The sequence below is a fragment of the Ensifer sp. GW101-20A05 genome (assembly GCF_059424735.1).
Window position 1 is genome coordinate 226,828 of the sequence record NZ_JBWKZT010000004.1, and the last position, 56,793, is coordinate 283,620.

The 56,793-nt window shown below is 62.7% G+C and carries 51 protein-coding genes (2 of these 51 cut by a window edge); 31 read left to right on the top strand and 20 right to left on the bottom strand.

All coding sequences use genetic code 11. The features are described 5' to 3' along the window. Positions 1-1,747, bottom strand: the 5' portion of a protein-coding gene (mutL, locus tag AC070A_RS12975) for a DNA mismatch repair endonuclease MutL (RefSeq protein ID WP_112994549.1). It extends 65 nt beyond the left edge of the window; 1,747 of the gene's 1,812 nt are visible here — the first part of the coding sequence; it begins with the start codon at positions 1,745-1,747; the stop codon falls past the left edge of the window. 378 nt (positions 1,748-2,125) lie between these two features. Here mutL and AC070A_RS12980 point away from each other — a divergent pair, with 378 nt between their 5' ends. Further along, on the top strand, positions 2,126-3,850 hold the full coding sequence (locus AC070A_RS12980; RefSeq protein WP_112994548.1) for a response regulator: 1,725 nt from the start codon (positions 2,126-2,128) through the stop codon (positions 3,848-3,850). A gap of 310 nt (positions 3,851-4,160) precedes the next feature. After that, a complete protein-coding gene (locus tag AC070A_RS12985; protein ID WP_057251098.1) occupies positions 4,161-5,468 on the top strand; it encodes a putative bifunctional diguanylate cyclase/phosphodiesterase in 1,308 nt (435 codons plus the stop codon). Between the two features lie 5 nt (positions 5,469-5,473). Here the strand turns inward: AC070A_RS12985 and AC070A_RS12990 are convergent, their stop codons facing one another. Then, complete coding sequence (locus AC070A_RS12990) at positions 5,474-6,412, bottom strand: LysR substrate-binding domain-containing protein (protein ID WP_058320432.1); 939 nt, start codon at positions 6,410-6,412, stop codon at positions 5,474-5,476. 92 nt (positions 6,413-6,504) lie between these two features. On the opposite strand from AC070A_RS12990, the gene AC070A_RS12995 reads away from it, so the two are divergent. Both AC070A_RS12995 and AC070A_RS13000 read left to right on the top strand, forming a co-directional pair. Beyond that, the gene (locus tag AC070A_RS12995; protein ID WP_492384498.1) at positions 6,505-8,055 is read left to right on the top strand and encodes a trimethylamine methyltransferase family protein; all 1,551 of its coding nucleotides are present in this window, start codon (positions 6,505-6,507) and stop codon (positions 8,053-8,055) included. A gap of 39 nt (positions 8,056-8,094) precedes the next feature. Next, the gene (locus AC070A_RS13000; protein ID WP_112994546.1) at positions 8,095-10,143 is read left to right on the top strand and encodes an NADH:flavin oxidoreductase; all 2,049 of its coding nucleotides are present in this window, start codon (positions 8,095-8,097) and stop codon (positions 10,141-10,143) included. Between the two features lie 81 nt (positions 10,144-10,224). On the opposite strand, the gene AC070A_RS13005 is transcribed toward AC070A_RS13000, so the two are convergent. Further along, positions 10,225-10,833 carry a PRC-barrel domain-containing protein gene (locus AC070A_RS13005; protein ID WP_058320429.1) on the bottom strand — a complete coding sequence of 203 codons (609 nt, stop codon included), beginning with the start codon at positions 10,831-10,833 and terminating at the stop codon, positions 10,225-10,227. A gap of 329 nt (positions 10,834-11,162) precedes the next feature. Between AC070A_RS13005 and AC070A_RS13010 the strand changes: the two genes are divergently transcribed. Then, on the top strand, positions 11,163-12,299 hold the full coding sequence (locus AC070A_RS13010; RefSeq protein WP_110878038.1) for a hypothetical protein: 1,137 nt from the start codon (positions 11,163-11,165) through the stop codon (positions 12,297-12,299). Between the two features lie 65 nt (positions 12,300-12,364). Here the strand turns inward: AC070A_RS13010 and AC070A_RS13015 are convergent, their stop codons facing one another. The 5 genes from AC070A_RS13015 to AC070A_RS13035 all read right to left on the bottom strand — a co-directional run bounded on the left by AC070A_RS13015 (position 12,365) and on the right by AC070A_RS13035 (position 17,403). Continuing rightward, positions 12,365-14,089: an IlvD/Edd family dehydratase gene (locus tag AC070A_RS13015; protein WP_113736753.1), complete on the bottom strand. Its 1,725-nt coding sequence runs from the start codon at positions 14,087-14,089 to the stop codon at positions 12,365-12,367. A gap of 91 nt (positions 14,090-14,180) precedes the next feature. After that, the gene (locus tag AC070A_RS13020) at positions 14,181-15,065 is read right to left on the bottom strand and encodes an SMP-30/gluconolactonase/LRE family protein (protein ID WP_112994544.1); all 885 of its coding nucleotides are present in this window, start codon (positions 15,063-15,065) and stop codon (positions 14,181-14,183) included. Next, positions 15,065-15,700, bottom strand: a complete 636-nt coding sequence (locus AC070A_RS13025) for a 2-dehydro-3-deoxy-6-phosphogalactonate aldolase (RefSeq protein WP_058325451.1) — start codon at positions 15,698-15,700, stop codon at positions 15,065-15,067. Before AC070A_RS13025 ends, AC070A_RS13020 begins: the two co-directional genes overlap by 1 nt. 15 nt (positions 15,701-15,715) lie before the next feature. After that, positions 15,716-16,633 carry a 2-dehydro-3-deoxygalactonokinase gene (locus AC070A_RS13030; protein ID WP_110878041.1) on the bottom strand — a complete coding sequence of 306 codons (918 nt, stop codon included), beginning with the start codon at positions 16,631-16,633 and terminating at the stop codon, positions 15,716-15,718. Next, a complete protein-coding gene (locus AC070A_RS13035; protein ID WP_058325608.1) occupies positions 16,633-17,403 on the bottom strand; it encodes an SDR family NAD(P)-dependent oxidoreductase in 771 nt (256 codons plus the stop codon). The genes AC070A_RS13030 and AC070A_RS13035 overlap by 1 nt, the downstream gene beginning before the upstream one ends. Positions 17,404-17,549: 146 nt before the next feature. Between AC070A_RS13035 and AC070A_RS13040 the strand changes: the two genes are divergently transcribed. The 12 genes from AC070A_RS13040 (at position 17,550) to AC070A_RS13095 (ending at position 29,744) form a co-directional block, all read left to right on the top strand. Then, the gene (locus AC070A_RS13040) at positions 17,550-18,365 is read left to right on the top strand and encodes an IclR family transcriptional regulator (RefSeq protein ID WP_162261289.1); all 816 of its coding nucleotides are present in this window, start codon (positions 17,550-17,552) and stop codon (positions 18,363-18,365) included. Positions 18,366-18,559: 194 nt separating this feature from the next. Further along, positions 18,560-19,300, top strand: a complete 741-nt coding sequence (locus AC070A_RS13045) for a LuxR family transcriptional regulator (RefSeq protein ID WP_057250829.1) — start codon at positions 18,560-18,562, stop codon at positions 19,298-19,300. A 142-nt stretch (positions 19,301-19,442) separates the two neighbouring features. After that, positions 19,443-20,216 carry a LuxR family transcriptional regulator gene (locus tag AC070A_RS13050; RefSeq protein ID WP_113736754.1) on the top strand — a complete coding sequence of 258 codons (774 nt, stop codon included), beginning with the start codon at positions 19,443-19,445 and terminating at the stop codon, positions 20,214-20,216. 472 nt (positions 20,217-20,688) lie between these two features. After that, positions 20,689-21,852, top strand: a complete 1,164-nt coding sequence (locus AC070A_RS13055) for an Mrp/NBP35 family ATP-binding protein (RefSeq protein WP_112994543.1) — start codon at positions 20,689-20,691, stop codon at positions 21,850-21,852. Positions 21,853-22,399: 547 nt separating this feature from the next. Further along, positions 22,400-23,377 carry a magnesium transporter CorA family protein gene (locus AC070A_RS13060; protein ID WP_057250823.1) on the top strand — a complete coding sequence of 326 codons (978 nt, stop codon included), beginning with the start codon at positions 22,400-22,402 and terminating at the stop codon, positions 23,375-23,377. A gap of 16 nt (positions 23,378-23,393) precedes the next feature. After that, positions 23,394-25,292, top strand: coding sequence for a potassium transporter Kup (locus AC070A_RS13065; RefSeq protein WP_057250821.1), 1,899 nt, complete (start codon positions 23,394-23,396; stop codon positions 25,290-25,292). 352 nt (positions 25,293-25,644) lie between these two features. After that, the gene (locus tag AC070A_RS13070) at positions 25,645-26,766 is read left to right on the top strand and encodes a cell wall hydrolase (protein WP_112994542.1); all 1,122 of its coding nucleotides are present in this window, start codon (positions 25,645-25,647) and stop codon (positions 26,764-26,766) included. A gap of 302 nt (positions 26,767-27,068) precedes the next feature. Continuing rightward, positions 27,069-27,428 carry an AtpZ/AtpI family protein gene (locus AC070A_RS13075; RefSeq protein ID WP_057250817.1) on the top strand — a complete coding sequence of 120 codons (360 nt, stop codon included), beginning with the start codon at positions 27,069-27,071 and terminating at the stop codon, positions 27,426-27,428. Between the two features lie 60 nt (positions 27,429-27,488). Beyond that, positions 27,489-28,241 (top strand): F0F1 ATP synthase subunit A, encoded by a 753-nt coding sequence (locus tag AC070A_RS13080; RefSeq protein WP_057250816.1) that lies wholly within the window; start codon positions 27,489-27,491, stop codon positions 28,239-28,241. 82 nt (positions 28,242-28,323) lie between these two features. Continuing rightward, positions 28,324-28,551, top strand: coding sequence for a F0F1 ATP synthase subunit C (locus AC070A_RS13085; RefSeq protein WP_025426100.1), 228 nt, complete (start codon positions 28,324-28,326; stop codon positions 28,549-28,551). A gap of 76 nt (positions 28,552-28,627) precedes the next feature. After that, positions 28,628-29,245: a F0F1 ATP synthase subunit B gene (locus AC070A_RS13090; RefSeq protein ID WP_057250814.1), complete on the top strand. Its 618-nt coding sequence runs from the start codon at positions 28,628-28,630 to the stop codon at positions 29,243-29,245. A gap of 13 nt (positions 29,246-29,258) precedes the next feature. Further along, positions 29,259-29,744, top strand: coding sequence for a F0F1 ATP synthase subunit B (locus tag AC070A_RS13095; protein WP_113736755.1), 486 nt, complete (start codon positions 29,259-29,261; stop codon positions 29,742-29,744). A gap of 307 nt (positions 29,745-30,051) precedes the next feature. Here the strand turns inward: AC070A_RS13095 and rnhB are convergent, their stop codons facing one another. Together rnhB and AC070A_RS13105 are read right to left on the bottom strand one after the other, a co-directional pair. Next, on the bottom strand, positions 30,052-30,699 hold the full coding sequence (gene rnhB, locus AC070A_RS13100) for a ribonuclease HII (RefSeq protein WP_058320421.1): 648 nt from the start codon (positions 30,697-30,699) through the stop codon (positions 30,052-30,054). Between the two features lie 236 nt (positions 30,700-30,935). Beyond that, positions 30,936-32,093 (bottom strand): PA0069 family radical SAM protein, encoded by a 1,158-nt coding sequence (locus AC070A_RS13105; RefSeq protein ID WP_112996394.1) that lies wholly within the window; start codon positions 32,091-32,093, stop codon positions 30,936-30,938. A gap of 187 nt (positions 32,094-32,280) precedes the next feature. On the opposite strand from AC070A_RS13105, the gene AC070A_RS13110 reads away from it, so the two are divergent. After that, positions 32,281-32,817, top strand: coding sequence for a glycosyltransferase family protein (locus AC070A_RS13110; RefSeq protein ID WP_058320419.1), 537 nt, complete (start codon positions 32,281-32,283; stop codon positions 32,815-32,817). A 291-nt stretch (positions 32,818-33,108) separates the two neighbouring features. Here AC070A_RS13110 and moaB read toward each other — a convergent pair whose 3' ends face one another. The 4 genes from moaB to AC070A_RS13130 form a co-directional block, all read right to left on the bottom strand. Then, positions 33,109-33,651, bottom strand: a complete 543-nt coding sequence (gene moaB, locus AC070A_RS13115) for a molybdenum cofactor biosynthesis protein B (protein WP_112996393.1) — start codon at positions 33,649-33,651, stop codon at positions 33,109-33,111. A 1-nt stretch (position 33,652) separates the two neighbouring features. Then, on the bottom strand, positions 33,653-34,567 hold the full coding sequence (locus tag AC070A_RS13120; RefSeq protein WP_112996392.1) for a 4-(cytidine 5'-diphospho)-2-C-methyl-D-erythritol kinase: 915 nt from the start codon (positions 34,565-34,567) through the stop codon (positions 33,653-33,655). A gap of 7 nt (positions 34,568-34,574) precedes the next feature. After that, the gene (locus AC070A_RS13125; RefSeq protein ID WP_057250800.1) at positions 34,575-36,416 is read right to left on the bottom strand and encodes a tetratricopeptide repeat protein; all 1,842 of its coding nucleotides are present in this window, start codon (positions 36,414-36,416) and stop codon (positions 34,575-34,577) included. A gap of 162 nt (positions 36,417-36,578) precedes the next feature. Then, positions 36,579-37,595 carry a polyprenyl synthetase family protein gene (locus tag AC070A_RS13130; RefSeq protein WP_058320418.1) on the bottom strand — a complete coding sequence of 339 codons (1,017 nt, stop codon included), beginning with the start codon at positions 37,593-37,595 and terminating at the stop codon, positions 36,579-36,581. 107 nt (positions 37,596-37,702) lie between these two features. On the opposite strand from AC070A_RS13130, the gene AC070A_RS13135 reads away from it, so the two are divergent. The 6 genes from AC070A_RS13135 (at position 37,703) to AC070A_RS13160 (ending at position 41,679) form a co-directional block, all read left to right on the top strand. After that, positions 37,703-37,924: a putative signal transducing protein gene (locus AC070A_RS13135; protein ID WP_057250796.1), complete on the top strand. Its 222-nt coding sequence runs from the start codon at positions 37,703-37,705 to the stop codon at positions 37,922-37,924. Beyond that, the gene (locus AC070A_RS13140) at positions 37,921-38,709 is read left to right on the top strand and encodes a tRNA1(Val) (adenine(37)-N6)-methyltransferase (RefSeq protein ID WP_375374101.1); all 789 of its coding nucleotides are present in this window, start codon (positions 37,921-37,923) and stop codon (positions 38,707-38,709) included. The genes AC070A_RS13135 and AC070A_RS13140 overlap by 4 nt, the downstream gene beginning before the upstream one ends. Positions 38,710-38,856: 147 nt before the next feature. Then, positions 38,857-39,723, top strand: coding sequence for a S49 family peptidase (locus AC070A_RS13145; RefSeq protein ID WP_057250793.1), 867 nt, complete (start codon positions 38,857-38,859; stop codon positions 39,721-39,723). A 132-nt stretch (positions 39,724-39,855) separates the two neighbouring features. Continuing rightward, positions 39,856-40,047 (top strand): hypothetical protein, encoded by a 192-nt coding sequence (locus AC070A_RS13150; protein ID WP_112996391.1) that lies wholly within the window; start codon positions 39,856-39,858, stop codon positions 40,045-40,047. A gap of 127 nt (positions 40,048-40,174) precedes the next feature. Continuing rightward, complete coding sequence (locus tag AC070A_RS13155) at positions 40,175-41,131, top strand: glycine--tRNA ligase subunit alpha (protein WP_093232042.1); 957 nt, start codon at positions 40,175-40,177, stop codon at positions 41,129-41,131. Then, positions 41,128-41,679, top strand: coding sequence for an AAA family ATPase (locus tag AC070A_RS13160; RefSeq protein WP_112996390.1), 552 nt, complete (start codon positions 41,128-41,130; stop codon positions 41,677-41,679). The genes AC070A_RS13155 and AC070A_RS13160 overlap by 4 nt, the downstream gene beginning before the upstream one ends. On the opposite strand, the gene AC070A_RS13165 is transcribed toward AC070A_RS13160, so the two are convergent. Continuing rightward, on the bottom strand, positions 41,680-41,877 hold the full coding sequence (locus AC070A_RS13165) for a hypothetical protein (RefSeq protein WP_057250783.1): 198 nt from the start codon (positions 41,875-41,877) through the stop codon (positions 41,680-41,682). A 253-nt stretch (positions 41,878-42,130) separates the two neighbouring features. On the opposite strand from AC070A_RS13165, the gene AC070A_RS13170 reads away from it, so the two are divergent. The 6 genes from AC070A_RS13170 (at position 42,131) to AC070A_RS13195 (ending at position 49,506) form a co-directional block, all read left to right on the top strand. Continuing rightward, positions 42,131-42,679: a LemA family protein gene (locus AC070A_RS13170; RefSeq protein WP_057250782.1), complete on the top strand. Its 549-nt coding sequence runs from the start codon at positions 42,131-42,133 to the stop codon at positions 42,677-42,679. An 85-nt stretch (positions 42,680-42,764) separates the two neighbouring features. Then, complete coding sequence (locus AC070A_RS13175) at positions 42,765-44,036, top strand: 3-phosphoshikimate 1-carboxyvinyltransferase (RefSeq protein WP_112996389.1); 1,272 nt, start codon at positions 42,765-42,767, stop codon at positions 44,034-44,036. Positions 44,037-44,160: 124 nt separating this feature from the next. After that, positions 44,161-46,101, top strand: a complete 1,941-nt coding sequence (locus AC070A_RS13180; protein WP_112996396.1) for a DUF2207 domain-containing protein — start codon at positions 44,161-44,163, stop codon at positions 46,099-46,101. Positions 46,102-46,212: 111 nt separating this feature from the next. Further along, positions 46,213-48,378 (top strand): glycine--tRNA ligase subunit beta, encoded by a 2,166-nt coding sequence (gene glyS, locus AC070A_RS13185; protein ID WP_112996388.1) that lies wholly within the window; start codon positions 46,213-46,215, stop codon positions 48,376-48,378. Between the two features lie 120 nt (positions 48,379-48,498). Continuing rightward, the gene (locus AC070A_RS13190) at positions 48,499-48,879 is read left to right on the top strand and encodes a cupin domain-containing protein (RefSeq protein ID WP_112996387.1); all 381 of its coding nucleotides are present in this window, start codon (positions 48,499-48,501) and stop codon (positions 48,877-48,879) included. A 126-nt stretch (positions 48,880-49,005) separates the two neighbouring features. Beyond that, entirely contained in the window at positions 49,006-49,506 is a 501-nt protein-coding gene (locus AC070A_RS13195; protein ID WP_057250774.1) for a 2-thiouracil desulfurase family protein, read from the top strand. 118 nt (positions 49,507-49,624) lie between these two features. On the opposite strand, the gene AC070A_RS13200 is transcribed toward AC070A_RS13195, so the two are convergent. From AC070A_RS13200 to AC070A_RS13220, 5 genes are all read right to left on the bottom strand, one after another. Further along, the gene (locus AC070A_RS13200; RefSeq protein ID WP_112996386.1) at positions 49,625-50,152 is read right to left on the bottom strand and encodes a plant virulence effector HPE1-like domain-containing protein; all 528 of its coding nucleotides are present in this window, start codon (positions 50,150-50,152) and stop codon (positions 49,625-49,627) included. A gap of 107 nt (positions 50,153-50,259) precedes the next feature. Further along, positions 50,260-51,531, bottom strand: coding sequence for a phosphoribosylamine--glycine ligase (gene purD, locus AC070A_RS13205; protein ID WP_112996385.1), 1,272 nt, complete (start codon positions 51,529-51,531; stop codon positions 50,260-50,262). Between the two features lie 106 nt (positions 51,532-51,637). After that, on the bottom strand, positions 51,638-54,007 hold the full coding sequence (locus AC070A_RS13210; RefSeq protein WP_112996384.1) for a putative bifunctional diguanylate cyclase/phosphodiesterase: 2,370 nt from the start codon (positions 54,005-54,007) through the stop codon (positions 51,638-51,640). After that, positions 54,004-55,044, bottom strand: a complete 1,041-nt coding sequence (locus AC070A_RS13215; protein ID WP_112996383.1) for a polyamine ABC transporter substrate-binding protein — start codon at positions 55,042-55,044, stop codon at positions 54,004-54,006. Before AC070A_RS13215 ends, AC070A_RS13210 begins: the two co-directional genes overlap by 4 nt. 172 nt (positions 55,045-55,216) lie before the next feature. Then, positions 55,217-56,413: an MFS transporter gene (locus tag AC070A_RS13220; RefSeq protein WP_112996382.1), complete on the bottom strand. Its 1,197-nt coding sequence runs from the start codon at positions 56,411-56,413 to the stop codon at positions 55,217-55,219. Positions 56,414-56,522: 109 nt separating this feature from the next. Here AC070A_RS13220 and AC070A_RS13225 point away from each other — a divergent pair, with 109 nt between their 5' ends. After that, positions 56,523-56,793, top strand: the beginning of a protein-coding gene (locus tag AC070A_RS13225; RefSeq protein ID WP_057250763.1) for an AraC family transcriptional regulator. It continues 545 nt past the right edge of the window; the window shows 271 of its 816 coding nt (coding positions 1-271); it begins with the start codon at positions 56,523-56,525; its stop codon lies beyond the right edge, outside the window.

The window sequence follows — 56,793 nt, forward strand, 5'->3', positions numbered from 1 at the left end:
GGTTGCATTGGCCGGAGCCGGGCGTCGCCTCCATCTGCCGCAGCAAAGCGTTCATTTCCTCGGTGCGCATGCGTCGGCCGGAGCGCACCGATCCATGGCAGGCCATCGTCGCGGCAAGATATTCGAGCCGGCTTGTGAGGCCGTTGGCGGTGTCCCATTCGGCAAGTTCGTCGGCAAGCTGGCGCACCAGGCCGACGGCATCCATTTCGCCGAGCATGGCAGGCGTCTCGCGCACGGCGATCGCCCCCGGGCCGAAGCGTTCGATGGCAAGGCCAAGGCGGGCGAACTCCGCCGCATGCGCCATCAGCCGGTCGCAATCGTCTTCGGCCAGATCGACGATTTCCGGGATCAGCAAAGCCTGCGCCGCGACGGGCCGTGAATGCAGCGCCGTGCGCATCGCCTCGAACACCAGCCGCTCATGGGCGGCATGCTGGTCGACGATGACGAGGCCGTCATTCGTCTGGGCGACGATGTAGTTCTCATGGAGCTGCGCCCTGACCGCGCCGAGCGGGAAGGATGGCGGTGCCGGCGTTTCCTGTTGCGCGACCGCTGCCTCACGCTCGGACGGGGCGCCAGTCCGTGCCGATGGTGCCGCAAAGGCAGCGAAGCTCGCCTGCGGCTGTTCGGAGAAGCGGCCGTTCACCGTCTCGAATTGCATGGGTCGTGATGGCGAAGTTTCCGGCGTCCACGGCGCCTGCGGCCGATAGGACTCCGGTCGGAAGGCCCGCATCAGACCACTGGCGCCGGTGGTTGCCGCCCGGTCACCTTCGCGCGTCAGCGCCTGGCGGATCGCGCCGATGATCAGACCTCGGATGAGGCCCGGGTCGCGGAAGCGCACATCGGATTTCGCCGGATGCACATTGACGTCGACGAGCGCCGGGTCGAGCGCGATCGACAGCACCGCGACCGGATAGCGGCCGCTCGGGATCGTTTCGGAATAGGCGGCGCGGATCGCCGACAGCAACAGCTTGTCCTGCACCGGGCGGCCATTGACGAAGACATATTGCTGCAGCGAGTTGCCGCGATTGTAGGTCGGCACGCCGGCAAAGCCGGTGAGCCCGACATCTTCGCGCTCGGCATCGATCTCGATCGCGTTGTCGCGGAAATCCTTGCCGAGCACCTGGGCCATGCGCGCCAGACGATCGTCGCCGGTCGCCGGGAATTCGAGCGTCGAGCGGTCGCTGCCTGAGAGCACGAAGCGGACCGCCGGGAAGGCGATCGCCATGCGGCGTACGATCTCGGAGATCGCCGCCGCTTCCGCCTTCTCGGACTTCATGAATTTCAGCCGCGCCGGCGTCGCGAAGAAGAGGTCGCGGACCTCGACAACCGTGCCGGTATTGGCGGGCGACGGGCGGACCGGATCGGTCTTGCCGCCGGTGACGGCGATGACCGCGCCTTCGCTGGCGCCGGCCGTGCGCGTGGTGATCGAGAGGCGAGCGACCGAGCCGATCGAAGGCAGCGCCTCGCCCCGAAAGCCGAGCGTGCGAATGTCGAACAGGCTGTCGTCGAGCTTCGACGTACAGTGCCGGCGCACCGCCAGTTCGAGATCGTTCGGCGTCATGCCTGAGCCATTGTCGGTCACGCGCAGGAGCGTCTTGCCGCCGCCTGCGGTCGCGATTTCGATGCGCGTGGCGCCGGCGTCGAGGGCGTTCTCAATCAGTTCCTTGGCGGCGCTGGCGGGGCGTTCGATGACTTCGCCGGCGGCGATCTGGTTGATGAGGGTTTCTGAAAGTTGCTTGATGGCCATGTCCCATTTTCCCGGATTCGCTTGGGAAACGAAAGGGGAAATGGCGCCTCGTCCGCGGCCTTAAATGAACGCGGTCTTCGTTGCGGAAAAATGAGCGGGCGGTTTAATCGCCCCTTAACACTCTGCTGCGATTTTCCACAACAACCTGAATGATCACGGGTTTTGTCTTTTGAGCATTGCGGCGTAGCTGGACGCCGTACTCCCGCCGCTCGAAGAGACGCCTGCCAAGGCCTTCCCAGCATGTCCCGAAATGAACCGCCGCCGCAGCGCCGCGCGTCCTACTGGGCGCGCTGAGGTCGCTGTAGCACTGTGAATGGCCGCATGTTTCCTCAGATCGGGGACGATTGAAGTATGCGGTAGGCGAGTGAGGACAGCGCAATGAGCGATGGGGCGTCGAACGGCGCGGACATCAACCGGATCATTCTGGAGTCGAGCTGCGACGCACTCGGCATCGCTGTGCTTGTCTGCAGTCGGGACGACACCATTCTCTTTGCCAGCCGCACGATGCTGCAGTTCTTCCCTGTGCCGTCGGAAATCCTGATGCCGGGCACGCGTCTGCGAGATTTTCTCGGCGCCGTTTATGACACCGGCGTTCGCCCCGGCACCGTTCCGGAAAGCAGCCGCCGCCGCACCAATCGCGAGGACTGGATTGCCGAACATATGGCGCTGCACTGGCGCGAACGTTACGAAAGCGTCGAGCGCGCCGGCCGTACCCGCTGGGTTTCGATGCGCAAGCGTCGGCTATCGAGCGGCATCGGCATCCTGTCGATCAGCGACGTTTCCGACCAGAAGAAGCGCGACGAGCAGCTTCAGACGGACCTGGAGCGCGTCGAGCTGACCGAACAGATCCTCGATGCCCAGCCCAATCCGATCTGCGTCAAGGATCGCAACCTTAACTATATCGCCGTCAACAAGGCCTTCTGCCTGATCCATGATCTGCAGCAGGATGCCATTCTCGGCCGTTCCGCCTGGGATCTGGTCGAAAGCGAGCTTGCCGAACGTTTCGAGCAGTCCGACCGGATGGTGCTCGAGACCGGCAAGCCATACTCGCAGGCCGAGCACATCGTGCGCGCCGATGGCAGCGATCTCTGGGTGCTCACGCGCAAGTACCGCGTCGGCATGCCCGGCCGTCATTTCGTCGTTACCTGCATGAACGACGTCACCGATATCGCCCTCTTGCATCAGAGGAGCGATGAGCCTCCGGCCGAAGTTGGCCTGCAGATCCGCGATTACAGCATCTTCGCCGCGGCGCAGAATTTCTACGACCCGTTCCGGGCGCTGAATGTCCAGCAACTCGTGGAAGCGGGATCGATGATCGAGACCTTGCCGGCCCGCGGACTTCGTGTCCTGGTTGCCACGGCCGACCGGGCGATGGAAGACCGGCTCGTCGCGCGCCTGCGTGGGTCCGGGCTCGACGCCTGCGCCGTTCGCGATGCAGGTGAGCTTCGTGCCTTCGGACATGCGGTCGAAGACGTCGGCATCAAGCTCGATGTCCTGCTGCTCGACCTGGCGTTTTCCGAGAGACAGCAGATCGTTTCGGCCTGGCGTCATTGCCCGGTCCTTCCGCTTTCCGCGCAGCAGGACGGCGCTGCGGTGCTGGCCGAAGTGTTCCGCGTCTGCTCCGAGCGGACTCCGGCGTCTCCGACGCTGCAGCCCGATTGGTCGTTGTCGTTTGAAGGCGAGGGGATTGCTGCACCGCCGCCGACGCCGCAGGTCGACGTGCTCGTTGCCGAAGACAATCAGATCAACCAGTTCGTGTTCACGCAAATCCTGGAGGGACTCGGCGTCTCGCATCGCATCGCCGCCAACGGCCGCGAGGCCGTCGAGCTCTGGCACGAACTGCAACCGGCCCTCGTGCTGATGGACGTCTCGATGCCGATCATGAACGGCTTCGATGCCACGGTCGCCATCCGGTCGGCAGAAAACGCCAGGGGACAGAAAACGCCGATCATCGCGGTCACCGCGCAGGCACTGGATATCGACCTGCAGCAGTGCAAGGCATCGGGCATGGACGACCATATCATGAAGCCCGTGAGCCCCGACATGATCGAGGCGGTGCTTAGAAAATTCATGCCGGCAAAGGCGATGCGAACGGCAGGTTGAATGAAAGACGTGTCAACTCGCTAGAATTGGGGAGGCTAATGGCAGATCTAGGAGCAGAGCGATATCGGATTGTTAACCGCCGATTGCGATCGTCTGCACCGAATTGCCGTTAAAGTGTAGAGCCCGCCCGAATGCATTGCGCCCATCCCGTTGCCCATGTCCGGACCGTGTCGGAACGACATTGCCGGTTCGCGCCGTGGCGTTCGGTTTCGCCGGCAGCGGAGCGTCGTCGCCCGCATACTGCTGACCGAGCTGCGGAGACGCGGCAATGACGGCGGTTGAGACCCCCTATCATCGCATCGGCCTCGAGATGCCCGCCGTGACGGGCAACGTCGATCTATTGACGGGGCTCGGTAATTCCCGCTGCCTGCGCCAGACCGTGCTGGATCTCGCCAGGGAGCGTGCAAGCGATCCCGCGCCCTTCACCATCGGCCTTGCCAATATCGATGGTTTCAAGCCGATCAATGACCTGTTCGGGCCGGCGGCTGGTGACGAGATCCTCTGCCAGGTGGCCTACCGGCTGAAAGCCTGCGCGCCCGAGGGGGCGACGATCACCCGTTCGGAAAGTGACGAGTTCGCCTTCGTCCTGCCGCTCGTCTTCGAGCGCAAGGGGGCGGAGAAGGTCGGGCAGATGTTGAAGGAGGTGCTGTCGGCGCCCTTCGATCTCGGCGACCGCCATGTGCGTCTGTCCGCGTCCTTCGGATTTGCGGTCTACCCCTTTGCCGGAGAAGTGTTCGAGGATCTGCTGAAGAGCGCAGATACAGCACTCTATCGTTCGAAGCGGCGCGGCCGTGGCCAGATCACCGTCTATTCGCAGGAAATCGCTCAGGAAATGAAGCGCGCAACGCAGCTCGAGCAGGCGCTGCGCAATGCCATCATCGCCAATGAGGTCGACGTGCATTTCCAGCCGATCGTCGATCTGCGCAATGATGCAGTCGTCGGTTTCGAAGCCCTGGCGCGCTGGTGCGACGCCGATCTCGGCTATGTTTCCCCGGCTGTTTTCGTGCCGCTGGCCGAGGAGCGCGGGTTTATCGAATCTCTCGCTGAAGTGCTGTTGCGCAAGGCGGCGCATGCGGCGCTCTCCTGGCCGAAGGAGCTTTTCCTCTCCTTCAATCTCTCCTCGGCGCAGCTCATGGATCCGGCGACCAGCCACCGGTTGCTGTCGATCATCCATCAGATCGGCCTCGATCCCAGGCGATTGGAACTGGAGATCACCGAGACGGCTGTCATGGCCGATGCCGACATCGCCCAGAAGATCGTTGCGGAACTGCGTGCCGCCGGCGTGCGCGTCTCGCTCGACGACTTCGGCACCGGGCAGTCGAGCCTGGGTCGCCTTCGCGATTTTTCTTTCGACAAGGTCAAAATCGATCGCGCCTTCGTCTCGCGCATTTCCGCCGACCGTGCTTCGGAACACATCATCAAGGCGATCGTCTCGATGTGCGAGGGCCTCGAACTGGAAGTCGTCGCTGAAGGCATCGAGGACTTTTCCGAAGCCTTGAAGCTGAAGGCGCTCGGTTGCGGCCTCGGGCAGGGCTACTTCTATGGAAAACCGGCCGATGCCGTGGCGACGATGCGCTACCTTTCCGATCGTTATAGCGGTGTTTCGGTCCAGGCCTGATCGGTCTATTCACCGGTTCCCGAGAGCGCCACGCGATCCCGACGCCCCTCTTCCAACAACCAGTCGCGGACCCGTTTTGCCTGGGCGTTGAGTTCGCGTGACCGCGGCCAGACGACATAAAAGGCGAGACCGGTCTTGAGCACGTGTCCGGCGACCGGCATCAGGGCGCCGGAGCGGATCTGCGGGTTGATCAGGTGTTCCCAGCCGAGCGCCACGCCTTCGCCCGCGAGCACCGCCTGCATGACCAGAACATAATCGTTGATCGTCAGGCGGCGTGCCTGCTTGGGATAGGTGAGGCCGGCGCTCGCAAACCATTCGGTCCAGTCGCAGGCCCGTCGCACCGGTTCCTCGAGATGAATGAGGTTGTGCCGCTGCAGGTCGGCTGCGGTCCCCGGCAGCCCGTGCTCCTCGATATAGGCCGGCGTTGCGACGGCGTTGACGACCTCCTCGGCGAGCTGGGCGGCATGATAGCGCGGCCAGTGACTGGGGTCGCCGCCGCGGATGCCGAGCGGGATCGGCTCTTCCTCAAGATCGAGATCGCGCACGCTCGTCTGGATGCGAAGGTCGATCTCCGGCAGGTCCTCGCGCATGCGGTTGAGGCGCGGCAGCATCCACATCGAGGCAAAGGCAGTCGACGCCGCAAGCGTCACGTTGGTTTCGCGGCCCTTGGCGCGGATGTCCTCGGCCGACTTCTGAATGCGCGACAGACCGACCGACACGTCGGCGTGAAACTTCTCTCCCGCCTCGGTCAGTTCCACCGCCCGGTGCACGCGGTGAAACAGCGGCACGCCCAACTGGTCTTCGAGGCCGCGGATGGCGTAGGAGACCGCCGCCTGCGTCATGCCGAGCTCGCTGGCGGCTCGGGTGAAGTTCTGGTGACGGCCGGCCGCCTCGAAAACGATGAGGCTGGCGGCGGAGGGAAGCAGGCGGCGCAGGTTTTCCATAAATCATGCTTATCGCATGGCTCGAATTTTTCCAGCGTTACAATGGAATTTTTCGTCAATAGCATCATCTCAGGTGATGGGAGTATGTGAAAATGGACACAGTACTGGCAGCAGGCGAGGCGGCACCGAGACGGACGCGGGGCTCAAGACCGCAACGGCGCGAAGGCGCGGGCCGAAGCCTCGGCGTTCCCTACATCGTCCGCAACATCCCGACCTACGATATCCTGCGCGAAGAGAGCCTGCTGCGTATCGAAGCGGTCGCCGATCGTATCCTTGCCGAGGTCGGCATCGAGTTCCGCGACGACCCCGAAGCGCTCGACCATTGGAAGCGGGCCGGCGCCAAGATTGATGGCGTGCGCGTAACCTTCGAGCCCGGCATGCTCAAGGAAATCGTCGCCTCGGCACCACGGCAGTTCACCCAGCATGCCCGCAATCCCGCCCGCAATGTCGAGATCGGCGGCAACAACGTCGTCTTCTCCCCGGCCTATGGGTCGCCCTTCGTCATGGATCTCGACAAGGGCCGGCGCTATGGCACGATCGATGACTTTCGCAACCTGATCAAGCTGGCGCAGTCGAGCCCCTGGCTGCACCATTCCGGCGGCACCATCTGCGAGCCGGTCGATGTGCCCGTCAACAAGCGCCACCTCGACATGGTCTACAGCCATATCAAGTATTCCGACCGCGCCTTCATGGGCTCGATCACCGCGGAAGAGCGGGCCGAGGATTCGATCGAGATGGCGCGCATTCTTTTCGGTCGCGATTTCGTCGACCGGAACTGCGTCATCCTCGGCAACGTCAACGTCAACTCGCCGCTCGTCTGGGACGGGACGATGACGAGGTCGCTGCGCGCCTATGCGCGGGCAAACCAGGCCGCGGTCATCGTGCCCTTTATTCTCGGCGGCGCCATGGGCCCAGTCACCAATGCCGGCGCCATTGCCCAATCCTATGCCGAGACGCTCGCCGGCTGTGCCTTGACCCAACTCGAACGCAAGGGGGCACCGGTGATCTTCGGCAATTTCCTGTCGTCCATGTCGCTGCGTTCGGGCTCGCCGACTTTCGGCACGCCGGAGCCGGCGATCGGCAGTATGGTCGTCGGCCAGCTTGCGCGCCGGCTCGGCCTGCCGCTGCGCTGTGCCGGCAATTTCTCCAATTCGAAGCTGCCCGACGCGCAGGCGATGCAGGAAGGCGCGATGTCGATGCTGTCGGCGGTGCATTGCGGCGCCAATTTCATTCTGCATTCGGCCGGTTTCGTCGATGGGCTGCTCGCCATGTCCTACGAGAAGTTTGTCATGGACACGGACTTCTGCGGCGCGCTGCATTCCTATCTCGCCGGCGTCGTCGTCGACGACAACACGCTGGCGATGGACGCCTTCCTGCAGGTCGGTCCCGGCAGCCACTTCCTCGGTTGCGATCACACCATGCGCAATTACCAGACGGCCTTCTGGGATTCGGCGCTCTCCGACAACGAACCGTTCGAGAAGTGGGTCGAGGAGGGCGAGACCGATATGGCAACACGCGCCAACCGCGCCTGGAAGAAGACGCTTGCCGAATACGAAGCGCCGCCGCTGGATGTGGCACTCGACGAGGCGCTGATCGATTATGTCACGCGCCGCAAGGAGAGCATGGCGGATGCCTGGTACTGACGAAACCGGCATGCTCGATCGCCTTTCAAGGAACAGGAAATGACATCGTCGAAAGACCCGCTGCTCCAGCCCTATCGCCTCAAGCATCTGACGCTCAAGAACCGGATCATGTCGACGGCGCACGAGCCGGCCTATTCCGAAGACGGCATGCCGAAGGATCGCTACCGGCTTTATCACCTGGAAAAGGCCAAGGGCGGCATGGCGCTGACGATGACCGCGGGCTCGGCGATCGTGTCTGAGGATTCGCCGCCGGCCTTCGGCAATCTCTACGCCTATTCGGACGAGATCGTGCCGTGGCTGAAGAAGATCGCCGACGACTGTCATGAGCATGATTGCGCGGTGATGATCCAGCTTACCCATCTCGGGCGCCGCACCGGCTGGAACAAGGGTGACTGGCTGCCAGTTCTCTCCGCATCGCCGGTGCGTGAAGCCGCGCACCGCTCCTTTCCCAAGGAGATCGAGGACTGGGATATCGAGCGTATCGTCGGCGACTATGCGGCGGCCGCCGCGCGCATGCAGGCCGCCGGCCTCGACGGCATCGAGCTCGAGGCCTACGGCCACCTGATGGATGGCTTCTGGTCACCGGCGACGAACCATCGTGACGACGATTTCGGCGGCTCGCTCGACAACCGGCTGCGGTTCACCAACATGGTGCTCGACGCAATCCGCGCCTCCGTCGGCGCGGATTTCATCGTCGGCATCCGCATGGTCGCAGACGAGGATTGGGACAAGGGGCTCTCAAAGGAGGAGGGCATCGAAATCGCCCGGCGGCTGGCGGGTTCCGGCAGGGTCGACTTCCTCAACATCATTCGAGGCCATATCGATCATGACGCGCCGTTGACCAAGGTCATTCCGATCCAGGGCATGGCCGCATCGCCGCATCTCGATTTCGCCGGCGAGGTGAGGGCGGCGACGAAGTTTCCGGTCTTTCATGCCGCGCGCATCGCCGATGTCGCGACCGCCCGCCACGCGATTGCCGAAGGCAAGCTCGACATGGTCGGCATGACCCGCGCCCATATCGCCGACCCGCATATCGTCCGGAAGATCGAAGAGGGCAGGGAGGCGGAAATCCGTCCCTGCGTTGGCGCGACCTACTGTCTCGACCGTATCTATGAAGGCGGCGGGGCGCTCTGTATCCACAATGCGGCCACCGGGCGCGAGGCGATCGTGCCGCACGTCATCCGGAAGAGCGAAGGGCCGAAACGCAAGGCGGTCGTCGTCGGCGCCGGTCCGGCTGGGCTCGAAGCTGCCCGGGTGCTTGCCGAGCGCGGCCACCAGGTCGAGGTGCTGGAGGCGACGGGAGCAGCCGGCGGCCAGATATTGCTGGCGCAGCGCAATCCGCGGCGCCGCGAACTGATCGGCATCATCGACTGGCGGCTGGCCGAGCTGGAGCGGTTGGGCGTTCCAATCCACTACAACGTCTTTGCCGGGGTGGACGACATAGAGGAACGTGCCCCTGATCTCGTCGTGGTGGCGACCGGCGGTATTGCGCAAAATCCTGCGCTCGATGCGGGCGACAACCTCGTCGTGTCGAGCTGGGATATCATAGCCGGAGCTGTGAAGCCGGAAGGCCCGGTGCTGCTCTACGACGACAACGGTGCCCATAGCGGCATGACGGCTGCCGAACTGATCGCGCGTGCCGGCGTCGAGCTCGAGATCGTTTCGCCCGAGCGCATGTTCGCGCCGGAGATCGGTGGCATGAACCATGTGCCCTATGCGGCCGCCTTCGCCGATAAGAATGTGCGGGTGACGATCAACACGCGGCTCAGATCCGTTCGGCGCGACGGCAATGGGCTGATTGCAACGCTGGGGTCGGACTTCTCTGAGAAAGCCGTCGTCGAACGGCGCGTGGCCCAGGTCGTGGTCGAACACGGTACGTTGCCGATGGATGAGCTCTATCGTGAACTGAAGCCGCTGTCGCGCAATCTGGGCGCTGTCGATTACAAGGCCCTGCTTCGCGGCGAGAACCCGATCCCGCAGCGAAACCCCGCGGCCGGCTTCGACATGTTCCGGATCGGCGACGCCGTGTCCAGTCGCAACGTCCATGCGGGCATCTATGACGCCCTTCGGTATGGAGTGCTCGTCTGAGCAAAGCCCGTTTGAACAAGGAAAGAGCGGCGATGGGTACCGCCGCTCTCTGTAGGTGCACTGAAGACAGCCTGATACTGATTACTGCTGCGGCTGAGCCGGTGCCGTGCCCGTCGAAGAGGTCGTCGAGGTGTCAACCGGCTGGTTGGCGTTCTGCTCGGCCACCTGCTGCGCCTTTGTCTTGAACTCCGGAGCCGCCTTCAGCGTGTCGGCGGTTTCCGTCGTTGTCAGCTTCAATGCGTCCGTATTGGGCTGTTCGGCGATCGCGATGCGATCAAACGGGACCGCAACATTCTTTTCGCCCAGACCCAGGAAGCCACCGACGCCGATCACGGCCGCCTCGACGGCACCATCCTTCTTGATGATCAGGTCGTTGATCTCACCGATGCTCTCGTCACCGGCATTGTAGACGGTCTGGCCCATATAGGTGCTGGCTGCAATCTGGTCGCTCGCCTGCTCGGTCAGATAGGTGGCATCCGACTTCGCGACGTCGGCAGGTGCTTCACCTGCGGCCGGAGGCGTCGTCGTCTGAGCCTCGTTAGCCGGAGCTTCCGTGGTCGGTGCCGGCTGCATGGTCTGCGTCTGGTCGGGCTGAGGCTGCGTCGTATCCTGGGTGTAAGCTACCGGGGCGACAGCAAGACCCGCGAAGAGCGCGCCAGCCGCGACGGTTGTTACGAGTTTCTTAGTCATGTCAAACTGCCTTTCCTTGACGTTTCAGATCAAGGTACGGGCCTGGCTGCTGTCGCCAGATCCACCGCACCGGTGATATGACGTCAACGCCTAAGCGCCCAAACGGTTCCGGAAAAAACAGTCAAAATCTCAATGGGTAAGGCCGCACTTGCGTTCATCCCCGATGTCCTTTGGAACTTAGCGGGAGATTACCGGCCAATTTTTCACGGGAATCGTCTTTATATTCTGAACTCAGGTATTTTAGAGGTTTATAATGGTCTTCTATTCGTTGACGGATTCTTGATTGTTCTTGCAGATACTTCCCGGAACACAGGATATAGAACGCAGAGGTGCTTCGTCCTGTCATCCTGGACGACATCACCATGTTTCTGCCGCGGCGCTTTCTTTCGGTCTCCCTCCTGTCTGTCCTGGCGATGGCCGCTCTCGTTTCCATCGAGCGCAACCTTTTCGGCGCTCGCTATTTTTCCGAGCGTGCGCCTCAGGTTCAGCCCTATAACCTCTGGCATGCCTGGGTCGCGCTCAGCCTGTCGCTCGCCGCGGTTCAGGGGTTCACCCGCGATGTCTCCAGGCTCGGAGAGCCGGTGCTCCGGCTGGCCTCGCGTCGCGAGCTGTGGATCTGCGTGGCGACATGGACGCTTGCGACGCTCATGGCACTGGTCTTCGCGATCGATCCGAACGTCTTCAGTGTCCTGGCGCGCGAGGACGGCCTGGTCGAGTGGTCGTCCGCCCTGCTGATCTTCATCGTCAGCGGGTTCCTTGCCGCAGCGGCCACAGGCCAGCTTCGTGCAGCCCTCGCCGGGGGAGAGCGGCTTGCGTGGATCGCCGCAAGCGCCGCGGCGCTTCTGAGCGCCGGCTTCTTCGTGATTGGCATGGAGGAGATATCCTGGATGCAGCGCATCTTCGGCATCTCAACGCCGGAAGGGCTCCTGGCCGTCAACAAGCAGCAGGAGTTGAACCTGCACAACATTTCAACCGGCTTTTCCGAGTTGCTCTACTACACCGGCAGTTTCGTGCTGCTGACGCTTGCGCCCTTCATTTGGCTCCACCTTCGCAAGGGCGTGAGCCTTGGCCGGCTCGACGCCTTCGCGCCGGGCGTGCTCGTGCTGGTGGCAAGTGCGCCTATGGCCGCCTTCAACAGCGACAACTGGAGCATACTGCCGACGCAGATGATGGTGATGATGACCGTGATCATGCTGCTGGTGATTGCGGATATCGCGTTGAAGGCGGGTCACTGGCGCGAGTTCATCGTGCTGACGATCGGCGCCGTCCTGATTGTTGCCATCCAGGAGCTGTTTATCCTGCAGGCTTCACTGCTCGTTCGGCTCTGGGACCCGACCGAATACAAGGAGTTCTTCATTGCCCTTGGTCTGGCGCTTTACGGCGTTCAGATCTGGTCGCGTCTGCGTTCGCCCGTCACGGCATCGGCTGCAACACGCCCCTTCAATTCGCATCCGCTCGCCGGATAAAAATACCCCGCCGGAGTGGCGGGGTATCTGAACACTTCGCGAATTACCGTTGCGACGCGTCGTCGTCAGTGGCTTTCGCGCAGAACCTCGCTGCCGCTGCCGCCGACGAGGAAATCCAGGTCTGCGCCCTTGTCGGCCTGCAGCACCGTATCCTGGTAGAGCTTGTAGTAGCCGCGCGTCCATTTCTGCGGCGGCGCCTGCCAGGCAGCCATGCGCGTCGCAAACTCTTCCTCGCTGATCATCAGGTTGAGTTCGCCCTTCATCGCGTCGAGGCGGATACGATCGCCGGTTTTGACGATGGCGAGCGGCCCGCCGGCATTCGATTCCGGGCTGACATGCAAGACCACGGTGCCGAAGGCGGTGCCGGACATGCGGGCATCCGAAACGCGCACCATATCGCGCACGCCTTTTTCCACCAGCCGCCGCGGGATCGGCATGTTGCCGACCTCGGCCATGCCCGGATAGCCCTTGGGCCCGCAGCCCTTGAGCACGAGAATGGTGTCCTCGGTCACCGGCAGATCAGGATCGTCGATCTTCGCCTTCAGTTCCTCGATCGTTTCGAAGACATAGGCCGGGCCCTCGTGTACGAGCAGATGCTCGCTCGCAGCCGACGGCTTGATGACAGCACCGTTCGGCGCAAGGTTGCCCTTGAGCACGCGGATGCCGGCGGCCGCCCTGAGCGGATTATCGAGGGGACGGATGACGTCGTCGTTGTAGACCTCGGCATCTTCCCAATACTTGCTGATCGGCACGCCGAAGACCGTCGGCGCATCGGCATGCAGCAGATGCTGGATGCGGTTCATCACGGCCGGCAGGCCGCCGGCATAGGCGAGATCTTCGATCAGATACTTGCCCGACGGCATGCAGTTGACGATGCACGGAACCTGGCTGCCGACCCGGTCGAAATCCTCGAGACAGAGATCGACGCCGGCGCGCCCGGCAATCGCCAGCATGTGGACGACCGCATTGGTCGAACCGCCGACGGCGGCATTGGCGATGATGCCGTTTTCGAAGTTCTTCTTGGTCAGCACCTTCGACAGGCGCAGGTCCTCATGCACCATCTCGACGATGCGTTTGCCGGTCATGTGCGACAGCGCCACGCGGCGGGCGTCGACGGCCGGAAGCGCCGCATTGGTCGGCAACGACAGGCCCATCGCCTCGACGATCGAGGCCATGGTGGTGGCCGTGCCCATCGTCATGCACACGCCCGGCGACCGCGACATGCCGCTTTCGGCCGCCATGAATTCCTGCAGGCTCATTTCGCCGGCGCGCACGGCCTCGGAGAACTTCCAGACATCCGTGCCGGAGCCGATGTCCTTGCCCTTCCATTTGCCGTTGAGCATCGGTCCGGAGGAGACGACGATGGTCGGCAGGTCGACGGAGGCAGCGCCCATCAGCTGGCCTGGCGTCGTCTTGTCGCAGCCGCCGAGCAGAACCACGCCGTCGATGCCATAGGCGCGGATCGCCTCTTCGACGTCCATCGCGAGCAGGTTGCGGAAGAGCATCGCGGTCGGGCGCATCTGCGTCTCGCCGAGCGAGGAGACCGGGAACTCGACCGGGAAGCCGCCGGCTTCCCAGACGCCACGCTTCACCCCTTCGGCAAGGATGCGAAGGTGGCTGTTGCAGGGCGTCAGTTCCGACCAGGTGTTGCAGATACCGATGATCGGACGGCCGTCGAAAACGTGGTCCGGAAATCCCTGGTTCTTCATCCAGGAGCGATGGATAAATCCATCCTTGTCGGTGCCGCCGTACCAGTGACGGCTGCGCAGTTCTTTCTTCTTGTCGCTCATGCGAGCTTCCTCCTCACCATGCGATGAAACGCGTGGCCGAATTGTATGACTTTTTATTGGCGCTTCGCCAAGAGGTTAGTCGCGCTTCCGCTCAGAGGCGGAACGATGGTTCAAACCGGCCCTTGACGCTGATGCCGAGATCGAAGGTCTTGCCGGCATGCGGATCGGCCGCGCGCGCTGCATCGTCCAGGTCTTGCCAGGCGGATGTCACCAGCATGCGGTCGGCCTTCGCCCCGATGAAGGCTGTGCAGCTCGGCTGCGTTGCCGGCATCGCGTAGCGCGCGATCCGTGCACCTTCGGGCCTGTAGACGTCGACCGTGCCGCTGCCCCAGCGGGCATTCCATATCAGACCATCGGCATCGCACACGGAGCCGTCGATGCCACCGGCTTCGCCACTGCTGTCGACAAGCAGGGTGGGCTCGCCCTTCGGCAGCCCGGTCTCGGCATCGATATCGACGCGCATCAGGTGGTTGATGTCGGTGTCGACGAAGTAGGCGATCGTCCCATCCGGCGAAAAGCAGATGCTGTTGGGAATGGTGATCCTGTCGTAGAGCTTCGTCACCTTCGTGCCGGCGACGTGATAGATCGCGCCGGCGCCCTTCTCGGCGCTGCGGCCCATGGTGCCGATCCACAACGAACCGGAAGCGTGCACGCGGCCGTCGTTTGAGCGATTGCCGGGCTTGTCCTCAAGCGTGGTCAGGAGGCTGAAGGTGCCTGTCTGCGTATCCCTGAGGAAAAGCCCCTGATCGGAGGCAATCAGTTGCCGGGATGGATCGATGACGGCAAGCACGCTGCCGAGGAATGGCAGGTTATGTACAGCCTTGCGGCCGGTTTCGAGATGTAGCTCATGCAGTTCCTGGCCCTTGATGTTGAACCACCAGGCGGTGCCGCTGACGGGGTCATAGGTCGGGCCTTCCCCGAGAATCGAGGTCGCTTCGCAAAGGATGCTGCCGGAAAAAGGAATGGTATCGCTCATCAGCGTGCTCCGTAGACGGCGTCATAGGCCTTGATCGTTGCGACGGCGCGTTCGCGGACTTCGGCGCTGCTCATGCCCGGCTTGTAGAGGCTCGAGCCGAGGCCGAAGCTGCGAATGCCGGCCTTGGCGTAGTCGCCGAAGTTGGCATCGGAAACGCCACCGACGGCGGCAATCTCGAGGTCGGGCGGCAGGATCGCGCGGATCGCGGTAATGCCCGATGGCCCGAGCACGCTCGCCGGGAAGAACTTGAGGCCGGTCGCGCCCGCTGCCGCGGCCGAAAGCGCCTCGGTCGGGGTGAGCACGCCGGGCATGGTGACCATGCCCTTCTGTGCCGCAAGCGCAATCACCGCCGGTTCGACGTTCGGGCTGACCATCAATTGGCCCCCGACATCGGCAAGCTGCTCCACCTGTGCCGTCGTCAGCACCGTGCCGGCGCCAATCAGGCAGCCCTCCGGTGCCATCTTGACGGCCGTCTCGATCGAGCGGAACGGATCGGGGGAGTTCAGCGGGATCTCGATCGCAGTGAAGCCGGTTTCGATCAGCGCCCCGACGACGCCTTCGGTCTCCTCGGGCTTGAGGCCACGCAGGATCGCGATCAGCGGGTACTTCATCGGCGGGAAGGGAATGCGGGTCATGAGCTTGTCTTTCGTTCAGAGAGGCCAGATCGCCTGGGCGGCGGTCGAAAGGCCGGCGCGGACTGCCGTGTCGGCGTCGACGACCCGAAGCGGGCGGTCGAGGCTTTCAAGCGCGGCTTGATAAAGTGTACCGAGTGAACCGGAGGCCACGAGGCAGATGCTGTCGATCGTCTTGGCTGACGCCAGCGCGCCGGCGATCTCAAGGCCGATCAACGTGCCCGACAACAAGGCCTTGGCGTCGGTCGCACTGGCGCCGTGCAGCAATTGTCCGGCGCGCGCGCCGAACACCAAGCTGGTCCCCAAGGCGGGATTGGTGCGTGCCTCGGCTACCGCCGCCGCGAAGGCAGGGTGATCGCCGGAAAACGCATGGGCATCTGCGATCGAGTGGCTGAGGATCGAGTGCTTCGAAATCACGTCGAACAGTTCGCCGGTCATGAAAGTGGAAAAGCCGCTAACGGCGCCTTCTTCGAGGCGAACCCATTTGCTGTGCGTGCCCGGCATGCAGACGAGGTGTCGGCCGCGGCCGAGTTCGCCGGCAGCGCCGAGCAATTGCGTCTCCTCGCCGCGCATGACGTCCGGGTGCCGCATGTCGCGTTGCGCGAGACCCGGCAGGATGCGGATGTCACGATCGCGATCCGGCACCGCAACCGCATGGGAAGCGATGTCGGCAAGGGCCGCGGGGGTATCAATATAGCCGGCCTCGACCCAGCCCTGCTTGGCGCCGGCCATGCCGCAGATGATCGCAGGCAGGTGGCTCGGCGCGTCGACGGCAGCGAGGTGGCGTTCCAGGATCGTGTGGAAACCGGCCTTGTTGGCGGTCGTCATGCCTTCGCCGCTGCGGCGTTCGGCAAGCACCGAACCATCCTCGCCGATGATCCACAACCGGAAACTCGTCGTTCCCCAGTCGACTGCCGCATAATAGGCTGCCGTCATCACAGTGCGCCTCCATCGATGATCATTGTTTGCGCCGTCATGCCCGCGGAGCAGTCCGACGCGAGGTAAAGGCAGGGCCCGACGAGATCGTCGGCGGTCAGGCTGCGTTTCAGGCACTGCCTTTCCTGCATCTTGGCGATCGCCATGTCGTCCAGCCACAGCCGCTTCTGCCGTTCGGTGACGATCATGCCGGGCAGGATTGCATTGACGCGGATATTGTCGGGCCCGAGCCTGCCGGCAAGCGATTTGGTCAGACCGACGATACCGGCCTTCGCCGTGGCATAGGCTGGAATCTCGCCCATGTTGAGCAGAAAGGCGATCGAGGAGAAATTGACGATCGAGCCGCCGCCCGCTTGCCGCATGTGCGGCACGATCGACTGGCTCATGAAGAAGAGGTGCCTGAGATTGACCGCCTGGCTTTCGTCCCAGATCTCCTCAGTCACGGCTTCCAATGCCTGGCGATCATCGCGCGCCGCATTGTTGACGAGCACATGGATCGCACCGAGCGATGCCGCCGCCGCTTCCGCCGTATGACGCACCGCTTCGATATCGCGCAGGTCGCCGGGGATGAAATGCGGCTTGTCGCCCGTTTGATCAGCAAGCCGTTCGACGAGCTCGGCACTTGCCCGCTCGTCGATATCGGCGAAGGCGACCCGCGCGCCCTGGCGCACGAAACCCTCGACCAGGGCCGCGCCGATGCCCGAGCCGCCGCCGGTTACCAGCACGCAGCGGTCGCGCAAATCGTGAAATTGTGCCTTGGGCGCCGGCATGTCCCTCATTCCCTCGTAAGACCGTTTTAAGCCTTTGTTCCATTATTTGGAACTTGATTTTAGTATGTGGAATTATCGTGTCGAAGCGTCTATCTTGTCAAGATCAGGCGCGCGACGCGACGCCACTTGAAGACAAGCGAACGACGATGACAAACGACATGATGGTGGCGGACGAGGGGCGAGGGGAGGCCGGTACCGGCACGCTCGGCAAGGCGATTGCCGTGCTGGAAGCGGTGGTCACGGCAGACGGCCCGCAGCGCTTTACCGATATTCTTGCCCGATCCGGCCAGCCGCGCGGCACATTGCACCGGTTGCTCAGCCACCTCGTCGAGGAAGGGCTGCTCATTCAGCGCCGGGATCTCTCCTATGAGCCCGGCCTCCGGCTGCTGACGCTTGCCTATCGTTCCTGGTCTGCCAACCGCTTTCGCGACGTTGCCGAACCGCACCTGCAGCGCCTGCACGAATTGACCGGCGAGACCGTGCATCTCGGCATCCTGCGCGAAACGGAGATCGTCTATGTCGACAAGGTCGAGAGCCGTCAGACGGTGCGCATGAGCTCGCAGATCGGCAAGGCCTCGCCCGCCTATTGCACCGGCATCGGCAAGGCGGCGTTGTCCTTGCTGGCGCAGCCGGTGCTGAAGCATGTGCTGGCGAGAACCGCGTTTCATCCTTTCACTTCGCACACGCATCGTTCGGCGGCGACGCTGCTGGCGGAAGTCGAAGAGATCAGGCGCGACGGCCATGCCTTCGATTGCGAGGAGCATGAAGCGGAAATTCGTTGCGTGGCTGCACCCATTGCTATCCCCGGTAGCGAGCTTGCGGCGGGGATATCGGTGACGGGGCCGGCCTACAGGGTGAGCATGGAGCAACTGGTGGCTTGGGCGGCACCTGTGCGCGAAGCGGCTCGGGCGATTGCCGAGGAGGCCGCGATCCGGCTTGGGCCCGGACGTGGTGGACCTTGAATTCACTTTACGGTAAATTAGAAACATCGACTGGACGCGGCGCGTCAAGCTCGATAGCTTTAATATATCAGACTCAGGTTCGTGGATGGTCTTAGTCTGGTTTGGTTTTGGTATTTATAGAATTATTGACGTGGTCTTCATGCGGCGTCAGCGGCCGGCCTTTCTTTGGCGCCGGATGTGGAGAAGGGCGGAAGATGATCGATTTCAGCGCGAATTTGTCGTCGTTGACGCTTCCTGATGGGCGGAGCATCAGGGGGCCAATCTGTTGCGAAGAAGACTTTCGGCGAGTGATCGCCCAGGTAGCGGATGCCTATGGCTTCCGCGGCTTTCTGGTTCTTGCAGTTCCGGAGACGGGCTGCAGCAGCCTGACGGCCAATGCACTTATGACCAATTATCCGACCGCGTTCTTGCAGGGGTATGACAGCGCTGGCCTGATTAGTGGCAGCCCGGTGATCCAGCGCCTGCGCCGCAGCACCATTCCCTTCACCTATGACGCGCATCAGCTGGCGCGCCGTCGGTCCGACGGCAAGGGCGATGCGGCCATTTGTGTCTTTGAACAGGCGAACATGCCGCGTGGCCTCTATCTGCCGGTACATGATGCGAGCGGCCATCGCGCGGCCATCGCTTTTGGCGGTGATCGTTCCGTCGTCTCGAACGATGAGTTGCAGGAACTCAATCTGTGGGCGGGCCTGCTCTATAGCAAGTACATGGAAGTTCGCGACCGCGATCGGCGCGGGCCGGGCAGTCTTTCGCGCCGCGAGGTGGAGTGCCTGCGCTGGGCGGCTGCCGGCAAGACCACCAGTGAGATGGCGAAAATCCTGGCGCTGTCCGAGTATACGGTCAACCACTACCTCAACCGTGCGACGCGCAAGCTGGATTCGGTCAACCGCGTCCAGACCGTCGCGAAGGCCATGCGCGCTGGTCTCATCAATTGAGATCGGTGCCGGCTGCGCCTGAAGCGAACGGCACTGCCTGCGCTTCGCGAGAGAAATACACAGACTTTTGGGCCGAGGAAGCAGGGAATCTCGATCATCTGTTGGCATTGGCAGGCCGCTCGGTCTATTTGATACTTGATGAATGCCATGGAACGCGCGAATGCAGGATACGATGACGACCGGGATGACTGACGCAGATCTGCCCCGGGGCGGTGATTTCGCGTCCGAGATCGCAAAGCTTGAGACCCAATTCGATATCATCCGCTATATGCGGCGGATTACGCAGGTCTTCGGCTTCAAGACCTTTCTGATCTGCTCGATCCCCTCGATCGACGTGGAGCGGCTGGCTGCGAGCACGGTCATCTCCAATATGCCGGCGGAACTGCTGAACAAATATGATAGCCTGTCGATGCTGCGCTTCAGCACCGGCGTGCGCCGCCTGCGCGAGACGACGACGCCGTTCCAGGTGACGCTGGACGCCTGGGAAGGCGAGGGCGGCAAACCGGAGACGGCGGCCGAGTACATCGCGATGCTGCGCGAGAACGGTATCTTCCAGGCAAGCTATTTCCCTGTTCACGACGCCGAGGGTGGCCGCGGCGCGGTCATTCTCATGGGCCCGCTGGTCGAATTGCCGATGACGGTGACCATGGAACTGCAGATGATTGCGATCCATGTCTACAACCGCCTCGCCGAGATCGGCTCTGTGTGGAAGAGCAGCGGCGCGACGCTTTCGGAGCGCGAGATCCAGTGCCTGAGCTGGACGGCGGCCGGAAAGACCAGTGCCGAGATCGCCGGCATCCTCGGGCTCTCCGAACATACGGTCAATCACTACCTCAATCACGTGACCAAGAAGCTCGACGCCGTGAACCGCACGCAGGCGGTCGTGAAGGCGATGAAGAAGGGCTACATCAGCTAGCCCTCCCGGCGTCGAAGGCCGTTTGCCTCTTCTCGCTTGCCCTCCGTCTCCGTTGCGATCACGAAGGCTGCAGCAATCGCCGCGCCTGCGTTCCTATGCCGCTGAGATCGCCCACCACCGCAGCCGAATTGCTCCATCCTTGGACGTTTTGCAGAGAGTTGCTCAGAATCTGGGCAGATGCCCCAGCCGTATCAGGCGTTGAGAAATCATCCATCTATTTGAAATTGCTTGTTATTATTGCCGAATTTGAATCTGGCACGCATCCTGCATTTCTATCGGCATGTCCAGAGGGGACTAAAAAGAAGACAGCGCCCACGAAGGTCGCGATCGAAAGGGCCACTGCCCGCCTCAAGGTGATCCCGGATGTACGGACACCGGGGTGGACGGTGGCCCTTCCTTTTTCCGTTATGTCGCATTGGCGAAGCGCCCCGCCTCGACTATCTAAGGGATAACAAAAGAATGAGAGGGCGCGATGCCGGTAGTCACGAAAGAAGTGGTCCTTGAGAAGCTGCGCACGGTGCGTGGCCCGGGCATGGAAGGCAACATCGTCGACCTCGGACTTGTGTCTGATGTCTTCATCTCCGATGGCAAGGCCTATTTCTCGATCACCGTGCCGGCCGAGCGCGCCAAGGAACTGGAGCCGATGCGGGCCGCAGCCGAGCGCGTCGTGCGCGACATCCCGGGGATCACGGCGGCCATGGTTGCACTGACCGCCGACCGCAAGGCGGCGCCCGCCGGCGCCCCGGTGCAGCGTCCGCAGCCCTCGGCAGCGCCTCATGCCGGCCATTCCCATGCGCCGCGTCCCGCCGGCGGCCCGCCGGCTAAGGCTGGAATTCCGGGCGTCGGCGCCATCATCGCCGTCGCCTCCGGCAAGGGCGGTGTCGGCAAGTCGACGACCTCGGTCAACCTGGCGCTGGCGCTGAAGGCAAACGGCCTGAAGGTCGGCCTGCTCGATGCCGATATCTACGGCCCGTCGATGCCGCGCCTTCTGAAGATTTCCGGAAGGCCGCAACAGATCGAAGGGCGCCTTATCCGCCCGATGGAGAATTATGGTCTCAAGGTCATGTCCATGGGCTTCCTCGTCGATGAGGAAGTGGCGATGATCTGGCGCGGACCGATGATCCAGTCGGCCCTGCTGCAGATGCTGCGGGAAGTCGCCTGGGGCGATCTCGATGTGCTGGTCGTCGACATGCCCCCCGGCACGGGCGACGCCCAGCTCACCATGGCCCAGCAGGTGCCGCTCGCCGGCGCCGTCATCGTCTCGACGCCGCAGGATCTGGCGCTGATCGATGCCCGCAAGGGCCTCGCCATGTTCCGCAAGGTAGAAGTCCCGGTTCTCGGCATCGTCGAGAACATGAGCTATTTCATCGCGCCCGACACCGGCAAGCGCTACGATATCTTCGGCCATGGCGGTGCGCGCAAGGAAGCCGAGCGCATCGGCGTCCCGTTCCTCGGCGAAGTGCCCCTGACCATGGGAATTCGCGAAACGTCGGACGCCGGGACACCGCTCGTCGCGTCTGACCCGAGCGGTGAGATCGCGCGTGTCTATCGCGAAATCGCCACCAAGGTCTGGGATCAGATATCCGCCGCGCAGCAGGACAAGAGCCGCGCCGCGCCGACCATTGTCTTCGAGTGACGGTTTCCGGGAAGGCTGTCTGGTCTTTCCGGGCCGCGGTTACGCCTGTTCCGGAACAGGCCGCAATTCAAGGCGCTACAGCGACTTTGCACGTCAGGCATGACGTGACGCTCGGCACCGAATCGTTTTGCCCTTGATTCGATTTTGATTTAAGCAAACATGCGGTAGGGTGGTGCCGGTATGGCGGCACATGCCCGCGTGCCAGATTGCAAGGGGGCATTGATTTTGCGTTTGCGTTGCGCCATATGCCTTGCCGCACTTGCGAAGGTGCCCAACTTGACGCCCGCTCGCCGGAGATTTTGGCCTCGCGCGATGACTGAGTTGAAGACTTTGTCCTGACTGGCGGAACGCTCCATCCGATGGATCTCTATTGCGGGTATTTTGTGGCGCACGACCTTTCGCCTTCGCGGTTCGGCACGCTGCATGATTGCTTAGATCGGAATCGATTTAAGGATAAAATTATGCAGCCGCTCAATGTGTTGCAGCGACCCTTGCGCGTCTCAGAAGACGGGCGGCGCTGTCAGCTTCGCATGACGAGGACGGTCGCATGATCACCGGCTATTGCGCCGATGGGACAGCCGTCGTTCTGACACCGGCCGAACCACCCGAAAAATTGCGTCCCGATGTCATCTGGCTGGATCTGGTCGAGCCCACCAAGGCAGAAGACCTGATGATGGAGAAGCTTCTCGGCATTTCCATCCCGACACGCGACGATCTGAAGGACATCGAACCGTCGAGCCGCCTCTATGTCGAGGAGGGTGCCGTGTTCATGACGGCGTCACTGGTGTTCCGTTCGGATACGGATATCCCCGGACTGACGGATGTCGGCTTCATCCTGTCGGGTGGCCGGCTTGTGACCATCCGCTATGCCGAGCCCCGGTCGTTCACCCTCTTCAAGACATCGATGCATCGCTTCCCGGGCGGTTGCCGCGATGGCGCGGTTGTCCTGACCCGGCTTCTGGAAACGGTCGCCGACCGAACCGCCGAGATTCTCGAGCAGGCGGTCACCAAGATCGACGATCTGTCGATCGACGTCTTCAGCGACAAGGCTGCAGGCAAGCGCCGCTCGCCGCATTATCTCGAGGCGCGCTTGCGTGATGTCGCTGGCCATCATCGCCTCGTCGCCAAGACGCGTGACAGCCTTGCCTCGCTCTCGCGCCTGCTGACCTTCGTCTACACTGTTCCGGAGGTGCAGGAAGACAAGGACACGCGCGAACTCTGCCGTTCGATCTCCCGCGACATCCAGTCGCTTTCCGAGCACGCAAGTTTCATTTCCGGCAACATCACCTTCCTGCTTGATGCGTCGCTGGGTCTGATCAACGTCGAGCAGAACGCCATCATCAAGATTTTCTCGATCGCATCGGTCGTCCTGCTGCCGCCGACCCTGGTCGCTTCGGTCTACGGCATGAACTTCCGCGTTATGCCCGAACTGGAATGGCACTTCGGCTATCCCTGGGCGATTGCGGCGATGGTGATATCGGCCGTCATCCCCTTTTTCTTTTTCCGCTGGAAAGGCTGGCTGTGAACGCCAGTAGGTTTGCATGACCCAACCGCATGCCCCCTCCCACGAGCCGAAGGATCTGCGCCGCCTGCTGATCCTCGGGCTTGGCTCGATCGGTGTCGTCTACGGCGATATCGGCACCAGCCCGCTCTATGCCTTTCGCGAAGCGCTGCGCCCGGTTTCCCACGACGGCGTGACCGACGTGGAGATTATCGGCCTGATCTCGCTGATGATCTGGACGCTGACGATTATCGTCACGATCAAGTACGTGCTGTTCCTGCTGCGCGCCGACAACCAGGGGGAGGGCGGCACGCTGTCGTTGCTCGCTCTTCTGATGAAGTCCGCCAACGGGCACGCATCGATCCTCTTCTTCATGGGGATCGCGGGTGCAGCACTTTTCATCGGTGATGCGATGATCACGCCGGCCTTGTCCGTTCTTTCGGCGGTCGAAGGTCTGAAGCTGGTGACGCCGGCGCTATCGGAATACGTGGTTCCGATCGCGGTGGTCATCCTGCTCATGCTGTTTGCGGTGCAGTCCAAGGGAACGGCGGCCGTCTCCAACTTCTTCGGGCCGATCACGCTGGTCTGGTTCCTGGTGATGGGCTGGATCGGCCTCGTCCACATTTCCGACGACCTGACGATCTTCAAGGCCTTCAATCCTTACTATGCCGTGAGCTTCATGCTGAATGAAGGCTATGTCGGCATCATCGTCCTTGGCGCCGTTTTCCTGACGGTGACGGGTGCCGAGGCGCTCTACGCCGACCTTGGACATTTCGGTCGCCGACCGATCCAATGGGCCTGGTTCCTGGTCGTCTTCCCGGCGCTGACCCTCAACTATCTGGGGCAAGGTGCCTTCGTGCTGCAGAACCCGGAAGCGATGTCCGATCCGTTCTTCCTGATGTTCCCGAAATGGGCGCTGCTACCGGTCGTCATCCTGGCGACGGCGGCGACCATCATTGCCAGCCAGGCGGTGATAACAGGGGCCTTTTCGCTGACACGTCAGGCGATCCACCTGGGCTTCCTGCCGCGCATGGCGATCTTCCACACGTCGGAGACGCATACGGGCCAGATCTATCTTCCGAACGTCAACACGCTGCTGATGTTCGGCGTCATGGCGCTCGTCTTCGTCTTCGGTTCGTCGGAATCGCTCGCCACCGCCTACGGCATCTCGGTCACCGGCGCGATGGTGGTGACGACGGTGCTTTCGTTCGAGTTCCTGCGCACGCGCTGGAATTGGTCCGGGCTCTGGGCGGCGGCTGTCCTGCTGCCGCTGTTTGGGCTTGAGTTCATCTTCCTCGGCGCCAACATGCTGAAGATCCACGACGGCGGTTACGTGCCGGTGCTGATCGCCGCCACCTTCATCGTCATTATGTGGACCTGGCGGCGCGGAACCGAGATCCTGCACGCCAAGACCCGCCACATCGACATTCCACTTGCAAGCTTCATCAAGTCGATCGAGCGCAAGAGCGAGCATGCACCGGTGGCCGTTCCCGGCACGGCCGTGTTCCTGACGAGCGATCCGGAGTCGACCCCGGCCGCACTGCTCCACAACATCAAGCACAATCATGTGCTGCACAATCAGAACTTCATTCTGACGATCCGTACCGCCAACACACCGAAAGTGCCGAAGTCGGAGCGGGTGAGTATGCAGCCGCTTTCGGATCGCTTCACGCTGCTCGAGATGCGCTTCGGCTTCATGGAAACGCAGAACGTCTCGCAGGCGCTCGGCCTTTTCCGCAAATCGGGGCTGAAGTTCGACATCATGTCGACCTCCTTCTATCTCGGTCGCCGCAAGCTCGTGCCCGATGCCGAATCCGGCATGCCTCATTGGCAGGACCGGCTGTTCATCGCACTGGCCAATGCGGCGATCGACCCCTCGGACTATTTCCGCCTGCCGACCAACCGCGTCGTCGAACTCGGCTCGCACGTCATCATCTGATCCTTGCTTCTCTCAACCGAGTGTGCCGGGCAGGGGCTTCGCATACACAGTGAGATAAAACGAAGCCGTTCCCGGCCGGGGCGGCTCCGTTCGCGTTATGACGGCCGTGTTCTTCAGCGAGGCTGCATTAACCAAACATCAAGGTTAATGCTTCATTTTCAAAGCTCGAACGAAGCGGCTCCGGCGGGGTGTCCGGCCGCCTCATTGTCTTAGCTTCCCGCGCGGAATCTCCGACGCTGGCTTCTTGCCGGCGCGGGCAAAGCCGTGCCGTTCGTCAAGCGTTGCGTGGAGTCGGTTGGTGCGTAAGAGTCGGAACCTGCGTCAAAAGTCTCGCCTGAACGTGTCCACGTGGATGGCGCCTGCAATCATCGGCCTCGCGCTCTATCTCGGCTTCCCTTCCGTTGCGGCCTATGCGGATCTCGCGACCTTTCTCTCCGGCATCAATCGTGGTGGTGAGCGCTGGCGCATGTACATGACGCCGTCGCCGGCGGGCTCGATCCACGAAGTCGAAATGGTCTTTGCCGATCCGATCACGACGGGCGCGCTCGATGGCGGCGCCGGCATCAACATGCCCGACGGCAGCCGCGTCGCACTCACGTCCGAGACCAAGCATTCCGGCACGCCAGACGAGGAGCGTATCAACCGCCGCGACAAGAAGGGGCGCATCGTCGCCGTCACGCCGGTGACGCCGCCCAAGGATTTCACCGCCGGCTCCATCCTGCAGCGCACGAGTTCCCTCACGGACCCGCGCTTCGAGGAAGGCGAGAAAATGGTCTTCGCCAAGGCGCGCATCAAGGGCAAGGAGATCGAGATCGCCACGGCCTTCTATGGAAAGAAGCCGCCAAAGGCGGATCCCGGCGTTTCGCCGATGCTGGCCAAGCTCGTGACGAACGACAAGCCCGACATTCTTGCGACTGCTTACGTCCGGCCCGAGCCGGACTATGCGCGTGAATCACCCTTCGATTCGATCCTGCGCGAGGACAAGAACGCTGGCCGCTTCATTCCCGAAATCGCGCCTGACGACCACGCTTGGGCGGCAACGGTGCTGCCCTCGGCCGTATTCAGCAAGGAAGAGCAGGCCTGCCTGGCCGAAGGCATCTATTTCGAAGCGCGCAGCGAGTCGCTCAAGGGCCAGGCGGCCGTCGCTCAAGTGATTCTCAATCGCGTCCGCAATCCGACCTATCCGAAAACCATCTGCGGCGTAATCTATCAGAACAAGACCTGGCGCAACCGTTGCCAGTTTTCCTTCGCCTGCGACATGATCCGGGACCTGATCTATTCGCGCTCGCACTGGAAAATGGCCAAGGAAGTCGCGATGGCGGTCACGGCCGGCAAGATCTGGCTGCCAGAAGTGGGCTCTGCCACCCATTACCATGCGACCTACGTCAATCCGCCCTGGGCAAAGACGATGAAGCGGGTCGGCAAGATCGGTATGCACATCTTCTACCGGACCTATGGCGGCGGCTGGAGTTGATCGGCGCCTGGCGCGATTCCGCCGTCTTTTCCTGTCTAACCCGTAGAACCGAGATTCCAGCCGACAGAGTGCAGGAATCCTGCGACAACCTTGTCGCGGATCGTGCTTTGCAATTCTAACTATTTGAATTATCGTAATAATATTGTCCACGGTCAAGCTGCCCGCATGCCTTGACTATGCGGGTGCCTAAAACTATGTTGCGCGCGACTTCAAATGGGGCCGAAACGTGGCTTGAACGATGGCCTATTGTATGACCGAAATCGCGGTCTGAGACCCGATCAGGACGGCAAGGGAGTGGCCACGTGGCGGAGAAACCTGAAGAAAGTCTGGAAGCGCGGCTGAAGCAGCTCGGCGATAAGATTGAGGCCAAGAAGCCTCATACGTCTGATGCAGCGGAGGCCCGTGCCGCCGAAAGCCGTAAGGGCTATGCGGCGGCGATGAAGCTGTCGAGCGAATTCATCGCCGGCATCGTTGTCGGCGCGTTTCTGGGCTATCTTTTGGACCACTTTGCGGGTACAGGGCCGTGGGGCATGATCATCCTCCTGCTTCTTGGCTTCTGCGCTGGCGTGCTGAATGTGCTGCGCTCGGCCGGTATGGTGGCAACACCGGAAGCTGGAAGAGGCGGCCCTGAGGATGACAAGAAGGACGGAGACGCCCACTGAGGCGTTGTCCCGAAGAAAACGGTTTCCGCTCTTGGGCGGGCAGAACGAAAGAGAAGCGCGGTGTCAAACGATCCGACCCACCAGTTCCTGGTCAACAAGATTGTCCCGATCGAGATTGGCGGAATTGACTTTTCCTTCACCAATGCGTCGCTGTTCATGGTCGCGACCGTGGGTGCTGCCGCAGGCTTCCTGTATCTGACGACGTCGCAGCGCGGTCTGATCCCGAACCGCATGCAGTCGGTCTCCGAAATGTCCTACGAGTTCATCGCCTCGATGCTGCGCGAAGGCGCCGGCAGCGGCGGCATGAAGTTCTTCCCGATGGTGTTCTCGCTGTTCATGTTCATCCTGACGGCGAACCTGCTCGGCATGTTCCCGTACTTCTTCACGATCACCAGCCAGATCATCGTCACCTTCGCACTGGCGCTGTTTGTGATCGGTACCGTCATTCTCTATGGTTTCTACAAGCACGGTTTCGGTTTCCTGAAGCTTTTCGTGCCGCATGGTGTTCCTGGCGTGCTTCTGCCGCTTGTCGTCGCGATCGAAATCATCTCGTTCCTTTCCCGCCCCATCAGCCTCTCGGTCCGTCTTTTCGCCAACATGCTGGCCGGCCACATCACGCTGAAGGTCTTTGCAGGCTTCGTCACGTCGCTCAGCGCCCTTGGCGCGCTCGGCATCGGTGGCGCGATCCTGCCGCTCATCATGACCGTCGCCATCACCGGTCTTGAGTTCCTCGTCTGCTTCCTCCAGGCCTATGTCTTTGCGGTACTGACCTGCATGTACCTCAACGACGCTGTCCATCCCGGAAGCCACTAAGGAATAACAGTCGCTTGCTTTCGGCCGGCCCTCCGCCGGAAGCACAATCCTAAGCCGCAACACCATTCGAAGGAGTTCAAACATGGAAGCGGAAGCAGCAAAGTACATCGGCGCAGGTCTCGCTTGCCTCGGTATGGCCGGCACGGCTCTCGGCCTCGGCAACATCTTCGGCAGCTACCTGTCCGGCGCACTGCGCAACCCGTCGGCTGCTGACGGTCAGTTCGGCCGCCTCGTATTCGGCTTCGCCGTTACGGAAGCTCTGGGCATCTTCTCGCTGCTCGTAGCCCTGCTCCTCCTCTTCGCCGTCTAATATCGGCTGGAGTTTCGGCCGCGGCCCGTCAAAAGGCCGCGGCCGCGCATATTCTTGAGTGCACCTGGAGGTGAGCATGTTTGTGACCGCGGCCTATGCCCAGCAGTCAACCACCACTGAAGGCGCCGAAGCACACGATGCCGCTGCGGCCGGTGAGGTGCACACCGAAACGGGTGTGGCCCACGAAGGCGAGGCTGGCTCCGGCGTGTTCCCGCCCTTCGATTCGACCCATTTCGCGTCGCAGCTGCTTTGGCTCGCGATCACGTTCGGCCTCTTCTATATCCTGATGTCGAAGGTCATCATTCCGCGTATCGGCGGAATTCTCGAAACCCGTCACGATCGGATCGCTCAGGATCTCGATGAAGCGTCCCGCCTCAAGGGCGAAGCCGACGCGGCCATCGCTTCCTACGAGCAGGATCTGGCAACGGCCAAGTCCAAGGGTCACAAGATCGCTGACGACGCTCGCGAATCCGCAAAGGCCAAGGCCAATGCAGACCGCACGGCCGTCGAAGCCGATCTCGCCAAGAAGATTTCGGCTGCGGAAGACCGCATCGCCGACATCAAGGCAAAGGCACTGGCTGACGTCGGCGCCATCGCTGAGGAAACCGCGACCGCTGTCGTCAAGCAGCTGATCGGTGGAACCGTCACCAAGGCCGAGATCACCGCTGCCGTCAAGGCATCGGCCGGTAACTGAGGAGCACTGAACCATGCATCTTGATGCGACCTTCTATGCCCTCGTCGGCCTGATCCTGTTCTTCGTCCTGATCGCCTATCTCAAGGTTCCGGGCATGATCGGCAAGGCGCTCGACGCCCGCGCCGAAAAGATCGGCAACGAGCTGACCGAAGCCAAGCGTCTGCGCGAAGAAGCACAGAGCCTTGTCGCCGAGTACCAGCGCAAGCGTAAGGATGCCGAAGCGGAAGCTGCCGGTATCGTCGCTGCCGCTCAGCGCGAAGCCGAAATGCTGACGGCGGAAGCCAAGCAGAAGACCGAGGAATACGTTGCCCGTCGCACGGCTCTCTCGGAGCAGAAGATCAAGCAGGCTGAAAGCGACGCGATCAACGCCGTCCGTTCCGCTGCCGTCGATCTGGCGATTGCCGCTGCCGAGAAGGTCGTCGCCGCCAAGGCCGACGCCGGTGCACAGAGAGATCTGTTCACGAAGGCGCTTGGCGAAGTCAAGGCACGCCTGAACTAGTCCTCGGGACATTCCGGATTTGAAGAGCCCCGCCCCGTGCGGGGCTTTTTGTTTGGGCCATGCACCAGGTTTGGCTGCAGGCACTGGCCTCCCGGCGATACGCTGGGTGGATCGCTGAGACGATAGCGCGCATGCCCCCGGTTCACTGCGGGCGCCTCGCGCGCCGCCGGTGACCCCGTTAAACCTTTACGCGCGCGCATATTCGTCGGCGCGCGACCCTATGGGGCACGCGCTGGTGTCTCAGACAAGATTTCTTTGGCAAGCTGGCGAGCCGGAACCGGCGCTCCGAAGAACCGCTCAGCCACTATTAGTCCTGCCGCAGGGGCCGGAAGCTCATGCGGTGCAGGGCGCAGGGACCATGCGTTTCTATGGCGCGCCGGTGGGTTACGGTCGCGTAGCCGGCATGGAGCGCAAAGCCGTAGCCGGGATGCGCGAGGTCGGCGCGAGCCATCATGCGATCGCGCGTAACCTTGGCGACGATCGAAGCGGCGGCGATCGATAGCGACCGTGCGTCGCCCTTTACGACTGCCTTGGCATGGCATGAAAGCCCGGGCGGCACGTCGCGGCCGTCGACGAGTACGAAGCGTACGGTCGAGGGAAGACCCGCCACTGCGCGTCGCATCGCCTCCAGGCTTGCCTTGCGGATATCCGTGGCATCGATCGTGCCGGCCGAGGCCGAGGCGATCGATACCTCCGATGTCGCGAGGATTTCGTCGAACAGCTTCTCGCGCGCCTGCGCGCTGAGCTTCTTGCTGTCATCGAGGCCCTCGGGAATGGCGTCGGGATTGAGAATGACCGCAGCCGCTACGACCGGTCCTGCGAGCGGGCCGCGACCAGCTTCATCGGCGCCGGCGACCGGCCAAAATCCATCACCTCTTGCCGAGAGTTCAAAACTGAAATCGGGTGCTTCGATGATATCGGGAAAAAGGGGAGAATCGGACGACCTGCGAGACATAAGTCTAATTCGCATGATCGACCGATTCTCTTCAAGCCCCCAGGTCCGAGTGCGGCGGCGGACGGGGGGATGGCCGATGCCCCAGGCGGGGGCGGGGCACCGGAACTGTTTTGCGACCTTCTAGCGTTCACACCGGCTTGCCTGAGGGGGCGGTGGCGAAAACTCCCCCATTGCCCCCGGGCATCCTCGGTGCCTATCGCTGGCCACAAACCCGGAATAGCCATTCCGGAAAACCTTCAAAGAAGCGAGAGCTGCACCCCCGTTCCGAGCGGCGGCACGAACAGATCGTCGCGAAGCTGCCGGCGTGTCGGGTTGAAGCCGAGGCGCTTGGTGGCGAGATCGAAGCGGCGGCCGATCTGCCAGGCATAGGGGCCGGCGCCTTTCATGCGCTTGCCGAACTCGGCGTCATAGTCCTTGCCGCCACGCATGGAGCGGACGAGCGACATGACGTGGCGGTAGCGGTCCGGATAGTTGCGCAGAAGCCAGTCGCGAAACAGCGGGCTGACTTCGAGCGGCAAGCGCAACAGCACATAGCTCGCCTCCGTCGCACCGGCCGTCCTTGCCGCTTCGAGAACCCGTTCGATCTCATGGTCGTTGAGCGCCGGAATGATCGGAGAGACGAGAACCCCGGCGGGGATGCCGGCCTCGGCAATGGCACGAATCGCCTCCAGCCGCTTGGGCGGCGTTGCGGCGCGGGGCTCCATTGTCCTCGCCAGCTTGCGGTCGAGCGTGGTGACTGAAATGCCGACCCGCGCCAGTCCCTTCTCGGCCATCGGCGCGAGAATGTCGATATCGCGGGTGACCATCGCCGATTTGGTGACGATCATGACCGGGTGGTTGGCGTCCCTCAGCACTTCGAGGATCTGGCGCATGATGCGCCATTCCTTTTCGATCGGCTGATAGGGATCGGTGTTAGTGCCGATGGCGATGGGCCTGACCTTGTAATCCGGTCGCGCCAGTTCGCGCTCCAGGAGCCGCGCGGCATCCGGCTTGGCGAAGAGCTTCGCCTCGAAATCCAGACCCGCCGACAGGCCCATGAAGGCGTGTGTGGGGCGGGCGAAACAATAGATGCAGCCGTGCTCGCATCCGCGATAGGGGTTGATCGAACGGTCAAAAGAGATATCGGGAGATTCATTTCGGGTGATCACCGTCCGCGGCTTCTCGACCTGGACTTCGGTCTTGAAGGGGGGCAGATCTTCCAGGCTTTCCCAGCCGTCGTCGAAGCTTTCCCGCGCCTGCGGCTCGAAGCGGCCGGACGTGTTGAGCCCGGCGCCGCGTCCGCGGCGGCGGTCGATATCGATCCGCAAGCCTGTTGCGCTCATCATCGCTTCGGCGACATCTGCCGTATTGGCGGGCGCAAGCGCACCCTGCCTGATCTGAGACAGCTCGTTCATTGGAATCTCCCCGGAATCAGATCTTTGATCCCGTTTTGTTCTGATTATTTTCCTATCGCGAATGCGAGAACAATTCAAGAACAAAAAGCGGGAGCAGTACGTTTGGAGTTTCGTGCTCCCCGGTTTGGTTTTCAGCCAAGCCAGCAGTGCATGTAGCAATTGTGAGTGTGATGCGGTAGGACGGGCTATGCTGACGATCATCATGGAAACGCGGGACAACGAAGCCGAGCTGGTGCAGACGCTGTCGGTGCTCGTCGCCGGCGCCGTGGAGGGCCTCGTCAGTGATGTGATTGTCCTCGATCACGGCTCCAAGGACGGCTCGTCGCGTGTGGCGGAAGCGGCCGGCTGCCGCTTTCACGTCGATTGGAATCTCGGCGACGTCGTGCGTTCGGCGCGCGGCGAATGGCTGATGCTGCTCGAACCCGGTGCCCGTCCGATCGGCCGGTGGATCGACGAGCTTGCCGAATACGTCTCGCTCAACAGGGCGCCCGCGCGCTTCTCCGATTCCAGAATGCACCGCAAACCGTTCTTCCGCCGCCTGATCCGGCGAAGAAAGCCGCTGGAAACGGGTTTCCTGGTGAACAAACATGATGCGCTCGCAGCGGCCGATGGCAATCGATGCCTCGGCGACATGACGAATGTCCGGGCGGTCCGCAAACTCTCGACGGAGCTCGTTCCGGCCTGGGTCGTCACCGAAAGCAAGCCGACGCCGGGACGCTCCTGATCGCTGTGCACTAAAAAGGTGCCAGTCCCAGGGGACGGCACCTCAAGGTGGCTCTCAAATGACCTTGTCTGGTAAATTTCTTGCCGGGCAGCATTCTGGCTGCACGTCGTATCCCCTTGTTCTCCCCGCCCGGGGATATCGGCGGGGAGGCGTCTTTGCAGCCTGAAGAGAAACGTGCGGCGTCCGATCTTCGGTGGGCTGATGATCGGACGCTAAAGGCACGAAAAATGGCTGTCAGTTCCAAAGGTAACAGACGGGCCGAAAGTGCGATGGGACGTGGAGGATCCGGGCTTAACCGCGTTTGAGGTGCTCGTCGAGCCGGGGCATGATCTCGACGAAATTGCAGGGCATGTGCCGGTAATCGAGCTGCTGCTTCAATATGCCGTCCCACGCATCGCGGCAGGCGCCGGGTGAGCCGGGCAGAACGAAAATGAAGGTGGCGTTGGCAACGCCGCCCGTTGCGCGTGACTGGATCGTCGAGGTGCCGATCTTCTCGTAGGAGATCCGATGGAAAACCTCGGAGAAGCCGTCCATGCGCTTTTCGAACAGCGGCTCCAGCGCCTCCGGCGTCACGTCCCGGCCGGTGAAGCCCGTGCCACCGGTCGTGATCACCACGTCGATCGTCGGTTCGAGCGTCCAGGCCTTCACCTGGTCGTAAATCTTCGCGCGATCGTCTGGGACGATCGCGCGCGCCTCCAGGCGATGGCCTGCGTCGCGCACCCGCGCCTCCAGCGTGTCGCCCGATTTGTCGTCGGCGAGCGTGCGGGTGTCGGACACCGTGAGGACAGCAATTCCAACGGGAATGAAGGGGCGTTTTTCGTCGATGCCAACCATTCTACTTGCCTCTTCCTATCGTGTTGCAGGCGAGAACGTACCAGCCGGGCTGCGCCTCCGAAAGAGTACGCGCTGTCGCAGCCGCACGCTCACCGTTGTCGAAAATGCCGAAGCAAGTGGCGCCTGAGCCCGACATCCGAACCAGCAGGGCCCCGGCCTCCATCAGCGACTGGCAGACGTCGCCGATGACAGGCTGCAGCTGCTGCGCCGGCGGCTGCAGATCGTTGCGCATCGTTGCCATTGCCGCCAGCCACGCGTCGAGCGTTCCCGAAGCCTGAGGCAAAACGAGCGGCGCATTGGTCTTGTTCGCGAGCGTCCGGAACACCACCGGCGTCGAAACGGCAACGAGCGGATTGACCAGTACGAGGGGCAGGGATGGAAGGTCGGCAAGCGGCGTGATGTCCTCACCGATGCCTTTCGCCACGAGAGGAATGCCGGCGAGGCACATCGGTACGTCGGCGCCGAGCGTCAATGCCATTGCATCGAGGCGGGAGGGTTCGATCGCGGCGTGCCAAAGTTCGAGAAGTCCATGAAGCGTCGCCGCCGCGTCGGCGGAACCGCCGCCGATGCCGGAAGCGAGGGGCAAATTCTTTTCGAGATGCAGATGAACAGGGCCGGCAGCGGCGAGGTTGCGGGACCGCAGTTCCTCACGAAGGACATCTCGCGCCTTTAGGACCAGATTGCCGCCCTGGGCGCTGGCATCCATTGGCAGTTCGGCGGCAAAGGGTCCAGATACGGTAAAGAGATCGGCGTCTGCCGATGCAAAGCCGATCCTGTCGCCGCGATCGGCAAAGGTGACGAGGCTTTCGAGAAGGTGGTGGCCGTCGGCCCGCTGGCCGACGACGTGGAGCGCCAGATTGATCTTTGCGGGCGCCGCGCGCGTCAGCGTGAAGCCCGCGATGCCGTCATCGATCATGGATCGATCAGGACTTCTTGTCCGGCGCCGGCGCTTCCGCTTCCGGGGTCACCTTCTTCGGCGCGGTTTCCTTGGCATCGGCGGAGGCCGGAACCTCTTCCTTCAGCGGTGGCAGGCCGTTTTCGATCTTCGCCTTGATCTTCGGGATCTCAGCTTCCTCGGGCTTCAGTTCAAGCGTCTGCGTCCATTGGAACACCGCTTCAAGCTTGCGGCCGACGCGCCAATAGGCGTCACCGAGGTGATCGTTGATCGTCGGGTCGCCGGCCATCAGTTCAGCCGCCTTTTCCAGTTCCACCACCGCATCGTCGAAGCGGTTCATGCGGAAATAGGCCCAGCCGAGCGAATCGACGATGTAGCCGTCGTCAGGCTTCAGTTCGACCGCCTTGCGGATCATCTCGAGGCCTTCGTCGAGATTGATGTTCATGTCGACCCAGGAATAGCCGAGATAGTTCAAAACCTGCGGCTGGTCAGGGTTGAGTTCCAGCGCCTTCTTGAAGCTCGGTTCGGCCTTGTCCCAAAGCTTCTGGCGCTCGTAGGCAATGCCGCGCTGGAAGAACACGGTCCAGTCGCTGCGCTTCGGCACCGGTCCGATCTGTTCGACGGCCTGGTCGTAGAGTGTGCCCATCTCCTTGTAGTCCTTGGCGTCGGAGAGCACGCTGCCATAGGCGAGATAGTTGCGGATGTTCTTCGGATCGACGTCGATCAGCGCCTTCAGGTGCTTCTTCGCTTCGTCGACTTTGCCGATGCTGGCCAAGCTCAGGCCGAGTTGCAGTTCAGAGACGCGCCGCATCGGCGAGGTCTCCGGGATAGCCTTGTAGAGTTCGATCGCCTCGTTCGGCTTCTTCAGGTTTTCGGCGATGCCGCCGAGCATCACGAGGATGTCGGCGCTGTCGGGGTCGAGCCGGCGGGCGGTCTGCAGATAGAGCGAAACGATATCCTCGGCGCCGTCGCGATTGAGCGCAGCACCAATCGAGAAGAGCACGGCCGCAGCGCCCTGGCTGGCATTCTTGACCTGCTGTTCTTGCGGAACACCGTTCTCGATGTCGGTCCTCAGCGCCTGCAGCGGCGTGTAGTTGTTGACCATGTTCTCGCCGACGGCGACGGTATCGAGCGCCTTCTGCTTGTTGCCTTCGCGCGCCTCGAAACGAGCGAGCGCTTCGACCGCCCGCATGAAGGTGTCAGGCGCAGCACTTCCGCCTTCCCGATCCAGAATGGCATCGTTGAGCCTGGTCCGTGCGGTCTGCTTGTCGCCCGCGGCAACCGCGATCGCGCCGGCGTGATAGTTCTTGAACACGCGGAACCAGTCGGGGCCTTCCAGGCCGTTGATCTGCGCCAGCGCTTCCTTCGGCTTGCCCTGGCCGAACTTCGCCCAGGCGGAAAGCAGGCCGTTCATCAGCCGGTCGAGATCGTTGGGGCCTTGGTAGTTCAGGAGTTTCTGCGCATTGCGATACTCGCGCTTGCGGATCGCTTCGATCGCGCGGATCACGGTGGTGATGCGCTCGACGGCCGGGTCTGACTTCAGCTGCTCGGCAATCTTGGCGCCTTCATCGAACTGGCCGGCCATCAGCAGGGTGATCATCAGCCGCTGCTTGACGTCGTTGTTGTTTGGTTCGAACTGCAGCGCGATCTTGTAGAGCTCGGTGGCGGACGCGAAGTCGCGGTCCGTATCGGCGGTGCGGGCAGCGAGGAAGGCGCCGGCGAAAGTGTTCACCGTCTTGATGTCAAAGGGTTCGCTTTCCTCGACAGCGGCGACCTTGTCTTCCGCGAAGGCCTGGTGGCTGCCGCTGACTGCGGCGAGAGCCAGCAGTGCTGCGCCGCTAAGGAGGCGGAGGATCGTCATTTGCCGCATGTCAAACCTTTCGTGCCGATTGCTCGGTCTTGCGCACCACTGAGGGTTGTTTCCGGAGTCAGCCACATATAGCCCAGCGCAACTCTTGAGGAACAGAATGGCTTTTTTGGCGCAATGCGGCAAGAAAATCCTGTCGGTCGTCCCGGTAGGGTTGAGGTCCCGTCAGCTTACCCGGTCGATGCAGAAGTCGATCACTTCCGTGAGCGCCGACTTCCAGGGGGACGCCGGCAGCGGTGCCAGCGCATCGCGGGCAATCGTGCCGTAGTGCTGGGCGCGCGCGATGGTGTCGCTCAAGCCGCCGTAGCGCTTGATCAGGCCGAGCGCCTTTTCGAGGTTCTGATCGCTGCTGTCGCCGCCTTCGATCGCCTCGCGCCAGAAGGCCCGGTCTTCTGCCGTTCCGCGGCGGTAGGACAGGATCACCGGAAGCGTGATCTTTCCTTCGCGGAAGTCGTCGCCGACATTCTTGCCGAGGTCGCTCGACGAGCCGCCATAGTCGAGCACGTCGTCGACGAGCTGGAAGGCGAGGCCAAGGTTCATGCCGTAGGATTTCAGCGCATTGCGGTCGGATTTGCTCGTCTGGGCGACGATCGGTCCAACTTCGGCGGCAGCGGCAAAGAGTGCCGCGGTCTTCGCGCGAATGACCTGGAGATAATCGTCCTCGGTCGTTTCCATGTTCTTGGCGACGGAAAGCTGGAGAACTTCGCCTTCGGCGATGACGGAAGCAGCCGTCGAGAGCACGTCGAGCGCGTCGAGCGAGCCGACATCGACCATCATGCGGAAGGCCTGGCCGAGCAGGAAGTCGCCGACAAGAACACTCGCCTGGTTGCCCCAGATCGTGCGCGCGGTGGACTTGCCGCGGCGAAGGTCGCTTTCGTCGACGACATCGTCGTGCAGCAGCGTCGCCGTATGCATGAATTCGACGCTGGTGGCGAGCTTGACGTGGGCGTCGCCCTCATAGCCGAACATCGAGGCGGAGGCGAGCGTCAGCATCGGGCGCAGGCGCTTGCCGCCGGAAGAAATCAGGTGGTTGGCGACTTCGGGAATCATCTGAACGTCGGAACCGGCCTTCGACAGGATGAGCTGGTTGACGCGCTCCATGTCCGGCGCTGTCAGGTCGACGAGCGGCTTAACGGACGCCTGTTTGTTTTTGCTGTCTTCCAGCGGTATCACTACGCCCACACCGGGACTCCTGTTTTCATTGTCGCTTTCGACAATAGGAAGGGGTGTCCCGTGCGGCAAGAGGCGAATTGTCCCGCTTGCTGAAATAGGACAGGAAAAACCGCCGGATGAAGGAATTGATCCGTACCAACGATGCCGTCGTGCTCTCCTTTGCCGAGAGCCTGATGAAGGATGCCGGTATCGCAAGTCTCATCGCCGATCAGGGGATGAGCATTCTGGAAGGCTCGCTCGGCCTGCTGCCCCGCCGTTTTCTGGTCGCGGACGAGGACGCGGAAGCCGCGCGGCGGATATTGATCGACGCCGGGCTCGAGGCGGAGTTGCGGTCGTGAACTCGGACCCAGTGCTGGCGGCCGCAACCGAAACCGTCGATGCCTTCCATCGCGGCAAGTTCCATGTCGTTCAGCCGCTGGGGCAGGGACATCGCTCGGGCATGGACGCGATGCTGCTGGCATCGCTCGTTTCCTCGGACCGTCCCTGCCGCATCGCCGATCTTGGCGCCGGTGCGGGCGCCGCCGGCATGGCCGTCGCTTCGCGGATCGCAGCTGCGGAGGTGGTGCTGGTGGAGCGCTCACCGATCATGGCGGAGTATGCCCGTCGCAGCCTGCTGCTGGCTGAGAATGCCCGCTTTGCTTCGCGGGTCTTGGTGCTGGAGGCCGATGTCTCGCTTGCCGGCAAGGCGCGTGTCGCGGCGGGTCTGGCGGATGACAGCTTCGACCACGTGATCATGAATCCGCCCTTCAACGACGCTTCCGATCGCAAGACGCCGGACAGCCTCAAGGCTGAGGCCCATGCGATGAGCGACGGGCTCTTCGAGGTCTGGGTGAAGACGGCTGGCGCGATCATGAAGCCGGGCGGGCAACTGTCGTTGATTGCCCGGCCGGAATCGATCGCCGAGATCATCGCCGCCTGCGGCCGCCGCTTCGGCGGCATCGAGATCACTGCGCTGCATCCGCGCGTCGGCGAAAACGCCGTGCGCATCCTGGTGACGGCGATCAAGCAGAGCCGCAAGCGGCTGGTGTTGCGCGCGCCACTCGTCATGCATGAGGAGGGGCATCGCTTCGCTGATCATGTCGACGATCTCAACAACGGTCGTGCCGCCTATCGCCGCCGCTGATTTACCGTATGCGGCATTGCGTTTGTCGTGGCAGTGCATACATGCCATGGATGGGCCAATACATTTGGCCATCGGAGCGGCATGAGGAAAGGTGCCATGCCGTTTTCCTCACGCTGCTCCAAAGCGATCCAGTAGGCAGGAGTTGAAATGAAGGCGTTCCTGAGACGGTTGTTGCCGAGGCGATTTCGCAGGGAAGGCGTGACGATCCCCGTTGTCCGGCTTCACGGTGCGATCATGGCTGGCGGCGGGCAATTCCGGCCGGCGCTCAACCTGGCAACGGCGGCACCGCTTCTGGAAAAGGCCTTTGCAATCAAGGAAGCGCCTGCGGTTACGATCTCCGTCAATTCGCCCGGCGGCTCCCCGGTGCAGTCGCGCCTGATCTATCAGCGTATCCGGGACCTCGCCCAGGAGAAGAAGAAGCGCGTCCTGATCTTCGTCGAGGACGTTGCAGCGTCCGGCGGCTACATGATCGCACTCGCCGGCGATGAGATCATCGCCGATCCGACCTCGATCGTCGGCTCGATCGGCGTCGTTTCCGGCGGTTTCGGCTTTCCGGAGCTGCTGAAGAAGATCGGCGTCGAACGACGCGTCTATACCGCCGGCGAAAACAAGGTGATGCTCGACCCGTTCCAGCCGGAAAAGGAGCAGGACATCGCATTTCTGAAGAACCTGCAGCTAGACATCCATGATACCTTCATCCAGATGGTGAAGGCGCGTCGCGGGCAGATGCTCGCCGATGATCCGGATATCTTCTCCGGCCTTTTCTGGACTGGCCGGCGCGGGCTGGAGCTGGGGCTAATCGACGGTCTCGGCGATCTGCGCGGCGAGGTGAAGAAGCGTTACGGCGACAAGGCGCGGCTAGAACTCATCCAGCCGGTGCGCAGCCTTTTCGGCCGTCGGCAGACCGGCACGGCCGTGGCCGGCGCCCTTGTCGAGCCCTTGGCGGCGTCGGCGGCAGCGGGTCTTGCCGAAGCAATCGAGGAAAGGGCATTGTGGGCGCGGTTCGGGCTTTGAGCCCAAGCAATTCCAGCGAAATTGTACGACGGTTTCGCGTCCGGAATTGCGTAAAACAATGAGATAGGGCGTTTCCACGACTGCGTTTGATCGGAAGCGCCCTGGCTCACGCGTGATGTCTTTGGAGGAAAAATGCCGCAACTCATCCTGCTCTTGATTGCAGGTTTCGTCTTCTGGCTCGGCTACCGCAAGTTCGTGGCCGATGCGCAGAAATTGACGCGCCAGCGTGAACAGGCCCGCCGCGAGGAGCGGACCGGGGCGCAGGGCACGCTGGTCCAGGATCCGGAAACCGGTGAGTACAGGCTGAAACGCGAAGACGAATAGCGAGATCAAAGGACGCGGACGCTCCGGCGCGTCTAAATGGCGGGCCGGCGCTGTAGTTGCTTGACCCTTCTCATCAGGCGTGGCACCTGTCCGGCTCAATTTATATGAAGAAATCCGGACGCGATCCATGACCACTCTGCCCGATCATATGAACCCGAAGCGCTCGTTTCAGGCCCTGATCCTGACTTTGCACAACTACTGGGCCGACAAGGGTTGCGCCGTCCTGCAGCCCTACGACATGGAAGTGGGCGCCGGTACCTTCCATCCGGCAACGACCCTGCGCGCGCTTGGTCCGCGCCCCTGGCGGGCAGCCTATGTGCAGCCGTCGCGTCGCCCGACCGATGGCCGCTACGGTGAAAACCCGAACCGCCTGCAACACTATTACCAGTACCAGGTGCTCCTGAAGCCGAACCCGTCCAACCTGCAGGAGCTCTATCTCGGCTCGTTGGAGGCGATCGGCCTCGACCCGCTGCTGCACGATATCCGCTTCGTCGAGGACGACTGGGAAAGCCCGACGCTCGGCGCCTGGGGCCTCGGCTGGGAGTGCTGGTGCGACGGCATGGAAGTGTCGCAGTTCACCTATTTCCAGCAGGTCTGCGGCATCGAATGCTCGCCGGTTTCCGGTGAACTGACTTACGGTCTCGAGCGTCTCGCCATGTATGTGCAGGGCGTCGACAACGTCTACGACCTGAATTTCAACGGCCGCGAAGGCGCCGAGAAGATCAGCTATGGCGACGTCTTCCTGCAGGCGGAACAGGAATATTCGCGCTACAATTTCGAATACGCCAACACCGCCATGCTGCATCAGCACTTCATCGATGCCGAAGCGGAGTGCCAGGCATTGTTGGCCGCCGGCGCACCAGGCGATCACAGCAACAATCAGCTGCACAAATGCGTCTTCCCCGCCTATGACCAGTGCATCAAGGCGAGCCACGTGTTCAACCTGCTCGATGCCCGTGGCGTCATCTCGGTCACCGAACGCCAGAGCTACATCCTGCGCGTCCGAGCGCTGGCCAAGGCCTGCGGCGAAGCCTTCCTGCTGACCGACGCTGGCGGCGCGAACTTCAACCGGGACGCGGCTTGATCACGCAACCGTCCGGCCTCGTCGTTCACATCAACGGCTGGCCGGGAACCGGCAAGCTGACGATCGCGCGCCATCTGGCCGAAAGGCTGGGCGCGCGGCTTGCCGACAACCACACGCTGATCAATCCGGCCGAGGCGCTGTTTGCGCGCGGCACACCGCTCTATCGATCGCTGCGCGCGGCGATCCGTGAGAGTGTGTTGGACCATTTGGCGAGGGCGCCAGGGGAACAATCCTTCGTCTTTACCGATGCGCTCTCGGATGACGCCTCCGACACCCGCGCCTTCGAAGACTACGCCGAGCTTGCGCGCCTGCGCGGCGCCCGCTTCGTTGCGGTCGTCATCGATTGCGATGTCGAGGAAAATCTCAAGCGGCTGACAAGGGCCGGACGGTCAAAGCAACACAAGCTGACCGATCCTGCGATCCTTTTGGACCTTAGGGCCAGACACAGATTGCTGCGGGGCAATGGTCATGCGGTTGTCGAGATCGATGTGACGACGCTTGGCGCCAATGAGGCCGCCGAGCATATCGCCGGCCGTATCCTTGCGTGATCAAACAACATTGACGATGGCGGCAGCGTTGTTGGCCTGGTCCAGGGTGGGGTAGGCGCCGGTGTAGATCTGACCCGCATAGGTCTGTAAGGCGCGACGAACACCGACCGGCTTTTCCTCTGCGATGGACACGTTCGCATAGGCAACGAAAAGCGCCGTGAAGGCGATTGCGTTGATGAGGGGTGCGAACGTTTTCATGACCTTAGCTTCGTTTTCCAGGAGTTGCTCTCTGGATTGGAATATGGCTGAAGGTCAGCAATGCTGCCGTTCCCGTTGGAACAGGGATTGGACGCCGCACGCGAACACTGTGTTCACGAGGGGGAATGCGCATTGTCTCCGTTTGAAGCGACAGTTAGGGAGGAGTGCGTTTCTCCGCGCAATTGCGGTAGAAAGGCCTTTGCAGCTTGAAAGCCGGTGCTAATCTCGGCCGGGCAATTTTGGAGGGCACCCTATGATCGGTCTGGCAATCGCCGTCGTCGTGATCCTGTATCTGGTTTTCGTCTATAACGGTCTCGTCAAGGCGCGGCAGATCGCCGAGGAGGCCTGGTCCGGCATCGATGTGCAGTTGAAGCGTCGTGCCGATCTCATCCCCAACCTGATCGAAACCGTGAAGGGCTACGCGGCGCACGAGAAGTCGACTCTCGAAGAGGTGATCGCCATGCGCAACCGGGCGCAAGCGGTGCCTGCAGGCGATGTCGAGGGGCGAGCGCAGGCCGAAGGCGCGCTGTCCCAGGCGCTCGGCAAGCTGTTCGCGCTTGCCGAAGCCTATCCGGATCTGAAGGCCAACGAGAATTTCGCCGAACTGCAGCGCTCACTGGAGACGATCGAGGGCGAGATCCAGATGTCGCGCCGCTATTACAACGGCGCTGCCCGCGATCTCAACGTCAAGGTCGAGAGCTTCCCGTCGAACCTGATCGCCAACGCCTTCCGTTTCGTCAAAGCCGGCTATTTCGAGATCACCAACGAAGCCGATCGCGCGGTGCCGCAGGTCAAGTTCTGACCTTTCCATCCGCGGTTCCGATCGCCACGAACATCCCGGCCGCGGGCTCCCGCCGCGGCTCATTCGCATCAAGAGACCTCATTCGATGACCACCGATACCATGAAGAAGCTGACCATCCTGCCGACCGACCATCCGCTGCGCGGCCATGTGCGCCCGCCGGGCTCGAAGTCGATCACCAACCGCGCGCTTTTGCTGGCCGGCCTTGCGAAAGGCACGAGCCGATTGACGGGTGCGCTGAAGAGCGACGACACCCGCTACATGGCGGATGCGCTCAGGGCGATGGGTGTCGAGGTCAGCGAGCCGGATGAAACCACATTCGTCGTGACCAGCACGGGCAAGCTGCTCCCGCCGGCTGCACCGCTGTTCCTCGGCAATGCCGGAACGGCGACGCGCTTCCTGACGGCGGCGGCCGCTCTCGTCGATGGCACAGTCGTCGTCGACGGCGACCAGCATATGCGCAAGCGCCCGATCAAGCCGCTGGTCGAAGCACTCGGCGCCCTCGGCGTCGAGGTCACCTCCGAGACCGGCTGCCCGCCGGTCACCGTCAAGGGCACCGGCGGCTTTCCGGCCGGCCGCGTCGTCATCGATGCCGGCCTTTCCAGCCAGTATGTCTCTGCCTTGCTGATGGCGGCTCCGGGCGCCAAGGGGCCTGTCAGCATCGAGCTTGCCGGCGACGAGATCGGCGCGCGTGGTTACATCGACCTGACGGTTGCCGCCATGCGCGCCTTCGGGGCCGAGGTCGAGCAGGTGAGCCCGTCCGTCTGGCAGGTCGCCCCGACCGGTTATCGTGCGGCCGACTATGTCATCGAGCCTGACGCGTCGGCTGCAACCTATCTCTGGGCGGCGGAAGTGCTGACCGGCGGCGCCATCGACCTAGGCGTCCCGGCAACGGCCTTCTCCCAGCCGGATGCGCGCGCCCATGCGGTGATCTCAAGCTTCCCGAACCTGCCTGCTGTCATCGACGGTTCGCAGATGCAGGACGCGATCCCGACGATCGCGGTGCTCGCCGCCTTCAACAACACGCCGGTGCGCTTCGTCGGTCTCGCCAATCTGCGCGTCAAGGAATGCGACCGCGTGCGCGCGCTGTCGCTCGGCCTCACCGCCATCCGGCCGGACCTTGCGCATGAGGAAGGCGACGACCTCATCGTCTCTTCCGACCCGGGTCTTGCCGGCCAGACCTTGCCGGCCTCGATCGACACCTTCGCCGATCACCGCATCGCCATGAGCTTCGCGCTTGCCGGCCTGAAGATCCATGGCATCACCATCGAGGACCCTGGCTGCGTCGCCAAGACCTATCCGGCCTATTGGGACGCGCTCGCATCCCTCGGCGTCGAATTCACCGGCGACCGGCCGTGATCGAGAGCGGGATGAGGAAAAGTGTATGCCGTTTTCCGCCCGCATCCCGCTCTAACTTATCAAATCGCCACGCCTTGACCCCCAACCGGAACTTGACCCTCAACCGGAAGAAAGCTTGATCCGCATGGCCCGTCTCGCTGCCGCATTCGCCGTTCTGGTTCTTTTGCTGGCGACGGCGGGCATCGGGCGGGCGGAGGAAGTCTTCTCCGCCTATCGCTCCGTCATCGACCTTGCCAAGGACGGCACGATGACGGTCACCGAGACGATCACGGCGACGGTCGAGGGCGACAAGATCCGCCGGGGCATCTACCGTGACCTGCCTTTGACCTTCACCGATGCGAAGGGCAAGCGCAGCAAGGTGGACTTCAAGCTGCTTTCGGTCGAGCGCGACGGCGAGGAGGAGCCGTACCGCACCGAGACGATCAGCGGCGGCATCCGCATCTACACCGGATCGGCCGAGGTCTTTCTTGAGCCGGGAGAGCACACCTTCCAGTTCACTTATGAGACCGGCCGGCAGATCCGTTTCTTCGACGATCACGACGAACTCTACTGGAACGTGACCGGCACGGAGTGGGACTTCCCGATCGACGAGGCGAGCGCCACGGTGACCCTACCGGAAGGCGTCAGGGCCGAAGCACTCGATTTCTTCACCGGCGGCTACGGCGCGACCGGCAAGGACGCCCGAGCCTCGCGGGACGGCAGCGAGATCTTTTTCGCCACCACCCGCCGTCTCGATCCGCGCGAAGGGCTGACGATCGCCATCAAGATGCCGAAGGGCAGCATCGACCGGCCGTCCTCCAGCCAGGAGAACGCCTGGTGGCTGCGTGACCACCTCGCGCTTGTCATCGCCGGTGCCGGGCTCGTCCTCGTCCTCATCTACTACAGCCAGGCCTGGTTGCGGGTCGGGCGTGACCCGGACCGCGGCGTCATGGTGCCGCGCTGGGATCCGCCGGAAGGCATCTCGCCGGCGCTGGTCAACTACATCGACAACAAGGGTTTTTCCGGCGAAGGCTGGACCGCACTGTCGGCGGCAGCACTCAACCTCGCGGTCAAGGGCCACGTGGTTCTCGAAGATCTCAAGAACGCCATCGTCATCGCCGCCACCGGCAAGGGAAGCAACGAAAAACTGCCGACCGGCGAAGCGGCCGTCATGAAGGCGGTCAATGCGGCCGGCGGCACGCTCACGATCGATCGCGCTCATGGCACACGAGTGCAGGCGACCGGTGCGGATTTTCGCAATGCCATGGAGCGCGAGCATCGCGGCAAGTACTACCTGGCGAACAGCGGCTACATCGTCGCCGGGGTCGTCCTGTCGGTCCTGGCGGTCGCGGCGGTCTTCCTCTTCGGCGATCTCAGCGAAGACAGCCTGCCGCTGGTAATCGTTCCCGTCTTCATCGCCTTCTTCGTGTCGATCCTCGCCGTCTCATTCGGCAAGTCGCTGCGCCGTGAGAAGAGCCTGATGAGCCGGATCATGTCGATCGTGGTGGTCGCCTTCATCGGCTTCGTGGCCTTCACGATCTTCTCGGCGATCCTCGCAGCCGTCTTCTACTCGGCAGCCGAAACCGATGAGTTGCCGCTGTTGTTCGTGATCGGCGCCATCGTCCTCGTCAACGTGTTGTTCTTCTTCCTGATGGGTGCGCCGACGCCGCTCGGCACGCGGATGATGGATGGTATCGACGGGCTTAGGCAGTACATGACGCTCGCCGAAAAGGACCGGATGAACATGCAGGGCGCACCTGAAATGTCGCCCCGGCATTTCGAGACGCTTCTGCCTTATGCGGTAGCGCTCGGCGTTGAAAAGCCCTGGACCGCGACCTTCGATCGCTGGCTGCTTGCCGCGGCTGCCGGAGCGGCGGCCGCAGCCGCCTATCAGCCGAGCTGGTACCACGGCGACAGCTTCGGCTCGAGCACCTTCGGCGACCGTATCGGCGGCTTTGCCGGCTCGATGGCCGACACGATGACCTCGTCCCTGCCTCCGCCGCCCAAATCGTCATCGTCAGGCTTTTCGACCGGCGGCGGCTTCTCCGGCGGCGGTGGCGGCGGTGGTGGCGGCGGCGGCTGGTGAAACCGGCCCCAAACGCAGGCGTCCCGCCAAAATCATCGACGAGCTTGGTGACATTCTTGCCAGAGATTGCTAAGTCCGCCGCAACCGTCAGGAACAGAAAAAGTCGCTCCCATGCCCGATCTTCTTATCGAACTCCGCTCCGAGGAAATTCCTGCCCGCCTGCAGCGCAAGGCGGCCGGCGACCTCAAGAAGCTGCTGACCGATGCCCTGGTCGAGGCGGGCCTGACCTATGAGGGTGCGCGCGAATATTGGACGCCGCGCCGGCTGACGCTCGATATCCGTGGCCTCAACGCCCGCTCCGCCGATATTCGCGAAGAGCGCAAGGGCCCGCGCACCGACGCCAACGAGAAGGCGATCGAAGGCTTCCTGCGTGGCGCCGGTCTCTCCTCGATCAGCGAGGCGCATGTCCACAGCGATCCGAAGAAGGGCGATTTCTACGTCGCCCATATCGTCAAGCCGGGCCGTCCGGCCGAAGAGATCATCGCCGAGGCGATGCCCGGCATCATCCGCAATTTCCCCTGGCCGAAGCCGATGCGCTCCGGCGTTGCGTCGGCAAAGCCCGGTGCGCTTCGCTGGGTCCGCCCGCTGCAGTCGATCGTATGCACGTTCGGCTCGGAAACCGAGGAAACGCATGTGATCCCGTTTGAAGTCGACGGCATCGTTGCCTCGAACGTTACCTATGGGCACCGTTTCCACGCGCCTGAGGCGATTACGGTTCGGCGCTTTGCCGACTACGCTGAGAAGCTCGAAAAGGCGAAGGTCGTTCTCGATGGCGAGCGCCGCAAGGAAATGATCCTTGCCGATGCGCGTAACGTCGCTTTCGCCAACGGGCTGGAACTCGTCGAGGACGAGGGTCTCCTGGAAGAGGTCTCCGGCCTCGTCGAATGGCCGCAGGTGCTGATGGGCAGCTTCGAGGATGCCTATCTCGAAATTCCCTCGGAAATCATCCGTCTGACCATCAAGACCAACCAGAAGTGCTTCGTCACCCGCGCACCTGGCGCCGAAACGCTCTCCAACAAGTTCATCCTCGTTTCGAACATCGAGGCGAAGGACGGCGGCAAGGAGATCGTGCACGGCAACGGCAAGGTCGTGCGCGCCCGCCTTTCGGACGCCGCCCATTTCTGGCACCGCGACCAGGGCAACCTGCCGGATCTCGAAACGCTGGAAGCGTCCGCGGAAAAGTTCGCTCTCGATCTCAAGAAGCCGCTCGACCAGCGCATGGCCAAGCTCGACGCGCTGAACGTCACCTTCCACGCCATGCTCGGCACGCAGGGCGAACGCGTCGCCCGCATCCGGGCGCTTGCTGCTGAACTCGCCAAGGTGATCGGCGCGGATCAGAAGCTCGTCGACCGCGCCGTGGTGCTCGCCAAGGCGGACCTGCGCACCGAAGCGGTCGGTGAATTCCCCGAGCTTCAGGGCATCATGGGTCACAAATACGCGCTGCTTCAAGGCGAAGAGCAGTCGGTCGCCGATGCGCTCGAGGATCACTACAAGCCTCAGGGCCCGTCCGATCGCGTGCCGACCGATCCGGTGGCGGTGACCGTCGCGCTTGCCGACAAGCTCGACACGCTCGTCGGCTTCTGGGCGATCGACGAAAAGCCGACCGGCTCGAAGGATCCCTATGCGCTTCGCCGCGCGGCACTCGGCGTTATCCGCCTGATCCTGGAAGGCAAGGCGCGCCTGGCGTTGCTCCCGGCCTTCGAAGCCGCGCTCGTTGCTCTCCGAGCACAGAAGCCGGCGCTTGCAGGCGACGTTTCCGCCGATCTGCTCTCCTTCTTCCATGACCGGCTCAAGGTCTATCTGCGCGATCTCGGCGCCCGTCACGACCTGATTGACGCGGTGCTGACGTCGGATTCGGACGACCTCCTGATGATTGCCCGCCGCGTCGAGGCGCTAACGGCCTTTATCACCGACGAGGAAGGCCGCAACCTCTTGGCCGGCACCAAGCGTGCGACCCAGATTCTCGCGGCCGAAGAGAAGAAGGGAACGACCGTCGCCGACGCTGTCGATGCCGGCCTCTTCCGTCTCGATGCCGAAAAGGCGCTGCACCAGGCCGTCGAAACCGGCTCGGGCGAAGCGCGCAACGCGATCGCCAAGGAAGACTTCCGTTCGGCGATGGAAGCGCTGGCAAGGCTGCGCGAACCGGTCGATCAGTTCTTCAACGACGTGCTGGTCAATGATGACGATGCCGCGATCCGTGCGAACCGCCTGGCGCTGCTTGGCCTGATCCGTTCGGCAACCGGCACTGTCGCGGACTTCTCCAAGATCGCAGGCTAAGGCGAAGCGGTCGGCTGCCGGCTCGCCGGAAGCATCCGCTGTTGCTCCCGCACAAACGTTCAAGCAGGTCGCCGTGAGGCGACCTATATCCTGTCTCCATCACACAGATGGAGGCAGCAGATGGATACCGCGACGAAGACCTACAAGCCGATCAATTTCACCGAAAAACTCTCGCTCTTCAGCGATCAGTGGCAGCCGCGCGTCATTGCCGAACTCAATGATTATCAGTTCAAGATCGTGCGTATCGAGGGCGACTTCATCTGGCATGATCACAAGGACACCGACGGGGCCTTCATCGTACTCGAAGGTGCTCTGCGCATCGATTTCCGCGATGGCTCGGTGACGCTTGGGCCAGGAGAGATGTACGTCGTGCCGAAGGGCGTCGAGCACAAGCCCTATGCAGATCGCGAGGTGAAGATGCTGCTGATCGAGCCGCGCGGCACCCTCAACACCGGCCATGAGGGCGGCGAACGCACGGCGGAAAACGATCGCTGGATCTGACGCGCGTGGCTGCCCACTGCATGTCTCCTTAAATCGACCTCGATTTGAGGACGAAGTCATGCAGCGCGGCGCTGTAGGGTCGGGATCGCGCTTGATGACCATCACCGCCTCGGAGTAGGAAGGCATATGCCCGCAAAGATCCTCGTCAGCGCCTGTCTCATGGGCCATGCCGTCCGTTATGACGGTCAGTCGAAACCGCTCCTTCATCCGGCGATCGATCGCTGGCGCGCCGAAGGCCGTCTCGTGACCATCTGTCCGGAAATGTCTGCCGGCATGCCGGTGCCGCGCCCGCCAGCGGAAATTGCTTCAGGCGCCGTCGGCAAGGATGTGCTCGAAGGCGAGGCGAGGGTGGTGGAGATCACCGGCCGCGACGTGACCGAAGACTTCGTGCGGGCCGCCGAAAACGCGCTTTCGCTGGCGAAGGAAACCGGCTGTCGTTTTGCGCTGCTGATTGATGGCAGCCCGTCCTGCGGATCCGGCTTCGTCTATGACGGCAGCTTTTCCGGCGCTCGCCATCCGGGCGAGGGTGTGACGGCAGCATTGCTCGCCGGCAATGGCATCGAAGTCTATTCGGACAGGCAGATCGAGGCGCTGGTCGCGCGGATCGAAGGATTGGAAGGCCCATAATAAAAGATTGCGCCCCTGCTTCTCTCAGGGGCGCAATCTCTCGCTGTGCAGCGAAACGCCCGTCAGCCTTGCATGCAGGGGACAGCTGAGCGGGGCAGGGAACTTTCCCGATAGGAGATCAGTCTAGCCGAAGTTCGAGGGTGGACGGATCAAATTGCTGTGAGCCGCCTTCGGTCGGCGGTGCAACTGAGCCGCCCATGGAGGCACCGATCGGCGTGACCGCGGCGGTCTTTGCGGTCTGGTCGATCGCGATCATCTTCGCGTCGTCCGCCACCGGGTTCTGGTCGTCCGCATTCGTCGAGACGACGACCGTCGGGGAGGCATCACTGTCGGCGGAAGCCGCCTTGATGATCTCCTGCGAAGGCTTGCTGACAAAGACGACCGGGGAGCCACCGAGCCAGGCTTCGGTGCGCACCATCTTCATCTCGCCGTTGATTTTCTTGAGCTCGACCGTTTCGCCGCCCGCAGCGATCGTGGGTACCACATAGGTCACCTTCTTCTTCGACTGCAGCGGCGGGCACGCGGCGCAGGAGACGGTGGCGACACTGGCGTTGTCGGTCGTGCGCGACGCGAGCGCCTCGATCGACGACGCCTCTGCGTTGCCGGCGGCAAGCCCGAGGACGGTGGTGATCAGCAACAGGCGCATACGCTTTCTCCCGCAATTGTTAGCGGCGAGAATATGCGCACTCCCTTACTTTCCCGTCAGGAGAATTGGTAAAAATAGAATGATCCGGAAATGAGTTCCGCTCCGGATCACGCTTTCTCGCGTGCAACCGCACGCCAGCCGATATCGTGCCGGTAGAAGCCGTTGTCCCAGGAAACGGCCGAGACCGCCGCATAGGCTCTGTCCTTGGCCGTGCCTGCATTTGCGCCCGTTGCGGTGATGTTGAGCACGCGGCCACCGGTCGCGACCAGGGCGCCATCCTTCATCGCTGTGCCAGCGTGGAACACCTTGGTGGTGGCCGAGGCCACGGGCAGGGCGGTGATCGGCGTGTTCTTGGCGTAGCTGCCAGGATAGCCCTTGGAGGCCATCACGACGGTCAGCGCCGTCTCCTCGCGCCAATCGGCCACCATGCCTGCGAGCGTGCCGGTCGCCGCGGCATAGAGCAACGGGAGAAGATCGCTCTTCATCCGCATCATCAGCACCTGGCATTCCGGGTCGCCGAAGCGGACATTGTATTCGATTAGCTCCGGGCCCTTGGCGGTGATCATCAGGCCGGCAAAGAAGACGCCGGAAAAGGGATGGCCGCTTTCCGCCATGCCGCGCATCGTCGGCTCGATGATCTCCTTCATCGTGCGCTCGATCATTTCCGTGGTCATGACCGGAGCGGGCGAGTAGGCGCCCATGCCGCCGGTATTCGGCCCGGTATCGCCGTCGCCGACGCGCTTGTGATCCTGCGCGGAGGCAAGCGCCAGCGCGGTCTTGCCGTCGCACAGGCAGAAGAAGCTTGCTTCCTCACCATCGAGATAGGCCTCGACCACCACTTCGGCGCCGGCAGCACCAAAGGCGCCGGCAAAACAATCGTCGACGGCAGCGAGCGCCTCATCGAGCGCCATGGCGACGGTGACACCCTTGCCGGCTGCCAGGCCATCGGCCTTGATCACGATGGGCGCGCCCTGGGCGCGCACATAGGCCTTGGCGCTTTCGGCATCGGTGAAGCGGCCATAGGCGCCGGTCGGAATGTCATAGCGGGCGCAAAGATCCTTGGTGAAGCCCTTGGAGCCTTCGAGCTGGGCGGCGGCGGCAGACGGGCCGAAGACGGCGATGCCGGCTGCGCGCAGGACGTCGGCGAGACCGGCGACCAACGGGCCCTCAGGACCGACCACGACGAAATCGATCGCTTCCTTGCGGCAAAAATCGGCGACGGCCGCATGATCGTCCGTGTCGAGCGCGACGATGACGGCTTCTTCGGCGATGCCGGGATTGCCCGGTGCCGCATAGAGCTTCGTCAGTTTGGGAGACTGCGCAATCTTCCATGCAAGGGCGTGCTCGCGCCCACCCGATCCGATGAGAAGAACCTTCATTGCAGCCCCCGATATCCCGAAATTGCTGCGCTGCGGTTAGGACGGCAGGGCGGCAAGGTCAAGGGAAAATGGGAGTCCAGGCAGCGATTCCCGCAATCGCCACCGTTCAGGCGATGGCCTGCCGAGTTTGTACGTCATCCAGCCCTTCGTCGTGCGCGTAGCGGGCGGTGCGCGTCAGCGCCCAGATGCCGAGATCTTCAATCGGCAGCGGCTTGCTGATGAGATAGCCCTGGAACAGATCGCAACCGGCTGCAGTCAGCATCGAGAGCTTCTCTGGCGTGTCGATGCCTTCGCCGACGACGGCGACGTCCTTGGCGTGGCAGAGCGCGATGAGCGCCTTGAGCACCGGCAGCGACTGCGACGCGGTGAGGTTCGAGACCAGCGCCCGGTCGAGCTTGATAGTATCGGCCGTGTATTCGATGATCTGCTGCACGGACGTGTAGCCGGCGCCGAAATCGTCGATCGAAAGGCGGAAGCCATTCTGGCGCAGGGCGTCGATGTTGCGGCGAAGCTGGTCGCTGAACTTGACGGCGAAGGTTTCGGTGAGCTCGATCTCGATCGAACGCGCCTCCAGCCCATGTCGCTCCAGGCAGTCAGAGAAATGGTCGGCAATCGCCTTGGAGTGCAGTTCGGCCGAGGAGATGTTGATTGCCAGCACCGTTTCCGGGCCGAACAGCGCCTTGAGCTGCCGGCAATCGGACATCGCCTTGTTGATCACCCACCAGTCGATCTTGGTGAAGAGACCGGAGCTTTCGGCGATCGGCACGAATTCATCCGGGGTAACATTGCCGAGGACCGGCGAGTACCAGCGCAGCAGCGCTTCGCAGCCGGTGACGCGGCCTTCGGTGTCGACCATCGGCATGTAAACGAGATGGAACTGTTCGTCCGGATCGAGCGCGCGCAGCTCGTCCTGGATCTGGCGCAGCCGCGTGCGCTTATCGTGAAGCGCGCGCGAGAAACGGGCCGAACGGTTCTTGCCGCTGGTCTTTGCCTGATACATCGCGGCATCGGCATTCGAAATCAGCTCGGCAAGGTTGGTCGCATCGTCCGGGCAGATCGCCGCGCCGATGCTTGCGGTCACCGGATAGCGTTTGTCGGAGACTTCGAAGCCGTCCTCGAACAATCCCAGAATGGCGGCCGAGATTTCCCGGACCGTTCCGTCGCCGGGTCGCGATCGCACGAACACAGCGAATTCGTCGCCGGAGAGGCGGGCAAGAATGGCCGGCTTCTGGCCGCGCCGCTCGGTAATGGCATCGACACGCTCGCCGATGCGGACGGCCAGCGTCTTCAGGAGCTCGTCGCCGATCTCGTGGCCGTGCTTGTCATTGACGAACTTGAAGTTGTCGATGTCGATAAACAGCAGGCTGCACTTCTCGCCGGCGGCGATTGCCTCGCGCACGGCGCCGGCGGCAAGTGCGTTGAAATGGCCGCGGTTGCTGATGCCGGTCAGGGTGTCGGTCCAAGAACTGCGTTGCACGAGTTTCAGCGATTGCACCGACTGCCGATGCAATTCGCGGATATTTTCCGTCAGCCGCCCGATCTCGCCTTTCTCCTCCATGTCGCGGATCTCGTCGCGCGCGCCCACCATCACCGCCATCACGTTGGCGTCGAGGCTTGCGATCGGGTCGGTAATGAAGCGGCGGATCAGCATGATGATCAGCCAGATCGAGAACAGGCTCATCGCCACGGCGCCGAGCGCCAGCAGGATCTTCTGCCTGGCCAACAGCGCATCGAAATGTTCGCTCGAAACCGTGAGCGTCGCATAGAGCGAGGGCCCGAGATGAACGCTTGCCGAAAGGTCTTCGGTAATCGCCAGCGGCCAGGGCTGGAGCACGATGTCGGAGCCGTATTCCTTCTTCAGCGCCTGCTGCATGTCGAGGAAGCGGTCCGGCTGGATCGCGACCTGGACGAGCAGAGCGCTCGATTTCTTGCTCGGCAGCGGCCGGGTGAAGGCGACCGGATCGAGGAAGAAGGAATAAACGATGCGTGGTCTTTGTCCCGCTTCGTAAAGATAGGTCCAGTCGGCGAGCGTGTCTTCGCGGATCAATCGACGGGCGAGGTTGAGCTGGGCCTCGTCGATCTGGGCGAAGGGGTCCCAGCTGTTTTCGAAATAGTAGTCCGTCTTCAGATCGGAAGTCAGCAGCGCCAGCGACACGTAGCCCGTCGGGTCGTCCAGGAGTGATTTGATGCTTTCCTGCAGCCTGACACCAAGCGCATTGGCGCGGTAGTTCTCATCCGTTTCGGACACATACTGGCGCAGCGAGTTGCCGTTCAAGAGCGCATTGAGGAAGCCCTTGCTGCGGCCGATCTCGTTCTGGAACACGGCGGCCGCATGTTCCAGACGCTGCGACAGTTTGGCGTGTTCGAGCGCGCGGATGGAGCGGCTCTGCGTGACGTGGACCGAGACTGCCGCCAGTAGGTAGCCAGCGAGAACGACGGGGAAGATCAGGATGAGCGCGCGTTTGCCGAGATTCACTGGAAGTTCGCCAATGTGCTGATGATGCGCCGGCGCAATTGCACCGACTCTGTGGACAGTTCCTGTTGATACTGGCTCTTGGCCAGGATGTCGGGTGAGGGGTAGATGGCGGGGTCGGCGCGGACTTCTTCCGGCAGGAGCGCATAGGCTGCCCGGCTTGCCGTCGGCATGTTGAGCGCCAGCGCGTTCGCGGCAGCACTGCCGGGCGAGCCGAGATAGTCGAGGAGAGCGAGCGCGCGGTCCTTGTTCGGGGATTTGGCGACGACCGACATGCAATCGAGCCAGGAAAGCGTGCCTTCCTTGGGAACGGCGTAGCGCCAGACGCCGGGCGTGCCTGCCTTGTCGTTCAGCACGTGCTGGTCGCCGCTGTAGCCCAGCGCCATGTAGATGTCCTTGCTGACCGTCGGGTTCTGGATCGAGCTGATGATATATTCGTAGGTGAGCACCGAGGGCGCCTGTTCCTTCATCAGGCCGAAGGCGGCCTTCAAGGTGGCGCTGTCGTTGGTGTTGATCGATTGGCCGAGCAGCATCAGCGGCGCGACGAAGGCCTCGTTGTGGTCGTCGTACATGGCGACATGCTTGGAGAGTGCCGGGGTTGGTCGCATGAGATCCTGCCAGGAGGCCGGCGCCTCCGGAACGACGTCCGATCGGTAGAGGATGCCCATCGTGCCCCAAAGATAGGGCAGGCCTCGGCCCGAGCAGCGCTTGCGCCAGCTTTCGTCATAGTCCCGGAGCGAGGCGACGTTGGTCTCGTCGAGCTTTTCGAGCACGCCCTTGCGGCCGAAAAGGGCGGCGCTGTTTTCGCCGGTTACCACCAGATCGACGCGGCTGTTCGGATCGGCCAGCACCTCGTCGCGGGTGTCGCCGCTATCGTAATAGACCTGGTGCACCGCGACGCCTGTTATCGACGTCCAGCGATCAAGGATCTTCTGGTCGATATAGGATTCCCAGATCAGCAGGTTCAGGGTCTCGGCCGATGCCGCCGTTGCAAATAGCAACGTCGCCAGAAAGGCCGGAATCGCCGTTCGCCCCTGCATTCTATACCCCTGCCCAAGCCCGTCAGACGACCGTAGCGCGCAAAAATTGATGAATGATTACGTGGGGCTGCGACGGGGATGGGGTGTCGAGTGCTGCTTGTGGCGCAAGACGAAAACCGGGCGTCGCATGGCGGCGCCCGGTGAAAACGGAAGCGATTTCGGCGCGAAGAGCCTATCGCGTGGGGATCTTCGGCAGCAGGATCGTGAGGATGCCAAGCAGCGGCAAATAGGAGCAGATGGTGTAGACGAACTCGATGCCCTGCCGGTCGGCAAAGATGCCGAGCACGGCCGCGCCCATGCCGCCGAAGCCGAAGGCGAAACCGAAGAAGACGCCGGCGATCAGCCCCACGCGACCCGGCACTAGCTCCTGGGCGAAGACGACGATTGCCGAGAAGGCCGAGGAGAAGATCAGGCCGATGATGATCGACAGGACCCCGGTCCAGAAGAGGTTCGCATAGGGCAACAGCAAGGCGAAGGGGATGACGCCGAGGATCGAGAACCAAATGACGAAGCGGGCGCCGTAACGGTCACCGATCGGCCCGCCGAGGAAGGTTCCGGCCGCGGCCGCGCCGAGGAACAGGAACAGCATGAGCTGCGCCTGCTGCACGTCGATGCCGAACTTCTCGATGACGAAGAAGGTGAAGTAGCTGGAGATGCTCGCCATGTAGACGTTCTTGGTGGCGGTCAGGAGCACGAGCACGGCGACCGCCCACATGACCCGCCCCTTCGGCAGCGGAAGGGCACGGCTCGGTGCCGGCCGGCTCATCGTGGTGCGGCGATGGCGCACATACCAGGTGCTGACCCAGGAGAGCACGAAGAAGCCGATGATCGCGACGATCGAGAACCAGCTGAGGCTTCCCTGGCCGAAGGGAATGACGATGAAGGCGGCAAGCAGCGGACCCATGGCGCTGCCGGCATTGCCACCCACCTGGAAGAGCGATTGCGCCAATCCGTGGCGACCGCCGGAGGCGAGGCGGGCGATGCGCGACGATTCCGGATGGAAGATCGCCGAGCCGATGCCGATCAGGCTCGCGGCCACCAGCAGGACCCAGAAATCATGCGCATTCGCGAGCAGGATCAGGCCGCTGCAGGTCGAAAGCATGGCGAGCGGCAGCGAATAGGGCAGCGCCCAGCGGTCGGTGATGATGCCGACGGCCGGCTGCAGCATCGACGCCGTCAGCTGGAAGGTAAAGGTCAAGAGGCCGATCTGCACGAAATCGAGCGAATAGTTCGCCTTGAGAAGCGGATAGAGCGCGGTCAGCAGCGACTGCATGATGTCGTTCAGCATATGGCAGAAGCTGACAGCCAGGATGACGGAGAAGGCCGTCTTTTCCGGCGAGATCCCGGAAGTTGAGGTCACGGTAGACATGGGTGATTCCTTGCCGTCTCGAAGGTTGTATGCGGCAAGGGCTATCTGTACTGAGGTTGCGATTGGCCTGCTTTTGTGATCTGGTCGATTTCTTTCGTGAGTGGGCCAAATGCCGATCCGCCGATATCCCTTGCCGCAGCTTCCCGATGACGATCACTTCCGGAACCTCGATTGGGTCGAGACGGGAAACGCCCCGGTGCTGGCGCTCGGACGAGACTATAGCGCCGGTCTTCTGGTTCCCTTCCACAGCCATACGCGCACGCAGCTCTGGTGGGCGCGCGGCGGCGTCGTGCTGATGCGCACCGAGCGCGGGCGGTGGATGGTTCCGCCCGGCCATGCCCTGCTGATCCCGGCCGGTATGGAGCACTCGGCCGAGATGA

What these genes read in the sequence shown, in the direction of transcription:
- AC070A_RS13175 (WP_112996389.1), top strand. Translation starts at nt 42,765, where the DNA reads ATGACCACCGATACCATGAAGAAGCTGACCATCCTGCCGACCGACCAT.
- AC070A_RS12985 (WP_057251098.1), top strand. Translation starts at nt 4,161, where the DNA reads ATGCCCGCCGTGACGGGCAACGTCGATCTATTGACGGGGCTCGGTAAT.
- AC070A_RS13020 (WP_112994544.1), bottom strand. Translation starts at nt 15,065, where the DNA reads ATGAGCGATACCATTCCTTTTTCCGGCAGCATCCTTTGCGAAGCGACC.
- AC070A_RS13060 (WP_057250823.1), top strand. Translation starts at nt 22,400, where the DNA reads ATGATCACCGGCTATTGCGCCGATGGGACAGCCGTCGTTCTGACACCG.
- AC070A_RS13000 (WP_112994546.1), top strand. Translation starts at nt 8,095, where the DNA reads ATGACATCGTCGAAAGACCCGCTGCTCCAGCCCTATCGCCTCAAGCAT.
- AC070A_RS13150 (WP_112996391.1), top strand. Translation starts at nt 39,856, where the DNA reads ATGCCGCAACTCATCCTGCTCTTGATTGCAGGTTTCGTCTTCTGGCTC.
- AC070A_RS13045 (WP_057250829.1), top strand. Translation starts at nt 18,560, where the DNA reads ATGATCGATTTCAGCGCGAATTTGTCGTCGTTGACGCTTCCTGATGGG.
- AC070A_RS13005 (WP_058320429.1), bottom strand. Translation starts at nt 10,833, where the DNA reads ATGACTAAGAAACTCGTAACAACCGTCGCGGCTGGCGCGCTCTTCGCG.
- AC070A_RS13065 (WP_057250821.1), top strand. Translation starts at nt 23,394, where the DNA reads ATGACCCAACCGCATGCCCCCTCCCACGAGCCGAAGGATCTGCGCCGC.
- AC070A_RS13155 (WP_093232042.1), top strand. Translation starts at nt 40,175, where the DNA reads ATGACCACTCTGCCCGATCATATGAACCCGAAGCGCTCGTTTCAGGCC.
- AC070A_RS13050 (WP_113736754.1), top strand. Translation starts at nt 19,443, where the DNA reads ATGCCATGGAACGCGCGAATGCAGGATACGATGACGACCGGGATGACT.
- AC070A_RS12995 (WP_492384498.1), top strand. Translation starts at nt 6,505, where the DNA reads ATGGACACAGTACTGGCAGCAGGCGAGGCGGCACCGAGACGGACGCGG.
- AC070A_RS13215 (WP_112996383.1), bottom strand. Translation starts at nt 55,044, where the DNA reads ATGCAGGGGCGAACGGCGATTCCGGCCTTTCTGGCGACGTTGCTATTT.
- AC070A_RS13085 (WP_025426100.1), top strand. Translation starts at nt 28,324, where the DNA reads ATGGAAGCGGAAGCAGCAAAGTACATCGGCGCAGGTCTCGCTTGCCTC.
- AC070A_RS13090 (WP_057250814.1), top strand. Translation starts at nt 28,628, where the DNA reads ATGTTTGTGACCGCGGCCTATGCCCAGCAGTCAACCACCACTGAAGGC.
- AC070A_RS13195 (WP_057250774.1), top strand. Translation starts at nt 49,006, where the DNA reads ATGCCCGCAAAGATCCTCGTCAGCGCCTGTCTCATGGGCCATGCCGTC.
- AC070A_RS13170 (WP_057250782.1), top strand. Translation starts at nt 42,131, where the DNA reads ATGATCGGTCTGGCAATCGCCGTCGTCGTGATCCTGTATCTGGTTTTC.
- AC070A_RS13200 (WP_112996386.1), bottom strand. Translation starts at nt 50,152, where the DNA reads ATGCGCCTGTTGCTGATCACCACCGTCCTCGGGCTTGCCGCCGGCAAC.
- glyS (WP_112996388.1), top strand. Translation starts at nt 46,213, where the DNA reads ATGCCCGATCTTCTTATCGAACTCCGCTCCGAGGAAATTCCTGCCCGC.
- AC070A_RS13035 (WP_058325608.1), bottom strand. Translation starts at nt 17,403, where the DNA reads ATGCCGGCGCCCAAGGCACAATTTCACGATTTGCGCGACCGCTGCGTG.
- AC070A_RS13180 (WP_112996396.1), top strand. Translation starts at nt 44,161, where the DNA reads ATGGCCCGTCTCGCTGCCGCATTCGCCGTTCTGGTTCTTTTGCTGGCG.
- AC070A_RS13120 (WP_112996392.1), bottom strand. Translation starts at nt 34,567, where the DNA reads ATGATCGATGACGGCATCGCGGGCTTCACGCTGACGCGCGCGGCGCCC.
- AC070A_RS13055 (WP_112994543.1), top strand. Translation starts at nt 20,689, where the DNA reads ATGCCGGTAGTCACGAAAGAAGTGGTCCTTGAGAAGCTGCGCACGGTG.
- AC070A_RS13015 (WP_113736753.1), bottom strand. Translation starts at nt 14,089, where the DNA reads ATGAGCGACAAGAAGAAAGAACTGCGCAGCCGTCACTGGTACGGCGGC.
- AC070A_RS13135 (WP_057250796.1), top strand. Translation starts at nt 37,703, where the DNA reads ATGAAGGAATTGATCCGTACCAACGATGCCGTCGTGCTCTCCTTTGCC.
- AC070A_RS12980 (WP_112994548.1), top strand. Translation starts at nt 2,126, where the DNA reads ATGAGCGATGGGGCGTCGAACGGCGCGGACATCAACCGGATCATTCTG.
- AC070A_RS13025 (WP_058325451.1), bottom strand. Translation starts at nt 15,700, where the DNA reads ATGACCCGCATTCCCTTCCCGCCGATGAAGTACCCGCTGATCGCGATC.
- rnhB (WP_058320421.1), bottom strand. Translation starts at nt 30,699, where the DNA reads ATGTCTCGCAGGTCGTCCGATTCTCCCCTTTTTCCCGATATCATCGAA.
- AC070A_RS13145 (WP_057250793.1), top strand. Translation starts at nt 38,857, where the DNA reads ATGAAGGCGTTCCTGAGACGGTTGTTGCCGAGGCGATTTCGCAGGGAA.
- AC070A_RS13165 (WP_057250783.1), bottom strand. Translation starts at nt 41,877, where the DNA reads ATGAAAACGTTCGCACCCCTCATCAACGCAATCGCCTTCACGGCGCTT.
- AC070A_RS13030 (WP_110878041.1), bottom strand. Translation starts at nt 16,633, where the DNA reads ATGACGGCAGCCTATTATGCGGCAGTCGACTGGGGAACGACGAGTTTC.
- AC070A_RS12990 (WP_058320432.1), bottom strand. Translation starts at nt 6,412, where the DNA reads ATGGAAAACCTGCGCCGCCTGCTTCCCTCCGCCGCCAGCCTCATCGTT.
- AC070A_RS13220 (WP_112996382.1), bottom strand. Translation starts at nt 56,413, where the DNA reads ATGTCTACCGTGACCTCAACTTCCGGGATCTCGCCGGAAAAGACGGCC.
- purD (WP_112996385.1), bottom strand. Translation starts at nt 51,531, where the DNA reads ATGAAGGTTCTTCTCATCGGATCGGGTGGGCGCGAGCACGCCCTTGCA.
- AC070A_RS13105 (WP_112996394.1), bottom strand. Translation starts at nt 32,093, where the DNA reads ATGAACGAGCTGTCTCAGATCAGGCAGGGTGCGCTTGCGCCCGCCAAT.
- AC070A_RS13095 (WP_113736755.1), top strand. Translation starts at nt 29,259, where the DNA reads ATGCATCTTGATGCGACCTTCTATGCCCTCGTCGGCCTGATCCTGTTC.
- moaB (WP_112996393.1), bottom strand. Translation starts at nt 33,651, where the DNA reads ATGGTTGGCATCGACGAAAAACGCCCCTTCATTCCCGTTGGAATTGCT.
- AC070A_RS13190 (WP_112996387.1), top strand. Translation starts at nt 48,499, where the DNA reads ATGGATACCGCGACGAAGACCTACAAGCCGATCAATTTCACCGAAAAA.
- AC070A_RS13070 (WP_112994542.1), top strand. Translation starts at nt 25,645, where the DNA reads ATGGCGCCTGCAATCATCGGCCTCGCGCTCTATCTCGGCTTCCCTTCC.
- AC070A_RS13110 (WP_058320419.1), top strand. Translation starts at nt 32,281, where the DNA reads ATGCTGACGATCATCATGGAAACGCGGGACAACGAAGCCGAGCTGGTG.
- AC070A_RS13125 (WP_057250800.1), bottom strand. Translation starts at nt 36,416, where the DNA reads ATGCGGCAAATGACGATCCTCCGCCTCCTTAGCGGCGCAGCACTGCTG.
- AC070A_RS13040 (WP_162261289.1), top strand. Translation starts at nt 17,550, where the DNA reads ATGACAAACGACATGATGGTGGCGGACGAGGGGCGAGGGGAGGCCGGT.